45 protein-coding genes and 1 pseudogene are annotated in these 50,101 nt (G+C 61.1%); 37 read left to right on the top strand and 9 right to left on the bottom strand.

Annotated features, from left to right (window positions below; all coding sequences use genetic code 11):
- From MQW23_RS19100 to MQW23_RS18995, 22 genes are all read left to right on the top strand, one after another.
- On the top strand, window positions 1-758 hold a 758-nt coding region (locus MQW23_RS19100), incomplete at its 5' end, for an electron transfer flavoprotein subunit alpha/FixB family protein (RefSeq protein WP_252109814.1).
- A 234-nt stretch (window positions 759-992) separates the two neighbouring features.
- Window positions 993-1,604 (top strand): superoxide dismutase, encoded by a 612-nt coding sequence (locus MQW23_RS19095; protein ID WP_252109813.1) that lies wholly within the window; start codon window positions 993-995, stop codon window positions 1,602-1,604.
- Window positions 1,605-2,148: 544 nt separating this feature from the next.
- The gene (gene nrdH, locus MQW23_RS19090) at window positions 2,149-2,370 is read left to right on the top strand and encodes a glutaredoxin-like protein NrdH (RefSeq protein WP_252109812.1); all 222 of its coding nucleotides are present in this window, start codon (window positions 2,149-2,151) and stop codon (window positions 2,368-2,370) included.
- 9 nt (window positions 2,371-2,379) lie between these two features.
- Window positions 2,380-2,811, top strand: coding sequence for a class Ib ribonucleoside-diphosphate reductase assembly flavoprotein NrdI (gene nrdI / locus MQW23_RS19085; protein WP_252109811.1), 432 nt, complete (start codon window positions 2,380-2,382; stop codon window positions 2,809-2,811).
- The gene (gene nrdE / locus MQW23_RS19080; protein WP_252109810.1) at window positions 2,793-4,976 is read left to right on the top strand and encodes a class 1b ribonucleoside-diphosphate reductase subunit alpha; all 2,184 of its coding nucleotides are present in this window, start codon (window positions 2,793-2,795) and stop codon (window positions 4,974-4,976) included. The genes nrdI and nrdE overlap by 19 nt, the downstream gene beginning before the upstream one ends.
- Before the next feature lie 24 nt (window positions 4,977-5,000).
- Window positions 5,001-5,972 carry a class 1b ribonucleoside-diphosphate reductase subunit beta gene (gene nrdF / locus MQW23_RS19075; protein WP_252109809.1) on the top strand — a complete coding sequence of 324 codons (972 nt, stop codon included), beginning with the start codon at window positions 5,001-5,003 and terminating at the stop codon, window positions 5,970-5,972.
- Window positions 5,973-5,981: 9 nt separating this feature from the next.
- Window positions 5,982-6,422, top strand: a complete 441-nt coding sequence (locus tag MQW23_RS19070; protein ID WP_252109808.1) for an NUDIX hydrolase — start codon at window positions 5,982-5,984, stop codon at window positions 6,420-6,422.
- A 191-nt stretch (window positions 6,423-6,613) separates the two neighbouring features.
- On the top strand, window positions 6,614-8,536 hold the full coding sequence (thrS, locus tag MQW23_RS19065) for a threonine--tRNA ligase (RefSeq protein WP_252109807.1): 1,923 nt from the start codon (window positions 6,614-6,616) through the stop codon (window positions 8,534-8,536).
- Window positions 8,537-8,596: 60 nt separating this feature from the next.
- Window positions 8,597-9,088, top strand: a complete 492-nt coding sequence (gene infC, locus MQW23_RS19060; protein WP_252109806.1) for a translation initiation factor IF-3 — start codon at window positions 8,597-8,599, stop codon at window positions 9,086-9,088.
- Window positions 9,089-9,169: 81 nt separating this feature from the next.
- On the top strand, window positions 9,170-9,364 hold the full coding sequence (gene rpmI, locus MQW23_RS19055) for a 50S ribosomal protein L35 (RefSeq protein ID WP_252109805.1): 195 nt from the start codon (window positions 9,170-9,172) through the stop codon (window positions 9,362-9,364).
- Window positions 9,365-9,400: 36 nt separating this feature from the next.
- Entirely contained in the window at window positions 9,401-9,754 is a 354-nt protein-coding gene (rplT, locus tag MQW23_RS19050) for a 50S ribosomal protein L20 (protein ID WP_009097607.1), read from the top strand.
- Between the two features lie 166 nt (window positions 9,755-9,920).
- Window positions 9,921-10,940, top strand: a complete 1,020-nt coding sequence (pheS, locus tag MQW23_RS19045) for a phenylalanine--tRNA ligase subunit alpha (protein WP_252109804.1) — start codon at window positions 9,921-9,923, stop codon at window positions 10,938-10,940.
- 26 nt (window positions 10,941-10,966) lie between these two features.
- Complete coding sequence (gene pheT / locus MQW23_RS19040; protein WP_252109803.1) at window positions 10,967-13,342, top strand: phenylalanine--tRNA ligase subunit beta; 2,376 nt, start codon at window positions 10,967-10,969, stop codon at window positions 13,340-13,342.
- Window positions 13,343-13,398: 56 nt separating this feature from the next.
- On the top strand, window positions 13,399-13,695 hold the full coding sequence (locus tag MQW23_RS19035) for an integration host factor subunit alpha (RefSeq protein ID WP_252109802.1): 297 nt from the start codon (window positions 13,399-13,401) through the stop codon (window positions 13,693-13,695).
- Between the two features lie 284 nt (window positions 13,696-13,979).
- Window positions 13,980-14,438 carry a flavodoxin domain-containing protein gene (locus tag MQW23_RS19030; protein WP_252109801.1) on the top strand — a complete coding sequence of 153 codons (459 nt, stop codon included), beginning with the start codon at window positions 13,980-13,982 and terminating at the stop codon, window positions 14,436-14,438.
- Complete coding sequence (locus MQW23_RS19025; RefSeq protein WP_252109800.1) at window positions 14,438-14,806, top strand: hypothetical protein; 369 nt, start codon at window positions 14,438-14,440, stop codon at window positions 14,804-14,806. Before MQW23_RS19030 ends, MQW23_RS19025 begins: the two co-directional genes overlap by 1 nt.
- Before the next feature lie 171 nt (window positions 14,807-14,977).
- The gene (gene tig, locus MQW23_RS19020) at window positions 14,978-16,324 is read left to right on the top strand and encodes a trigger factor (RefSeq protein ID WP_252109799.1); all 1,347 of its coding nucleotides are present in this window, start codon (window positions 14,978-14,980) and stop codon (window positions 16,322-16,324) included.
- A gap of 69 nt (window positions 16,325-16,393) precedes the next feature.
- Window positions 16,394-17,011, top strand: coding sequence for an ATP-dependent Clp endopeptidase proteolytic subunit ClpP (clpP, locus tag MQW23_RS19015; protein WP_252109798.1), 618 nt, complete (start codon window positions 16,394-16,396; stop codon window positions 17,009-17,011).
- Window positions 17,012-17,086: 75 nt separating this feature from the next.
- Window positions 17,087-18,367 (top strand): ATP-dependent Clp protease ATP-binding subunit ClpX, encoded by a 1,281-nt coding sequence (gene clpX / locus MQW23_RS19010; RefSeq protein WP_252109797.1) that lies wholly within the window; start codon window positions 17,087-17,089, stop codon window positions 18,365-18,367.
- Between the two features lie 263 nt (window positions 18,368-18,630).
- Window positions 18,631-21,051: an endopeptidase La gene (gene lon / locus MQW23_RS19005; protein ID WP_252109796.1), complete on the top strand. Its 2,421-nt coding sequence runs from the start codon at window positions 18,631-18,633 to the stop codon at window positions 21,049-21,051.
- A 190-nt stretch (window positions 21,052-21,241) separates the two neighbouring features.
- Window positions 21,242-21,514, top strand: coding sequence for a non-specific DNA-binding protein Hbs (hbs, locus tag MQW23_RS19000; protein ID WP_252109795.1), 273 nt, complete (start codon window positions 21,242-21,244; stop codon window positions 21,512-21,514).
- 111 nt (window positions 21,515-21,625) lie between these two features.
- Window positions 21,626-23,449 carry a SurA N-terminal domain-containing protein gene (locus MQW23_RS18995; RefSeq protein ID WP_252109794.1) on the top strand — a complete coding sequence of 608 codons (1,824 nt, stop codon included), beginning with the start codon at window positions 21,626-21,628 and terminating at the stop codon, window positions 23,447-23,449.
- Between the two features lie 123 nt (window positions 23,450-23,572).
- Here the strand turns inward: MQW23_RS18995 and MQW23_RS18990 are convergent, their stop codons facing one another.
- The gene (locus MQW23_RS18990; RefSeq protein ID WP_252109793.1) at window positions 23,573-24,355 is read right to left on the bottom strand and encodes a UDP-2,3-diacylglucosamine diphosphatase; all 783 of its coding nucleotides are present in this window, start codon (window positions 24,353-24,355) and stop codon (window positions 23,573-23,575) included.
- A 14-nt stretch (window positions 24,356-24,369) separates the two neighbouring features.
- Complete coding sequence (locus MQW23_RS18985; RefSeq protein ID WP_252109792.1) at window positions 24,370-24,867, bottom strand: peptidylprolyl isomerase; 498 nt, start codon at window positions 24,865-24,867, stop codon at window positions 24,370-24,372.
- Window positions 24,868-25,033: 166 nt separating this feature from the next.
- On the opposite strand from MQW23_RS18985, the gene MQW23_RS18980 reads away from it, so the two are divergent.
- From MQW23_RS18980 to MQW23_RS18935, 10 genes are all read left to right on the top strand, one after another.
- The gene (locus MQW23_RS18980) at window positions 25,034-26,713 is read left to right on the top strand and encodes a glutamine--tRNA ligase/YqeY domain fusion protein (protein ID WP_252109791.1); all 1,680 of its coding nucleotides are present in this window, start codon (window positions 25,034-25,036) and stop codon (window positions 26,711-26,713) included.
- Between the two features lie 7 nt (window positions 26,714-26,720).
- The gene (cysS, locus tag MQW23_RS18975) at window positions 26,721-28,112 is read left to right on the top strand and encodes a cysteine--tRNA ligase (protein ID WP_252109790.1); all 1,392 of its coding nucleotides are present in this window, start codon (window positions 26,721-26,723) and stop codon (window positions 28,110-28,112) included.
- Window positions 28,113-28,194: 82 nt separating this feature from the next.
- Entirely contained in the window at window positions 28,195-29,103 is a 909-nt protein-coding gene (gene osmF, locus MQW23_RS18970; RefSeq protein WP_286087060.1) for a glycine betaine ABC transporter substrate-binding protein OsmF, read from the top strand.
- Window positions 29,104-29,106: 3 nt separating this feature from the next.
- Window positions 29,107-30,303: an ABC transporter permease gene (locus tag MQW23_RS18965; protein WP_252109789.1), complete on the top strand. Its 1,197-nt coding sequence runs from the start codon at window positions 29,107-29,109 to the stop codon at window positions 30,301-30,303.
- Entirely contained in the window at window positions 30,300-31,265 is a 966-nt protein-coding gene (locus tag MQW23_RS18960; RefSeq protein WP_252109788.1) for an ABC transporter ATP-binding protein, read from the top strand. Before MQW23_RS18965 ends, MQW23_RS18960 begins: the two co-directional genes overlap by 4 nt.
- Entirely contained in the window at window positions 31,255-32,022 is a 768-nt protein-coding gene (locus tag MQW23_RS18955; RefSeq protein WP_252109787.1) for an ABC transporter permease, read from the top strand. Before MQW23_RS18960 ends, MQW23_RS18955 begins: the two co-directional genes overlap by 11 nt.
- Window positions 32,023-32,201: 179 nt before the next feature.
- Entirely contained in the window at window positions 32,202-33,404 is a 1,203-nt protein-coding gene (locus MQW23_RS18950) for a thiamine pyrophosphate-dependent dehydrogenase E1 component subunit alpha (protein WP_252109786.1), read from the top strand.
- Window positions 33,405-33,406: 2 nt separating this feature from the next.
- Window positions 33,407-34,384 (top strand): alpha-ketoacid dehydrogenase subunit beta, encoded by a 978-nt coding sequence (locus MQW23_RS18945; RefSeq protein WP_252109785.1) that lies wholly within the window; start codon window positions 33,407-33,409, stop codon window positions 34,382-34,384.
- 15 nt (window positions 34,385-34,399) lie between these two features.
- Window positions 34,400-35,671, top strand: a complete 1,272-nt coding sequence (locus tag MQW23_RS18940; protein ID WP_252109784.1) for a 2-oxo acid dehydrogenase subunit E2 — start codon at window positions 34,400-34,402, stop codon at window positions 35,669-35,671.
- Window positions 35,672-35,702: 31 nt separating this feature from the next.
- Window positions 35,703-37,523 carry a protein kinase domain-containing protein gene (locus tag MQW23_RS18935; protein WP_252109783.1) on the top strand — a complete coding sequence of 607 codons (1,821 nt, stop codon included), beginning with the start codon at window positions 35,703-35,705 and terminating at the stop codon, window positions 37,521-37,523.
- A 4-nt stretch (window positions 37,524-37,527) separates the two neighbouring features.
- Here the strand turns inward: MQW23_RS18935 and MQW23_RS18930 are convergent, their stop codons facing one another.
- From MQW23_RS18930 to MQW23_RS18900, 7 genes are all read right to left on the bottom strand, one after another.
- Entirely contained in the window at window positions 37,528-38,148 is a 621-nt protein-coding gene (locus MQW23_RS18930) for an ABC-type transport auxiliary lipoprotein family protein (RefSeq protein ID WP_252109782.1), read from the bottom strand.
- Entirely contained in the window at window positions 38,145-39,086 is a 942-nt protein-coding gene (locus MQW23_RS18925) for an MlaD family protein (RefSeq protein ID WP_252109781.1), read from the bottom strand. The genes MQW23_RS18930 and MQW23_RS18925 overlap by 4 nt, the downstream gene beginning before the upstream one ends.
- Window positions 39,087-39,093: 7 nt before the next feature.
- Complete coding sequence (locus MQW23_RS18920) at window positions 39,094-39,882, bottom strand: ABC transporter ATP-binding protein (protein ID WP_252109780.1); 789 nt, start codon at window positions 39,880-39,882, stop codon at window positions 39,094-39,096.
- A complete protein-coding gene (locus MQW23_RS18915) occupies window positions 39,879-40,991 on the bottom strand; it encodes an ABC transporter permease (protein ID WP_252109779.1) in 1,113 nt (370 codons plus the stop codon). Before MQW23_RS18915 ends, MQW23_RS18920 begins: the two co-directional genes overlap by 4 nt.
- Before the next feature lie 80 nt (window positions 40,992-41,071).
- Window positions 41,072-41,887 carry an IclR family transcriptional regulator gene (locus MQW23_RS18910; RefSeq protein ID WP_252109778.1) on the bottom strand — a complete coding sequence of 272 codons (816 nt, stop codon included), beginning with the start codon at window positions 41,885-41,887 and terminating at the stop codon, window positions 41,072-41,074.
- An 81-nt stretch (window positions 41,888-41,968) separates the two neighbouring features.
- Entirely contained in the window at window positions 41,969-43,177 is a 1,209-nt protein-coding gene (locus MQW23_RS18905; RefSeq protein ID WP_252109777.1) for a 3-oxoadipyl-CoA thiolase, read from the bottom strand.
- A gap of 86 nt (window positions 43,178-43,263) precedes the next feature.
- Window positions 43,264-44,781 carry a 3-hydroxyacyl-CoA dehydrogenase gene (locus MQW23_RS18900; protein ID WP_252109776.1) on the bottom strand — a complete coding sequence of 506 codons (1,518 nt, stop codon included), beginning with the start codon at window positions 44,779-44,781 and terminating at the stop codon, window positions 43,264-43,266.
- Window positions 44,782-45,187: 406 nt separating this feature from the next.
- On the opposite strand from MQW23_RS18900, the gene MQW23_RS18895 reads away from it, so the two are divergent.
- The 5 genes and pseudogenes from MQW23_RS18895 to MQW23_RS18875 all read left to right on the top strand — a co-directional run.
- On the top strand, window positions 45,188-46,339 hold the full coding sequence (locus MQW23_RS18895; protein ID WP_252109775.1) for an acyl-CoA dehydrogenase family protein: 1,152 nt from the start codon (window positions 45,188-45,190) through the stop codon (window positions 46,337-46,339).
- Window positions 46,340-46,401: 62 nt separating this feature from the next.
- A complete protein-coding gene (locus tag MQW23_RS18890) occupies window positions 46,402-47,952 on the top strand; it encodes a class I adenylate-forming enzyme family protein (protein ID WP_442908631.1) in 1,551 nt (516 codons plus the stop codon).
- Entirely contained in the window at window positions 47,936-48,418 is a 483-nt protein-coding gene (locus MQW23_RS18885; protein ID WP_252109773.1) for a PaaI family thioesterase, read from the top strand. Before MQW23_RS18890 ends, MQW23_RS18885 begins: the two co-directional genes overlap by 17 nt.
- On the top strand, window positions 48,415-49,809 hold the full coding sequence (locus tag MQW23_RS18880) for a hypothetical protein (RefSeq protein WP_252109772.1): 1,395 nt from the start codon (window positions 48,415-48,417) through the stop codon (window positions 49,807-49,809). Before MQW23_RS18885 ends, MQW23_RS18880 begins: the two co-directional genes overlap by 4 nt.
- A 108-nt stretch (window positions 49,810-49,917) precedes the next feature.
- A pseudogene (locus MQW23_RS18875) lies at window positions 49,918-50,101 on the top strand (electron transfer flavoprotein subunit beta/FixA family protein); the annotation flags it as partial.

Raw genomic sequence — 50,101 nt, 5'->3', positions numbered from 1 at the left:
TTCGGCTGGCGGATAACGCCGTCTACGCCCACCAGCTCGCCGAGCCGCTGAGTGCCCTGATCGTGGCGCTGGCCGACGACTACACCCATATTCTCACCAGCGCCTCGACCACGGGCAAGAATGTGCTGCCGCGGGTCGCCGCGCTCAGGGACGTCAGCCAGCTCTCCGAGATCGTCGCGGTCGACGGCCCGGACACCTTCAAGCGGCCGATCTACGCCGGCAACGCCATCGCCACGGTGAAAAGCGACGACGCGCTCAAGGTGATGACCGTGCGCACCACGGCGTTTGACGCCGTGGGCAGCGACAACGCCGCTTCGATCGAGGCCCTCGACACCGTGGTCGACAACGACCAGTCGCAGTTCGTCAATGAAGAGCTCGCGCAGTCCGACCGCCCGGAGCTGGGGGGCGCGAAGGTCGTGATCTCCGGCGGCCGCGGCATGGGCAACGGCGAGAACTTCAAGCTGCTCGACGGCATCGCCGACAAGCTGGGTGCGGCGGTCGGCGCCTCGCGGGCGGCGGTGGACGCGGGGTTCGTACCCAACGACATGCAGGTGGGTCAGACCGGCAAGATCGTGGCCCCGGATCTGTACATCGCGGTGGGCATCAGTGGCGCGATCCAGCACCTGGCGGGGATGAAGGACTCGAAGGTGATCGTGGCGATCAACAAGGACGAGGAAGCGCCGATCTTCCAGGTAGCGGATTACGGCCTGGTGGGGGATCTGTTCGAGCTGCTGCCGGAACTCGAGAGCAAGCTCTGATAGCGTAGACGTGCTATCCGCCTGCAGGCGGATGACCTAAAGCCGGTTGCTTGTCAGCCGGCTTTTTGTTGCGCGCCAATTAGATAAAGCGCTGATTGTTAGCTAAAGTGCTAGGGCGCGCAGCGCCAATGCACGTTTGCGTTTCGAGGAAAATTCCGCTCAAGCGGTTGAAAAGAGTAGGGCGTGACCACACCTACTCAGTGAACATCGAAAGTCACTCAAGGAGATGATGACATGGCACATACACTACCCGAACTGCCGTACGCCTACGACGCACTCGAGCCGAACATCGATGCGATGACGATGGAAATCCACCATTCGCGTCACCACAATACCTACGTGACCAACCTGAACAGCACGCTCGAAGGCACCGGCCTTGAAGATCTGTCGATCGAAGAGCTTGTATCCAATCTGGACCGCGTGCCGGAAGAGAAGCGTCAGGCCGTGATCAACAACGGCGGCGGTCACGTCAACCACTCCATGTTCTGGCAAATGATGTCGCCCAATGGCGGCGGCCAGCCCAAGGGTGACGTTGCCAAGGCAATCGACAGCGAATTGGGTGGCTTCGACACCTTCAAGGAAGAGTTCAAAAAGGCCGCTACCGGTCGTTTCGGCAGCGGCTGGGCGTGGCTCTCCGTAACGCCTCAGAAAAAGCTGGTCGTCGAGAATACGCTGAACCAGAACAGCCCCTTGATGGACGGCAACACGCCGATTCTGGGTCTGGACGTGTGGGAGCACGCCTACTACCTGAAGTATCAGAACAAGCGCCCGGACTACATTGCCGCCTTCTTTGAAGTCGTCAACTGGGACGAAGTCGAGCGTCGCTACCAGGCCGCTATTGCCTAAGACGTTGACCGATTAGCAAGGCGCCTTGAGCGCCTTGTCGAAAGCCCGGCTCCGGTCGGGCTTTTTGCTGCGCGTCTTATGCGCAGGCCCCATTCGCATCGCCTCCTGAAACGTTCTCTTTTGCCGCCTTGCTGCCTCCTTCATCTCCACGGTTTTTGAACGTCCATTGTTGGCATTTGGCTCAGCATGCCACCACGCGAATATTTGCGCTTTTTTCCGGCTCGCTTTTGACCCAGGCACAGCTTTTTTATCGCCAAAAATCGAAGTGGATAACCTTCTAAAACCCGGCCGTAAATGGGGCTAAAAACGGCTTTAATCGATAGATATCGCGCTTGCAATTCGCTTTTTTTCAAAGCCTTTCACGGGTGGGCCGCGCCGCTGCGCTGGGTACACTTTGTCAATAACCTGTGGATTAAAAAATACCATATATGCTTGAATTGATTTTGTGGTGGTCTATATATAGTATGCGTAGTCTGTTTAGAGGGGGTCGGGCACAACCGGTGCTCTAGCCCAAAAACGCCGCTATGAAAAGGAAAAAATAGCCATGGCCATCCAGATTTACAGCAAGCCCGCCTGCGTTCAGTGCACCGCCACTTACCGCGCGATGGACAAGCAGGGAATCGAGTACACCGTGATCGATATCACCGCCGAAGATGGCGCCCAGCAGGAAGTCGAGGCGCTGGGCTATCGCCAGCTGCCCGTGGTCGTGGCCGGTGACGATCACTGGTCGGGCTTTCGTCCGGATCGCATCCAGGCACTGGCTTAATTTCGTGCCATGCTGACGGACGCTCACGCACCGTTGGCTGGCACGCTGGTGTATTTTTCCACCCGGTCAGGCAACACCCATCGTTTCGTGGAAAAGCTGGGACTGACGGCGCACCGGCTGCCGATCAACCGCAACGACCCGGTCCCTCATATCGACACGCCTTACGTGCTCATTACCCCAACGTATGGTGGGGGCGGTACGCAAGGGGCGGTACCGGGTCCGGTGATCCGCTTTTTGAACGATGAGCATAACCGGCGCCTCATCCGAGGCGTCATTGCCGCTGGCAATACCAATTTTGGCGAGGCTTACGGGCTGGCGGGGCGCATCGTCGCTCAGAAGTGCCAAGTGCCGCTGCTTTATCGATTTGAGCTTTTGGGCACTGACGATGACGTCGCCAGGGTTCGCAAAGGAGTAGAAGAGTTTTGGAAACGACAAACGTAGCCACTACCAACGTGCCTGAAACGAAAAAACCGGCGGCAGAAGCGAGCCAGACGCGTACGCTGGACTATCACGCGCTGAACGCGATGCTGAATCTTTACGGTGCCAACGGCGAGCTTCAGCTCGACAAGGACCGCGAGGCGGCGCGCCAGTACTTTCTGCAGCACGTCAATCAAAACACGGTTTTTTTCCACTCGCTGGAAGAGAAGCTCGACTACCTGGTAGAAGAGGGCTACTACGAAGCCGAAGTGCTCAACCAGTACGCGCCGGCTTTCGTCAAGGCGCTGTTCGAGCAGGCCTACGCCTACAAATTTCGTTTCCCAAGCTTTCTGGGCGCGTTCAAGTACTACACCAGCTATACGCTGAAAACCTTCGATGGCAAGCGCTATCTCGAGCGTTACGAAGACCGCGTATGCATGGTGGCGCTAACGCTTGCCCGCGGTGACGAGCAGCTTGCCAAATCGCTGGTCGACGAGATCATCAGCGGGCGCTTCCAGCCGGCCACACCGACGTTTTTGAACTGCGGCAAGCAGCAGCGCGGTGAGCTGGTATCGTGCTTTTTGCTGCGTATCGAAGACAACATGGAGTCGATCGGCCGCTCGATCAACTCGGCGTTGCAGCTCTCCAAGCGCGGCGGCGGCGTGGCGTTCTTGCTGAGCAACATTCGTGAGTCCGGCGCACCGATCAAGCGCATCGAGAACCAGTCCTCCGGCATCATTCCGATCATGAAGCTTTTGGAAGATGCCTTCTCCTACGCCAACCAGCTCGGCGCGCGCCAGGGCGCGGGGGCGGTCTACTTGAACGCCCACCACCCGGATATTCTGCGCTTTCTGGATACCAAGCGCGAAAATGCCGACGAGAAAATCCGTATCAAGACGCTCTCGCTTGGCGTGACCATTCCGGATATCACGTTTGAGCTCGCCAAGCGCAACGACGACATGTATCTGTTCTCGCCTTATGATGTGGAGCGGGTCTACGGCAAGCCGTTTGGCGATATCAGCGTCAGCGAGCACTACCACGAGATGGTCGCGGACGCGCGCATTCGCAAGCAGAAGATCAACGCGCGCGCCTTCTTCCAGACGCTTGCTGAGCTTCAGTTCGAGTCCGGCTACCCCTACATAATGTTCGAAGACACGGTGAACCGGGCCAATCCGATCGCCGGGCGCATCAACATGAGCAACCTGTGCTCGGAGATTCTGCAGGTCAACACGCCGACCGAGTATGATGAAAGCCTGAACTACAGCAAGATCGGTCAGGACATCTCCTGCAACTTGGGCTCGATGAACATCGCCAAGGTGATGGATTCCGGCGATATCGGCACCAGCGTAGACATCGCCATTCGTGGCCTGACCGCCGTCTCCGAGATGAGCAACCTAAAGAGCGTGCCCTCGATCGCCGAAGGAAACGCCAAGTCACGCGCCATCGGCCTTGGCCAGATGAACCTGCACGGCTTTTTGGCTCGCGAGCACATCTATTACGGCTCGGAAGAGGGGCTGGATTTCACCAATCTCTACTTCTACTGCGTAGCGTTTCACGCCATTCGCGCGTCGAATCAGCTGGCGATCGAGCATGGCGACACCTTCGCGGGCTTTGCCGACTCCACCTACGCTTCGGGCACCTTCTTCGACAAGTACACTGATGATGCGTGGCTGCCGAAGACCGAAAAGGTGCGCGGACTCTTCGAGCGCAGCGGCATCGCGCTTCCGACCCAGGGCGACTGGGAGCAGTTGAAAAAGTCGGTCATGGCTCACGGCCTTTACAACCGTAACCTGCAGGCCGTACCGCCGACCGGTTCGATCTCGTATATCAACCACTCCACCTCGAGCATTCACCCGGTGGCGGCGAAGATCGAGATTCGCAAGGAAGGCAAGCTCGGCCGCGTCTACTACCCGGCGCCTTTCTTGAACGAAGAGAACTTCGACTACTTCCAGGACGCCTACGAGATCGGCCCCGAGAAGATCATCGACACCTACGCCGAGGCGTCCAAACACGTCGATCAGGGCCTGTCGCTGACGCTGTTCTTCCCGGATACCGCCACGACGCGCGACATCAACAAGGCGCAGATCCACGCGTGGCGCAAGGGCATTAAAACGCTTTACTACATTCGTCTGCGTCAAAGCGCGCTGGAAGGCACCGAAGTTGAAGGCTGTGTTTCCTGCACGCTGTAACCACGTAACGAAAGAGACCGCACAATGAACACCATGCAACGCCTATCACGGGTCGACGCCGTTAACTGGAACCGGCTGCAGGACGACAAGGACCTGGAGGTCTGGAACCGTCTGACGAGCAACTTCTGGCTGCCGGAAAAAGTGCCGCTGTCCAACGATATTCAGTCCTGGAACACGCTGACTCAGCAGGAAAAACAGCTGACCATCCGCGTCTTCACGGGTCTGACGCTTCTGGATACCATCCAGGGCAGCATCGGTGCGCCAACGCTGATGGAGGACGCGCGCACGCCGCACGAAGAGGCGGTGTACACCAACATCGCCTTCATGGAGTCGGTACACGCGCGCTCCTATAGCTCGATCTTCTCGACGCTCTGTACCACGCGCGACGTTGACGACGCCTTTCGCTGGAGCGAAGAGAACCCGATGCTCCAGGCAAAGTCCGAGCTGATTCTCGAGCGCTATCGTGCAGACGACCCCTTGATGCGCAAGGTCGCCAGCGTCTTCCTGGAGTCGTTTCTGTTCTACTCCGGCTTCTACCTGCCCATGTACTGGTCGAGCCACGCCAAGCTCACCAACACGGCGGATCTGATCCGTTTGATCATTCGCGATGAGGCAGTGCACGGCTACTATATCGGTTATAAGTTCCAGCAGGCCCTCAACGAGGCCACTCCGGAGCGCCAGCAGGCGGTCAAGGATTACGCCTACGAGCTGCTTTTGGAGCTTTACGACAATGAGGTGCGCTACACCGAGTCGCTCTACGACGCGGTCGGCCTGACCGAGGACGTGAAGAAGTTTTTGCACTACAACGCCAACAAGGCGCTGATGAACCTGGGCTTCGAGCCGCTCTTTCCGAGCAGCGTGACCGACGTGGACCCGACCATCATGGCCGCACTATCGCCCAGCGCCGATGAGAACCACGACTTCTTCTCGGGCTCCGGCTCGTCCTACGTGATCGGCAAGGCGGTCGCCACCGAAGACGACGACTGGGCGTTTTGAGGCCGTCGCATGAGCGATAGCGTCGTTTCAGCGGGAGCGCCCACCGGGGCGCCCGCACATACGCTGCACATCGCCGCGGCGCTGGTCATCAACGCCGTGGGCGAGCTTTTGCTGGTGCGAAAGCGGGGGAGCCGCTTCTTCATGCAGCCCGGCGGTAAGATCGAACCCAACGAGCCCGCCCGCCAGGCGCTGGTTCGCGAGCTCGAAGAGGAGCTTGGCGTCGTCGTGGCGTCTGAGCGTCTCGAGTACATGGCGCGCCTCAAAATCGAGGCCGCCAACGAGCCGGATACGCTGATCGATACCGAGCTTTTTCGTCTGGACCTTGATGAGCACGTCGAGGCGGCGGCGGAGATCGCCGAGGCGGTGTGGGTCACGCCGCACAGCGCCCAGGCACTTGCGCTCGCACCGCTGACTCGTGAGCACGTTCTGGCGCTGGCGCACTGCGGCTGAAGCGTTCTTGACACTGGTTTTGGCCCTGCGGGGCAAGCCGGGCGCCGGTGTCTCGTGGCTTGAAAGTCTGCTAGTCTACGCGCCTGCCCGTCAGTGGGCAGGCGCTTTTGCGTTTGAAACGAACCCTCAAGCCATTGATAGCGATATGTGATCCCTGGTATGGATCACCACTGCGCTCAAGGAACACCCGAATGCCCATAGTTACACTGCCCGACGGCAGCCAACGTACGTTTGACGAACCGCTTTCCATCATGGCTTTCGCCGAGTCCATTGGCCCTGGTTTGGCCAAGGCGTGCGTGGCCGGAAAGATCGACGGTGTGCTGGTCGATGCGGCCGACATGATCGAGCACGACGCCGAGGTCGCGATCATCACCGCCCGCGACCCGGAAGGCGTCGACATCATTCGCCACTCCAGCGCGCACCTGATTGGGCATGCGGTAAAGCAGCTCTACCCCGACGCCAAAATGGCGATCGGCCCGGTGATCGAAAACGGCTTTTATTACGATATCGACTTTGGCCGCTCGGTCACGCCGGACGATCTGGACGCGATCGAGAAGCGCATGCAGGCGCTGATCGACACCGAGTACGATGTCGTTCGCGAATACGTCGACCGTGACCAGGCGCTGGCAACCTTCGTTGCTCGCGACGAGCCCTACAAGCAGGAGATCGTGCGCGAGATCCCGGACGGCGCGGCCATCCGCCTGTACCACCACGAAGAGTACACGGACATGTGCCGGGGCCCGCACGTGCCCAACACGCGTCATCTAAAAGCGTTCAAACTGACCAAGCTGGCCGGTGCCTACTGGCGTGCAGACGCCTCCAACGCCATGCTCACGCGCATCTACGGCACGGCCTGGGGCGACAAAAAGCAGCTCAAAGCGTACTTGAAGCGCTTGGAAGAGGCGGAAAAGCGCGACCACCGCAAGCTGGCGCGCAAGCTCGATCTCTTCCACATGCAGGAAGAGGCGCCGGGCATGGTGTTCTGGCACCCCAACGGCTGGGCGCTGTGGCAGCAGGTCGAGCAGTACATGCGCGGCGTCTATAAAGAGGGCGGCTACCAGGAGATTCGCTGCCCGCAGGTCATGGACGTGTCGCTGTGGAAAAAGTCCGGCCACTGGGACAACTACGCCGATGGCATGTTCTTCACCGAATCGGAAAAGCACGAGTACGCGCTTAAGCCGATGAACTGCCCGGGCCACGTCCAGGTGTTCAACTCGGGCCTTCGAAGCTACCGCGAGCTTCCGGTGCGCTTTGGCGAGTTCGGCGGCTGTCACCGCAACGAGCCCTCCGGCGCGCTGCACGGCATCATGCGCGTGCGAGCCTTTACCCAGGACGATGGCCATGTCTTCTGCACCGAAGAGCAGGTCGAGCCGGAAGTCACGAGCTTTCACCGTCAGGCGCTGAAGGTGTACCAGGACTTCGGTTTCGAGGATATCGCGATCAAGATCGCGCTGCGCCCGGAAAAACGCATCGGTAGCGACGAGGTGTGGGACCGTGCCGAAGACGCGCTGCGCGGTGCTTTAAAGGCCTGCGACGTCGAGTGGCAGGAACTTCCCGGCGAAGGCGCGTTCTATGGCCCCAAGATCGAGTATCACATGAAGGACTGCTTGGGCCGCGAATGGCAGGTCGGCACCATGCAGGTTGATTTCATGATGCCCGAACGCCTTGGCGCGCAGTACGTGACCGAAGGCGGCGAGCGCAAGGCGCCGGTCATGCTGCACCGGGCGATCGTCGGCTCCATGGAGCGCTTCATCGGTATCCTGATTGAACATTATGCCGGCGCTATGCCATTATGGCTGGCACCCGAGCAAGTGGTGATCATGAATATCACCGATTCGCAGCGTGATTATGCGCTGGAATTGGAGAAACGCTTGCAAAAAAGCGGTCTTCGCGTCAAGGCAGACTTGAGGAACGAGAAGATCGGCTTTAAAATCCGTGAGCATACGTTACAGAAAATTCCCTATCTTCTTGTGGTCGGAGATAAGGAAGTCGAAGCTGACTCAGTGGCCGTGCGAACTCGCAGCGGCGAAAACCTCGGCACCATGACCGTCGATGACTTCATCGAACGCGCAAGTGCCGAGAGAGCAGCCCTGGCGACATCGTCAATTGCCTAAGGAGACAGAGCAATCAAGCGAAGCAACCCGCGCGGGCGTCCAGCAGACAAACGCCCACCAATGAACGAGCGTATTACCGAAGAAGAAGTCCGTTTGATCGATGCAGAAGGTGAGCAGTTGGGTGTTGTGCCCACCACCGAAGCGTTGGAACGGGCTGAAGCTGCCGGTTTGGACCTCGTGCAAATTTCGAATGCCGATCCTATCGTCTGCAAGATTATGGATTACGGCAAATTTGTTTTTGAAACGAAGAAACAAAAAGCGGTTCAGAAGAAAAAGCAAAAGCAAATCCAGGTCAAGGAAGTTAAATTCCGGCCCGGCACCGACGAAGGCGATTATCAGGTCAAGCTTAAAAACCTGATTCGCTTTCTTGAAGGTGGTGACAAAGGCAAGGTCACTTTGCGTTTTCGCGGTCGCGAAATGGCGCACCAGGACATCGGCCGCAAGCTGATGGAGCGGGTCGCTGCTGACCTCGAAGAGATCGGTACGGTGGAATCCTTCCCGAAAATGGAAGGCCGCCAGATGATCATGATTCTTGCCCCCAAGAAGAAGTGATCCAACGGCGAATTTAACGGGTCAGCGCCTGGCGCTGACCGGCCTTGGGTTTTCTAAAAAACATCGAGCGGAGTTTTTCTCATGCCGAAAATCAAAAGCAACAGCGGCGCTGCCAAGCGCTTCAAGAAGACGGCTAACGGCTTCAAGCACAAGCAGTCTTTCCGTAGCCACATCCTGACCAAGAAATCGACCAAGCGTAAGCGTCAGCTTCGCGGTATGAAGCAGATTCACTCGGCTGACAAGCCGCTGATCCAGCGCATGCTGCCGAATCTGTAAGTCGTTTTTCGAATTTTTTAAAGTCAGGAGTGTGTCATGACTCGAGTCAAGCGTGGCGTTGTCGCCCGTCGTCGTCATAAGAAAGTACTGAAGCAGGCCAAAGGCTACTACGGTGCTCGTTCGCGCGTTTTCCGCGTTGCCAAGCAGGCCGTCATCAAGGCCGGCCAGTACGCGTACCGCGATCGTCGTAACCGCAAGCGTCAGTTCCGTGCCCTGTGGATCCAGCGTATCAACGCCGGTGCCCGCATCAACGGCATGTCCTACAGCCGTTTCGTTGGTGGCTTGAAGAAAGCTGGCATCGAAATCGACCGTAAGGTACTGGCGGATCTGGCGGTTCACGAAAAAGCAGCGTTTGCTGCCATCGTGGAAAAAGCCAAGGCTGCCCAATAAGGTTTTAGGCCCGCTTTGGCTTGAAACCAGGGTCATGTCCCTATGACCCGTGCAGGGGAAGAGCAGCCGCTCTTCCCCTGTTTTTTTGCCATTAAAAAATGGCAAGTAAGGCCCCGTTATGGCGACGCCTTATTGGATGAAAACCGCTTAATTCGGAGTTTAATGGATGGACCACCTGCCTACGCTGGTATCAGAGGCGCGCGACGCGATCAAGGCCGCGCAGAGCGTCGCTGAGCTGGACGAATTACGAGTTCGCTACCTGGGCAAGAAGGGCGAGGTCACCGCGCTTTTGAAAGGGCTGGGTAAGCTCAGCGCCGAGGAGCGCCCGGCGGCGGGCGAGCGTATCAACCAGGCGAAGCAGACGTTAGCGGGCGAAATCGACGCCAAGCGTTCGGCGCTGGAGAGTGAAGCGCTCAACGCTCGCCTGGCGGCGGAAAAGATCGACGTGACGCTTCCGGGGCGCGCTCAGGCGCCGGGCGGGCTACATCCGGTCACGCGTACACTGGAGCGTATCGAGAGCCTGTTCACCCGTATCGGCTATGACGTAGCAGTGGGGCCTGAAATCGAAGACGACTACCACAACTTCGAAGCGCTCAACATTCCCGCGCATCACCCGGCGCGCGGCATGGCGGACACCTTCTATTTCGACGCCACGCGGCTTCTGCGTACCCACACCTCGCCGGTCCAGGTGCGCACGATGAAAGAGAGCGAACCGCCGATTCGCATCGTTTGCCCCGGACGGGTCTATCGCAGCGACTCCGACCTCACTCACACGCCGATGTTTCACCAGGTCGAGGGGCTGCTGGTCGACGAAGGCGTAAGCTTTGCCGATCTCAAGGGCACCATCGAAGACTTTTTGCAGGCGTTTTTCGAGCGCGACGATCTGGACGTGCGCTTTCGCCCCTCCTATTTCCCGTTCACCGAACCCTCTGCCGAGGTAGATATTCAGTGCGTGATGTGTAGCGGCGACGGCTGTCGGGTCTGCTCGCACAGCGGCTGGCTCGAGGTGATGGGCTGCGGCATGGTGCACCCTGAGGTCTTCAAGCACTCCGGTATCGATACCGAGCGCTACACCGGTTTCGCCTTCGGCATGGGCGCCGAGCGCCTGGCGATGCTGCGCTACGGCGTCAACGACCTGCGCCTGTTTTTCGAAAACGACCTGCGCTTTTTACGTCAGTTTGCCTAACCACGCCGCCAGACACAGGAACGAGCATGAAATTTTCAGAACAGTGGCTGCGTGAGTGGGTATCGCCGCAGTTGGACACCCAGGCGCTTGCCGACCAGATCACCATGGCGGGCCTCGAAGTCGACGCCGTTGAGCCCGTCGCACCCGCCTTTGAAGGCGTGGTGGTCGCCGAGGTCATCGCCAAGGAGCCGCACCCGGACGCCGACAAGCTCAACGTTTGCCGCGTCAACGACGGCACCGGCGAGGTACAGGTGGTCTGCGGGGCGCGCAACGTGGCCGTCGGCCAGCGCGTGCCCTTCGCCCAGGTAGGCGGTTTGCTGCCCGGCGATTTCAAGATCAAAAAAGCGAAGCTTCGCGGCGTCGAGTCCTTCGGCATGATCTGCTCCGCCTCGGAGCTTGGCCTCGAGGAAGAGACCTCAGAGGGCATTTTCGTACTGCCAAAAGACGCCCCGATCGGCGACAGCGTGCGTGACTACCTGATGCTCGATGACGCGACCATCGAGGTGGACCTGACCCCTAACCGGGGCGACTGCCTGAGCGTCAAGGGCATGGCCCGGGAAGTCGGCGTACTCAACCGTCTGCCGGTCCAGGCGCCCGGTGCCGACCCGGTGGCGCCGAGCAGCGAACAGCGCTTCCCGGTCAGCGTTAGCGCCGTCGAGCAGTGCCCGCGCTACGTATCGCGGGTGATCGACGGCGTCGACCATACGCGCCCGACGCCGCTTTGGATGGTCGAGCGCCTGCGCCGCAGCGGCGTGCGCAGCATCGACCCGGCGGTCGACGTCACCAATTACGTCATGCTCGAACTCGGCCAGCCGCTTCACGCCTTCGATCTGGATAACCTGAGCGAGGGCATTCAGGTGCGCATGGCCCAAGAGGGCGAGCGGCTGACGCTGCTCGACGGACAGGACATCGCGCTGCGCCCGGATACGTTGGTCATCGCCGACGGTACCGGTCCGCTGGCCATGGCCGGCGTCATGGGCGGTGAGTCCTCCGGCGTTAGCGCCACCACGCGCACGCTGTTTCTCGAGGCCGCCTACTTCACGCAGTTGGCGGTCGCAGGGCAGGCGCGCTCCTACGGGCTTCATACCGATGCTTCTCACCGTTTCGAGCGCGGCGTCGACCCGTCGCTGACCGCTCAGGCGATCGAGCGCGCTACCCGGCTTTTGATCGATATCTGCGGTGGCCAGGCGGGGCCGGTCTGCGAAACCCAAAGCGAGGCCGGGCTACCACAAGCGCGACGTATTACGCTGCGCGAGGCTCGTCTTGAGCAAGCGCTCTCCAAGGCGCTTGCGTCTGACGAAGTCAGCGATATTCTCGACCGTCTCGGGCTTACAAGCTCGTATGCCAACGGCGAGTGGCAGGTAGCGGTACCGAGCTGGCGTTTCGATATCGCGATCGAAGAGGATTTGATCGAAGAGATCGCCCGCATCCACGGCTATAACAACCTGCCGGTTCGCCGCCCGGCGGCGCGTTTAGCACTGCGCCCGGCCAACGAGGCTCGACTGACCCAGTCGGCGCTTAAAAACCAGATGGTCGCGCGCGGCTATCAGGAGGCGATCACCTACAGCTTCGTCGCGCCGGAGCTTCAAAAGACGCTTCTGCCCGAAGCGGTCTCGCCGGTGCTGGCCAACCCGATCTCGGCGGATCTCTCGGTCATGCGCGCAAGTCTTTTCCCGGGGCTGGTGCGCGCGCTTTCGCACAACCTGAATCGTCAGCAACACCGCGTACGCCTGTTCGAAACCGGGCTGGTCTTCCGGGGCGAGCTCGATTCGCTCATCCAAACCCCGATGCTGGGCGCGCTTGCCTGCGGGCCGCGGGAACTCGAAGGCTGGAGCAGCGACAAGACCGCGGTGGATTTCTTCGATCTCAAGGGCGATCTCGAAAGCCTTTTAGCGATGGGCGACGACAGCGCCTGGCGATTCGAGCCCGGTGAGCATCCGGCACTACATCCAGGCCAGTGCGCCGAGCTGTTCCACGGCGACCAGCCCGCCGGCTGGATCGGTACGCTGCACCCGAAAGTGCGCGCTGAGCTTGGACTCAAGGTCGATGCGGTACTGTTCGAGGTGCGCCTGGATGCGCTGAGCGAAGGCGTGATTCCCGCCTTTGCGCCGCTATCGCGCTACCCGGAAGTGCGTCGCGATCTCGCCTTCAGCCTTGATGCGCAAACGCCGGTTCAGGCGCTTCTCGACTGCGTGAGCCGTCAGGCCGGCGATCATCTCGAGGATCTCAAGCTTTTCGACGTCTACACGGGTAAAGGAGTGGAGCCGGGGCAGAAGAGTATCGCCCTGGGCTTGACCTGGCAGCATCCATCGCGCACGCTAAATGATGATGAAATCAATCAGCGGGTGGATTCGATTGTGGCCGAGGCAAGCGCCACGTTGAATGCGCAGCTTCGCGGCTGACACTTAAAGGTCGCAAGCAACATCGTTGGCAATGGTGGGCGACAAGGAGAAGCGATATGGGGGCGTTGACCAAAGCGGAGTTGGCCGAGCATCTACACACCGAGCTTGCGCTGTCCAAGCGCGAAGCCAAGGCCATGGTAGAGACGTTTTTCGAAGAGATTCGTGCCTGCCTGCGGGAAAACGAGCAGGTGAAGCTTTCCGGTTTTGGCAACTTCGATTTGCGTGACAAGCGTGAACGGCCGGGTCGAAACCCGAAAACCGGTGAAGAGATTCCGATTTCCGCTCGCCGCGTGGTGACCTTTCGCCCGGGTCAGAAGCTCAAGCAGCAGGTCGAGCACTTCACCGACGCTTGAGGGTCGACGCCGGAGCCGCTGCGCCATTGCGCGCGCGGCGCCCTTGTTCGTTCCAGGCGCCTCTTAACCGGGGCGCTTTTTTTGTGCGCGACCCGCATCAATAGTCTGGGTCACAGGCGCCCGGAATGCGTTTTACGGGCAAGTCGTGTTAATATCCGAGCAAATTCATCAGGTATTGGTCGGAGGCTATCCGACCCGTGCTTTCATTGTTTTTCAAACATGATTTTTTCGAACATGTTTTATCGAGCATGGTTTTCGAGAATTGTTTATCGAGGAGTTCATCAATGCCTCAGCTCAATATTCTGGTGGGCACCATGTACGGCGGAGCGCTTGATGTAGCCGAGCAGGTCAAGCCGCTGTTCGAAGCCGCCGGTTATACGGTCGCGATCAAGGAGCAGCCGGTCATTGAGGACGTCAAAGAGCAGGCGCTGACGCTTTTTTGCGTCTCCACCACCGGCAGCGGCGATTTCCCGGGTAATTTCGTACCCTTCGTACGCCAGCTCAAGGATCAAAGTCCGGCGCTGACAGAGCTCAATTACGGGCTTATCGCGCTGGGCGACAGCTCTTATGATGACACTTTCTGCGGCGCCGGCCGGGCGCTCGACGCGATGCTCGAGGATCTGGGCGCCAAGCGCCTGGGCGAGCGCCTGGAAGTGGACGCCATGGAAACCTTCATGGCAGACGACGCCGCGCTCCCGTGGGTCGAAACCTGGATCGACGAGCAGTCGCTCAAGGTCGCCTGATGCAATCGGGACGCTGTGAACGGGTAGGGGTGGCGATCGGCCTGTGCGTACTCATGCTGTCGGTGATTCCACGCTATGTGGCCGGCGGTTTTGAGACGCGTTTGACTCTGTTGCTGGTCGCCATCGTTCTAGTCGCAGGCGCGGCGATTGTTAACTGGCGCATGCTCTCAAACGACGAGCGCAATCGTCTGCCGTCGCTTTTGAAACGGCTGGGGCTGTCGCTGGTTGTTGGCGCCGCCGTCATGGGGATATGGCACCTGCTGATGACCGACTGGCTAAGCTGGCAGCAGTTCATCTCCCATGGCGCGACCTGTGGCCTTTTACTGTTTGCCGTGAGTCTTGGCTGGCAGCGAAAAACGACTAACTGACAGTGGAGCGCGGAATTTCAATGAAACTCCCTTGTAATTACGCAGCGTGCCCCCATCTTGCGAACATGTTGGGCACCCCGGCGCTTGCCAGCTTGCGCCGGGGTTCTTAAAATCGCCCCTTTAACTATTGATACGCACTCACTACAACGCCCAGCCGCTAGAGGACAATTCATGCAAGTTTCTGTCGAGACGACCTCCCCCATCGAACGTCGCATCACCATTCAGGTACCGGCGGCGGACATCGACGAGGCCGTCAGCGCTCGCTTGAAAGACACCGCGAAAAACGTTCGCTTGAACGGTTTCCGCCAGGGCCGGGTTCCCATGGACGTCGTTCGCCAGCGCTACGGCGACAGCGTTCGCAGCGAAGTGGTTGGCGAAGTCATGCGCGAGCGCTACGTCCGCGCCATTACCGACGAAGGTTTGAACCCCGCCGGGTATCCGCAAATCGAGCCGAAGGTCAACGAAGCAGGTAAGGACTTTGAGTTCGTTGCGATCATGGAAGTGTATCCGCAGGTAGAGCTGAACTCGATCGACGGCACCGACGTGGAGCGTCCGGTCGTTGAAGTCAGCGAAAGCGATGTCGACGAGATGATCGAAACCCTGCGCAAGCAAAATGCCGAGTGGCAGGAAGTGGACAAGGCCGCCGAAGACGGCGATCAGGTCACCATCGATTTCCAGGGCTACCTGGGCGACGAGCCGTTTGAAGGCGGCAGCGCCGAGAACCACTCGCTGGTCATCGGCTCCAATAGCTTCATCCCGGGCTTCGAAGAGCAACTGATCGGTGCGAAAGCTGGCGAAGAGAAGACGCTCAACGTCACCTTCCCGGAAGACTATCAGGCCGAGCATCTGGCCGGCCAGGAAGCTACCTTCAAGGTCACGGTTCACAAGGTTAGCGCTCAGGAGCTTCCGGCGGTCGATTCCGCGTTCTTCGAGCGTTTCGGTGTCGAAGACGGCGACGAGTCCAAATTCCGCGCCGAAATCAAGAAGAACATGACCCGCGAAGCGTCCCAGGCGGTTGATAACCGCGTCAAGCAGCAGGTGCTGGACGCGCTCAAAAACGCCAACGACATTTCTGTTCCCAGCGCGCTGGTACAGCAGGAAACTGACGGCATGAAGCGTCAGGCCGCTCAGCAGTTCGGCCTTGGCGAAGACTTCGACGTCAGCCAACTGCCGAACGAACTGTTCGCTGATCAGGCCAAGGGTCGCGTTCAGGTCGGCTTGCTGCTTGCTGAAGTCATCAAAGCCAACGAGCTCGACGCCTCTGACGACGAAATCAAGGCGAAGGTCGAAGAGCTTGCCGAGCAGTATCAGGACCCGTCTGAAGTGGTCGAGTACTACATGGGTAACGACGAGCTTAAGACCCAAGTCAAATCCGCCATCCTCGAAGAGAAAGCGGTCGACAAACTTCTTGAGCAGGCAAACGTCAAGGATGTCGAAATGAGCTACCAGCAGGCGCTGGCTGCGGCTCAGCAGCAGGCGGAGCAGGGCGAGGAAGAGAGCGAAGAGTCCAACGCCTAACCTACCCTTGGCAATCTCGTGGCGCACCCCGGTGCGCCTCTCCCTTACCGGACGCAAGGAATCACCCGTATGAGTGAGTTTGATATTCAAAACGCCGGCGGTTTAGTGCCCATGGTGGTTGAGCAAAGCGCCAAAGGGGAACGAGCTTACGATATCTATTCGCGGCTTTTGAAAGAGCGCGTCATTTTTCTCGTCGGCCCGGTCGAGGACTACATGGCCAATCTGGTCGTGGCGCAAATGCTCTTTCTCGAGTCGGAAAACCCCGACAAGGACATCCACCTGTACATCAACTCACCGGGTGGGTCCGTAACCGCGGGCATGTCGATTTACGACACCATGCAGTTCATCAAGCCGGACGTCTCGACCGTGTGTATCGGCCAGGCTGCCAGTATGGGTGCGCTGCTTTTGACTGCGGGTGCGGCGGGCAAGCGTTACTGTTTGCCCAACTCGCGCGTCATGATCCACCAGCCGCTGGGCGGCTATCAGGGTCAGGCCTCGGACATTGAAATCCATACGCGGGAAATCCTGGGTATTCGCGAAAAACTCAATCACATTCTTGCCCATCACACGGGCCAGGATATCGAGAAAGTCGCTCGCGATACCGACCGCGATAACTTCATGAGCGCCAACCAGGCTCAGGAGTATGGCCTGATCGACGCAGTGCTGGATAAGCGGCCTGCATCCTGATAGCGTAAACGGATTACCGCTTTTCCAACGAGCTTTTCCGGCGGCGAGAGCCGCCGCAGTGACAGGGGTACGCCAATGGCCGACGGCAAAGGCAAGGACGAAGGTGGCAAACTGCTTTACTGCTCGTTTTGTGGCAAGAATCAAAACGAAGTTCGTAAACTGATTGCCGGTCCGTCCGTATATATCTGCGATGAGTGTGTCGACCTGTGTAACGACATCATTCGCGAGGAAGTTCTCGAAGCCGATGCCGAGAGCGATGAAGAGCGTCTGCCTACGCCTCGTGAAATTCGTTACACCCTGGACGACTACGTCATTGGGCAAGACCGCGCGAAAATGGTGCTTTCCGTTGCGGTGTACAACCACTACAAGCGCTTGAAGACCGAAGTGCGCGAAAGCGATGTGGAGCTTGGCAAGTCCAACATCCTGCTGATCGGTCCGACCGGTAGCGGCAAGACGCTTCTGGCCGAAACGATGGCGCGGCTTTTGAACGTGCCGTTCACGATTGCCGATGCCACCACGCTGACCGAAGCAGGCTACGTGGGTGAAGATGTCGAGAACATCATTCAGAAGCTTCTGCAAAAGTGTGACTACGATGTCGAGAAGGCCGAGCGCGGTATCGTCTATATCGACGAAATCGACAAGATTTCGCGAAAGTCGGACAACCCCTCGATCACCCGCGACGTGTCCGGCGAAGGCGTACAGCAGGCGCTTTTGAAGCTGATCGAAGGCACGACCGCCTCGGTGCCGCCCCAGGGCGGGCGCAAGCATCCGCAGCAGGAGTTCGTGCAGGTAAACACGGCCAACATGCTCTTCATCGTGGGCGGCGCCTTTGCCGGACTCGACAAAGTCATTCGCGACCGCTCCGAGAAAGGCGGTATCGGGTTTAACGCAAGCGTCAAGAGCAAGGAAGCGTCGAAAGGCGTGGGCGAGCTTCTGGCTGCGGTCGAGCCGGAAGATTTGGTCAAGTTTGGTTTGATTCCCGAGTTCGTCGGGCGTCTTCCGGTCATCGCTACGCTTACCGAGCTCAACGAGGATGCGCTGATCCAGATTTTGACCGAGCCGAAAAACTCGCTGGTCAAGCAGTATGCCAAGCTCTTCGAAATGGAAGACGTGACGCTGGAGTTTCGCGAAGAGGCGCTGCGCGCTGTAGCCGCCAAGGCCATGGAGCGCAAGACCGGCGCGCGGGGGCTGCGCTCGATTCTCGAGTCGGTACTGCTCGACACCATGTACGAGATTCCCTCGCTCGAGGACGTCAGCAAGGTGGTGATCGATAAGTCGGTCATCGAAGGCGAGAGCCAGCCGCTTTTGATCTATACCAATCAGCAAGAGAAGCGCGTTGACGGAACCGACGGCTAATCGCGCCGCGTACGATCCAGGTTCTGCTTGCACCACCGCCAAGGGGTCGCCTATGCGACCCCTTGTTGTTGTAGAAAGGTCGTCGACAAAACGTCGAGCCGGCGCTGATCGCGCGCCGCTTTTCCGGCGCGCCGCGCCAGGCCGAACCCGGATCACCCAGCGAGCCAGCGGCTGACGTTACCAGGCCGCGTCTTCCATATTGTTGGGCGCTTTGAAGTGGTAACGCTTTATCGAGCGCCTATCCGATTTGAGGAACGTCTGCGATGCAGCAGAACGCCGATCAGACACAGTGTTTACCCATGTTGCCGCTGCGCGACGTGGTGGTATACCCGCAAATGGTGATTCCGCTGTTTGTGGGGCGGGAAAAATCCATCCATGCGCTGGAAGCAGCCATGGAAGCGGACAAGCGCGTCCTGCTGGTCGCCCAGCGCGAAGCCTCCCAGGACGAGCCGGACAACGACGATTTGTACCGCATGGGCACCGTCGCCGACATCATGCAGCTTCTAAAACTGCCCGACGGCACCGTCAAGGTGCTGATCGAAGGCAGTTTCCGCGCTGACGTGGTCGATATCGAGGAGAACGAGGCGGGCTACACCCAGGCCCACCTGACGCCGCGGGAAAGCGAGCCGTTGACCTCGCGCGAGCAGGAGGCGTTGGTGCGCGTGCTGCTCAATCAGTTCGAGCAGTACGTCAAGCTCTCCAAGAAGGTGCCCAACGAGGTGCTCAATTCGCTCTCCGGCATCGAGGACCCGAGCCGTCTGGTGGATACCATTTGCGCCCACCTGTCGCTCAAGATCGGCGACAAGCAGGAGCTTTTGGAGATGGATCGCGTGCGCGATCGCATTGAGCATCTGATGGCGCTGATCGAGTCCGAAATCGATCTGCTGCAGGTCGAAAAGCGCATCCGCTCCCGGGTCAAGGAGCAGATGGAGAAGACCCAGCGCGAGTACTACCTCAACGAGCAGATGAAAGCCATCCAGAAAGAGATGGGCGAGCTCGACGACGTCCCCAACGAAGCCGAGAAGTACGAGAAGGCGATTGCGGATGCCGGCATGCCCAAGGAGGCCGCCGAGAAAGCCACTCAGGAGCTTAATAAGCTCAAGATGATGGCCTCGAACTCCGCCGAGGCCACGGTGGTGCGCTCTTATCTTGACTGGCTGATCGCCGTGCCGTGGAAAAAGCGCACCCGAGTCAAGCACGACTTGATCAAGGCGCAGGAGGTGCTCGACGAGGACCACTACGGTCTTGAAGAGGTGAAGGCGCGCATTCTCGAGTACCTGGCGGTACAAAAGCGCGTGAAGAAAATGAAAGGGCCGGTGCTGTGTCTGGTCGGCCCGCCCGGGGTGGGCAAGACCTCGCTGGGTCAATCGATTGCGCGGGCCACCAACCGTAAGTACGTGCGTCTGGCGCTCGGCGGAGTGCGCGATGAATCCGAGATTCGTGGCCATCGGCGCACCTACATCGGTTCGCTTCCAGGTAAGCTGATGCAGCGCATGGCGCGCGCCGAGGTGAAAAACCCGCTGTTTCTGCTCGACGAAGTCGATAAACTAGGGATGGATCATCGCGGCGATCCGTCTTCGGCGCTTCTCGAGGTGCTGGATCCGGAGCAGAACAACAGCTTCAGCGATCACTATCTCGAGCTCGACTACGATCTCTCGGAGACGCTGTTCATCTGCACCGCGAACTCGATGAACATTCCCGGGCCGCTTCTGGATCGGATGGAGATCATTCGTCTGCCGGGTTACACCGAAGACGAGAAGCTCGCGATCGCCAAGCGCTATCTACTGCCCAAGCAGCTCAAGGCCAACGGCTTGAAGGCCGAGGAGCTGGCCCTCGATGACGAGGCGCTGTTGGAGCTGGTGCGTTACTACACCCGCGAGGCGGGCGTGCGTGAGCTCGAGCGCCAGATCGCCAAGGTGTGCCGCAAGGTGCTGCGTGAGCGCGTCGAGGCGGAGGTGAGCACGTCCAAAGAGGCCAAGGAGCCGCCGCGCACTTTGGAGGCCGAGCACATCGAGACCTACGCCGGCGTGCGCCGCTACAGCTACGGCCTGGCCGAGAAGGAAGACCAGGTGGGTCGCGTGACCGGGCTTGCCTGGACCTCCGTGGGCGGCGAAATCCTCAACATCGAATCCGTGGTCACGCCGGGCAAGGGGCGGATCAACAAGACCGGCTCCTTGGGCGATGTAATGAAGGAGTCGGTGAGCGCTGCGCACACCGTGGTCAAGGCGCGGGCGGCAACCTTCGGTATCGCCGCAGAGCGCTTTGAGAGCGAAGATCTTCATATCCACGTGCCAGAGGGTGCTACGCCGAAAGACGGCCCAAGCGCCGGCGTTGCCATGGTGACGGCGATGATCTCTGCCTACACCGGTCGTCCGGTTCGCTGCGACGTGGCGATGACCGGCGAGGTCAATCTGCGCGGAGAAGTGATGCCGATTGGTGGGTTGAAGGAGAAATTGCTGGCAGCGCGCCGGGGTGGTATAAAGACCGTCCTAATCCCTGAGGAAAACCGCCGTGATCTCAAGGAAGTACCGGATAACATCAAGGGAGCGCTTGATATTCGCCCGGTACAGTGGATAGATGACGTGTTAGCGGTAGCCTTGGCCGAGGAGCCGGTATCGGGGGCGCCCGCGCTTAAAAGCGCCGATCCGTCATTTACCGGCAGCACCACGGCCAGTACGCATTAAGCGTTAGAGCCCGTAGAGGCTTGCAAGTATAAGGAGCGCTCGGGCCCTTCATTGGGGCGGGCGCTCGTATCCGGGTCGCTTGACAGGTATTTCAAGGCATTGCTATAAAACGCAGCTATGCTTTGAGCTTGTACCCGCCGGTGACCGCGCCGTTCAGAGCCATTTTTTCGAAACATTTAAGGGGTGAAGTGTGAATAAGTCCGAGCTGATTGAAGCTATTGCCGCGTCTGCAGATATTCCGAAAGCAGCGGCAACCCGCGCATTGGATGCCATGGTCGAGTCTGTCACCGATAGCCTCAAAAAAGGCGAGAGCGTTTCACTGGTGGGCTTTGGTACGTTCGCCATCAAGGAACGCGCCGCGCGCACCGGCCGTAACCCGCAAACCGGCAAGCCGATCCAGATCAGCGCTGCCAAGGTACCCAACTTCAAGGCGGGTAAAGCGTTGAAAGACGCCGTCAACTGATTGACCCGCGTTTGATGTAACGTAATGGGCGCATCGCGAAAGCGATGCGCCCATGTTATTTAAAGGGCCCTCACCGGGCGCGACAAATGGCTGTGACGATCTGAGGCAAGCATGCTGCAAAGTATTCGCAACGGTTCCCGAAGCTGGGGGGCTAAAATCATCATTGGGCTCATGGTGGCCGCCATGGCGCTGTTTGGCATCGAATCGCTGTTCAGCGCGTTCGGCCGCGACCCCAATCAGGTGGCAAGCGTCAATGGCGAACCCATCATGCGCCAGCAGGTGGAAATCGAGGTGCAGCGGGCGATGCGCTCGGGCCAAGTGCCGCCGGAGCAAGAGCGCGCGCTTCGAAGCGATGTGCTCGACCAGTTGATCACCCAAGAGCTTCTGGGCCAGTACGCCGACGACGGCGGCTTCCATCTGTCCGACGAGCAGCTCGATCAGGTCATCGTCACGCTACCCGAGTTTCAGGACGGGCAGGGCCGCTTCAACGCGGATATTTTTCGCAACCAGCTCGGCCGTGCAGGCTATACGCCGCTGGCGTTTCGCGAAGAGCTAAGAAACGATCTCAAGCGTAGCTACCTGCAGCAAGGCTTGGCACAAAGCGATTTCGTGCTGCCCAGCGAGCGCGAGCGACTCCTCGCGCTGCAAAATCAGCAGCGCAGTTTTCGCTACGTGATGCTCGACCAGGGTGATATCGATTTCAACCCGAACGTCACCGACGAGCAGGTCAGCGACTACTACGATACCCATCCGGAGCGCTTCGAGCGGCCAGAGCAGGTGCAGGTGGAGTACGTGGTGATCGACCGCCAGGAGATGGCCGAAGGAGTTGACGTCGATGAGGAAGCGCTGCGCCGCGCTTACCGCGTTCAGAGCCAGACCAGCGACCGCCAGATATCGCACATCATGGTGACGTTCGGCGACGAGCGCAGCCGTGAAGAGGCCCAGGCGCGCGCCGAGCAGGCGTTGGCTGCCGTCGAAGGCGGTAAATCTTTTGAAGAGGTTGCGCTGGAGTACTCCGACGATACCGCCAGCGCCGAGCAGGGCGGCGATCTGGGTGTCGTCGCCCCGGGCATCATGGGCGAGGCGTTTGATGACGCCGCGTTCGCCCTGGGAGAAGGGGAAACCTCGGGGCTGGTGGAAATGGGCAACGCCTTCCACGTGCTGCGCGTGACCAGCGTCGAAGGGCCGAGCTTCGAGGAGCAGCGTGAAAGTCTTGAACAAACCGCCGCGCTCGATGAGGTTAGCGACGACTTCAACCGCCAGGTACAGAGCCTGATCGACGAAAGCTTCGCCGCCGACGATCTGCAAAGCGTGGCGGAGGATCTAGGCCTGACGCTTTATCAAACGGACTGGATCACCCGCGATGGCGGTACCGGCGTGCTTTCAGAGCCCGGCGTCATGGACGAAGCCTTCACCGACGACGTGCTTCAGGACGGCTACAACAGCCAGGTCATCGTGCTCGACGACGACCGCCGTCTGGTATTGCGCGTGGCGGACCACCGCGACGCGACAGTGTTGCCCCTGGGCGAAGTGCGCAGCGATATCGAAGGGTACGTTGCCGCCGCCCAGCGCCAGGATGCGCTCCAGGAAGAGGCTCAGCGACTCATCGATGCGTTAAGCGCCGGCGACTCCGTCGATATCGACTGGCAGGAGGCCAGCGATATTTCTCGCCAGGGGCCTACGACGCTGCCCGCAACGCTGGTCGATGGCGTATTTGGCATGCCGCGACCGGACGAAGGTGACAGCACCTACGCAAGCGTGATGATGCCAGCAAGCGTTGGCGTAGTGGCGCTGGATAGCGTGGCCACGCCCGAAAGCGACGAAGGCGATCAGGCCAGCGAGTTCATTACCCGCATTTCCGAGCAGCTTCGCGCCCAGGCCGCGGTCCAAGGGCTGATCGAGCAGCTCAGAAACGACGCCGATATCGAGCGTTAGACGCCTTAACGCGCTTTCGTGATCACACGAGGGCGCGATAAAAGCGAAAAGAAAAAGCCGATCCAGTGGATCGGCTTTTTTGTGTCCGCAGATAGTCTGCCCTTTGTGGCAGTCCGGTCGCGATCAGCCGGCGTTTGGCTCAGGCGGCGCATCAAGCGCAAAGCGGCGAAGCCGCGGGGTCGGCAAGCCATCACAGGCCTCGATCACGATGTCCCACCCTTGGTCCGACTGCCAGTCGCCCAGCACAAAGCGCTGGGCCGGAACGTCTTCCACGGTCAGCTCGTGCACCATCGGGCGATGGGTGTGGCCGTGAATCATGGTGCTCACGCCGGTTTGGCGCAGGAGCGCCGTGACCTCTGACGGGGTGACATCCATGATCGCCTCCGCCTTGCCGGCATTGGCGCTGTCCGACTCCAGACGCAGCTTCTTGGCCAGCGCCAGGCGCTCCTCCAGCGGCATGGCGAGAATGTGCGCCTGCCACTCGGGGTTTCGCGACTGGGCGCGAAACGCCATGTAGCTTTCGTCCTGGGTGCAGAGGCTATCGCCGTGCAGCAGCACGACGGGCAGGCCCTGCAGCTCGGCCTCGAAGGTCTCGGGCAGGAGCGTGGCGCCACACTCGCTTAAAAAGCGCTCGCCGAGCAAGAAGTCGCGGTTGCCGTGCTGGAAATAGACGGCGGTGCCGGCATCGGCCAACGCGCGTAGCCGCGTTGCGACCTCGCTCGCCACCTGGGCGCTGGGGTGAGGAGCGTCGAGGGTGTCGTCGCCGATCCAGGCGTCGAACAGGTCGCCTAGAATGTAGAGCGCCTCGGCCCCTTGGGCGGTGTGTTCAAGATAGCGAAAGAACCCTCGGTTGATCTCGGGGGTATCGCCGCTCAAATGCGTGTCGGCTACCAGCAGCGTGCGCATAGGACTCCCGGTGATCACTCGTCTTTGACGTAAGCGCGCTCGATGATGACGTCCTCGGCGGGTACGTCGGCGTGCATGCCGCGGCGGGTCGTGGAAACGCCCTTGATGGCGTTGACCACGTCCATGCCGTCGACCACTTCACCGAACACCGCATAGCCCCAGCCCTGCAGATTCTTGCCGCTATGGTTCAAAAAGCTGTTGTTTCCCACGTTGATGAAAAACTGCGAACTCGCCGAGTGCGGGTCCTGGGTACGCGCCATGGCGAGAGTCCCGATCGTGTTTTCGAGGCCGTTGTCGGCTTCGTTTTCGATCGGGGCGCGGGTCGGCTTTTGCTCGAAGTTGGTGTCGAAGCCGCCGCCCTGGACCATGAAGCCGTCGATCACGCGGTGAAACAGCGTACCGTCGTAGAAGCCGTCGCGCACGTACTGCTCGAAGTTCGCCGCGGTGTTCGGGGCTTTGTCGTGATTGAGCGCGACAGTGATGTCGCCCATGCTGGTCTGTAATACGATCATGGTTAAATTCCTGTTGAATGAAGGCGTTCGCCTTGGCGCTGTGCATCGGCGTCGCGTTATAATAGCGGTTTTGCCCGGCGCCGCGAAGCGCTACGGTTCTACTCCGGGACGACGCGCACTGCTTGCCGTCCGGCACGCCATCCACTGTGAGGTTATCAACACCGCCATGACCAACGAGACCACCAAAGCGCCGAACTTCATTCGCAACCAGGTACGCGACGAGATCGAAAGCGGGCAGGTCAGCACTATCGTGACGCGTTTTCCCCCGGAGCCCAACGGCTTTTTGCACATTGGCCATGCCAAGTCGATCTGTCTCAACTTCGGGTTGGCCCGTGAACTCGGTGGTGACTGTCATCTGCGGTTCGACGATACCAACCCGGCCAAGGAAGAGCAGGCCTACATCGACGCCATCAAGGAGGACGTCGAGTGGCTGGGGTTCGAGTGGGCGGGCGAGGTGCGCTTTGCGTCGACCTATTTCGACCAGCTCTACGCTTGGGCGCAGCACCTGGTGCGCGAAAGCAAGGCCTACGTCGATGACCTGAACCCGGACGAGATACGTGAATACCGCGGCACGCTGACCGAACCCGGCCGCCCCAGCCCCTACCGCGAGCGCGGGGTCGAGGAGAATCTGGATCTGCTCGAGCGCATGCGCCTAGGTGAGTTCGGTGAAGGCGAGAAGGTGCTGCGCGCCAAAATCGACATGGCGTCGCCGAACATCAACCTGCGCGACCCGATTCTTTACCGCATTCGCCACGCAAGTCACCACCAGACCGGCGACGCCTGGAAGATCTACCCCTCCTACGATTTCACCCACGGCCAGTCGGATGCGCTCGAAGGCGTTACCCACTCGATCTGTACCCTGGAGTTCGAGGATCACCGCCCGCTTTACGAATGGTTTCTGAACAACCTGCCGGTGCCCAGCAAGCCGCGCCAGATCGAGTTCGCCCGCTTGAACCTGAATTACACGCTCACGTCCAAGCGCAAACTAAAGCTGCTGGTCGATGAGAAGATCGTCGACGGCTGGGACGACCCGCGCATGCCGACCATCTCGGGTATGCGCCGGCGCGGCTACACCCCGGCCTCGATTCGCAAGTTTTGCGAAATGATCGGCGTGACCCGCGCCGACGGCGGGCTGGTCGATATCGCCATGCTGACCCACGCGATCCGTTCAGATCTCGAGGACAACGCCCCGCGAGCGATGTGCGTGATGAAGCCGCTCAAGGTCGTGCTGACCAACGTCGACGAGGGTTTCGAAGAGGTGTACGAAGTGCCCGGCCACCCGGCCCGCGACGACATGGCCGTTCGCCGCGTGCCGCTGACCCGCGAGCTCTATATCGATCAGGAAGACTTCATGGAGGACGCGCCCAAGAAGTTCTTCCGTTTGGCGCCGCGCAAGGAAGTGCGCCTGCGCAACAGCTACGTGATCTGCTGTGACGAGGTGATCAAGGATGACGCCGGTGAGATCAAGGAGCTTCGCTGCTCGGTAGACTTCGATACTCTCGGCAAGAACCCGGAAGGGCGCAAGGTCAAGGGCGTGATCCACTGGGTGAGCGCGGTTCACGGCGTGCCCATGGAAGTGCGCCTCTACGACAACCTGTTCATGGTCGAGCAGCCGGACCGTGACAAGGATGCCGACTTCCTCGATCACCTGAACCCGGAGTCGCTGGTTGTCTGCCAGGCCGTCGGCGAGCCGAGCCTCGCGGATGCCGCGCCAGAGTCACGCTACCAGTTCGAGCGGGTGGGCTACTTCTGCGCCGATCGCCACCTGTCGACGCCGGACAAGCTCGTCTTCAACCGCACCGTCGGGCTGAAGGATAGCTGGGCGAAAATTCAGAAAAAGGGCTGAGGTGGCCATGCAGATTTACAACACGCTTACCCGCGCCAAGGAAACCTTTACGCCGATCGAGCCTGGCAAGGTGCGCATGTACGTGTGCGGCATGACGGTGTACGACTACTGCCACCTGGGCCACGCCCGGGTGATGGTGGCGTTCGATGTGATCACCCGCTACCTGCGCGAGCGCGGGTTCGAGGTCGATTATGTGCGCAACATCACTGATATCGACGACAAGATTTTAAAGCGTGCCGAAGAGAACGACGAGCCGATTGGCGCGCTCACCGAGCGCATGATCGCCGCGATGCACGAGGACGAGGCGCGCCTGAATGTCCTACCGCCAACGCGGGAGCCGCGGGCCACTGGGCACATCGACGACATAACCGCGATGATCGAGACGCTGATCGACAAGGGCTTCGCCTACCGCGCCGATAACGGCGATGTCTACTACCGGGTGCGCAAGTTCGACGGCTACGGCAAGCTCAACAACCGCCAGCTCGACGACATGCGCGCGGGTTCCCGCGTCGATGTAGACACGCACAAGGAAGACCCGCTCGATTTCGTACTCTGGAAAGCCGCCAAGCCGGGTGAAGCGCACTGGCACTCGCCCTGGGGTAACGGCCGGCCTGGCTGGCACATCGAGTGCTCGGCGATGTCGACGTGCTGTTTGGGCAACACGTTCGATATTCACGGCGGCGGCCCTGACCTGACCTTCCCGCACCACGAAAACGAGATCGCCCAAAGCGAGGCCGCCACCGGCCAGACCTACGTCAACACCTGGATGCACGCCGGGGCGGTGCGCGTCGACCAGGAGAAGATGTCCAAGTCGCTCGGTAACTTCTTTACCATTCGCGACGTGCTCGAAGAGCACGACCCGGAAGTGGTGCGTTTTCTTCTGGTGGCGAGCCACTATCGAAGCCCGATCAACTACTCGGTGGGCTCGCTGGTCGAGGCGCGCAAGTCGCTGATTCGCTTCTACACCGCCCTTGACGGTGTCGAAGATTCGCCCGCGTCGCAGCCAATCGAAGACGCGTCGTTCGATGCTCGTTTTAAGGCGGCGATGGACGACGACTTCAACACGCCGGAAGCGCTGGCGGTGCTGTTCGATCTGGCCCGCGATGTGAACCGCGCCAAAACCGATGCGCCGTCGCTCGCGCCGGCGCTGGCCACAGAGCTCGTTCGCCTGGGCGGCGTGCTGGGGCTTTTACAGCAGGCCCCTCAAGCGTTTCTCAAAGGCACCGCTAGCGCGCCGATCAGCGATGCCGAGATCGAGGCGAAGATCGAGCAGCGTAAACAGGCCAAAATGGACAAGGACTTCGCCCGGGCCGACGCTATTCGCGACGAGCTGGCAGCACTCGGTATCGTGCTCAAGGACTCCCGCGAGGGCACGACTTGGGTCGTCGAAGCGCTTTAGAGCGGGCGGTGGGTGTGGCGCTTGACGTCGCGCCACCTATACTTAACGCTTTGATGAGCCAATTGAATAAAGGATGATGACAATGCGCTCCATGGTTAAACCTACGCTTGCAACGCTGGCGCTCGCCTTCGCCACAAGCGCCGCCCAGGCCGATGATCCGGTGGTCGTGGCATCGAAAATCGATACCGAAGGGTCGGTGCTTGGCGAGCTGATCATTCAGACGCTGGAGCGCGAAGGGATTCCGACGGAAAACCGTCTGCAGCTCGGCGCCACCAGCGTGGTGCGAAGCGCCATCGAGGCTGGTGAAATCGACCTCTACCCGGAGTACACCGGCAACGGCGCGTTCTTTTTCGACATGACCGACAGCCCGGTCTGGAATGACGCCGATCAGGCCTTTGAAACCGTGCGCGAGCGCGATGCGCAAAACGGCCTGGTGTGGCTGCGTCCCGCCAGCGCCAATAACACCTGGGCGATCAGCGTGCGCGGCGATGTGGCCGAAGAAAATGGCCTCAAGACGCTGGACGATTTGACCGAGTATCTGGAGCAGGGCGGTGAGTTCAAGTTCGCCGCCAGCGCCGAGTTCGTCGAGTCCGAGCAGGCGCTCCCGGCGTTTCAGAACGCCTACGGCTTCGAGCTTTCCGACGACCAGCTGCTGGTGCTTTCCGGCGGCAACACCGCGGCCACCATGCGAGCCGCCGCCCAGCAAACCAGCGGCGTCAACGCGGCGATGACCTACGGTACCGACGGCGGGCTCAACGCGCTCAACCTCGTCGTGCTGGAGGATACCAAAGGCGTTCAGCCGATCTATCAGCCCGCGCCGCTAGTGCGCGAAAGCGTGCTCGAAACCTACCCGGCCATCGAAGAGAGCCTCGAAGCGGTGTTCGAAACGCTCGATCTCGAAACCCTCCAGCGCCTGAACGCCGATGTGGCGGTCAACGGGCTGTCGCCGGATCAGGTGGCCCGCGACTACCTCGATAGCCTGGGCGACTGATTGATGCCGGTACGGGCAGCGGCCCGGCTCAGGGCCGGGGCGCGCACGCTTGCGCCCAACGCGGTACTGCTGACGCTTTCGATCGTCATGCTCGCGGCGCTTTGGCTGACCTCTACGGTCAGCGTCGCGCCCAACCGTATCGTGCCCGGCAGCGCGTTTGATGTAGTCGCCGCGTTCGGCGTGGCGGGGGCGCTGCTGGTGTCGCTGCTGCTGCTGGCGCTGGCGGCGCTGTCGCTCAAGGCCGAGCGGGTCAACTACCAGGCGATGCTGCTGCTCGTGGTGTTGATTTTGCTGCTGATGCCCTTTGGGCTGATGGTCGCCGGCCATTTTCTCATCGACCCGGCGCTTGCCCAGGCGCGGCTCGGCATCGGCGCGGGCTACTGGACGCTTTTGTTCGTGCTGCTGTTGTGCCTGGTCGAGCTTCGCCTGCGCCTTGGGCTTAAACGCCTGGCTACCGCCGCGCTGCTGTTGGGCGTGGCGCTGGTCTGGTGGCTCTGCGCCCGGCTCTGGCTCGACGAGCTGGCGCTGGTGCAGGAGTTCCATTCGCGCCAGAGCGCGTTCTACGCCGCGCTATCCCAGCATCTGGTGCTGGTCGCCAGCGCCGTGGGTGTAAGCCTGGTGCTGGGCATGACGCTGGCGCTTTTGATGCGCCGGTTCACCCGGGTAGAAAAGGTCGGGTTTGCGCTGCTGAATTTCTTTCAAACCGTCCCGAGCTTGGCGCTTTTCGGGCTTTTGCTGGCGCCGCTTGCTTGGCTCGGTGCCAACGTGGCCTTTTTGCGCGATCTCGGCGTGAGCGGCATCGGCAATACGCCGGCATTGATCGCGCTGATCGCCTATAGCCTGCTGCCGATTGCGCGAAACACTTATATTGCGCTGGGCGAGGTGCGCCCGGACACCCTGGAAGCTGCCACCGCCATGGGCATGCGCCCGGCCCAACGGTTCTGGCAGGTGCGGTTTCCGCTGGCGCTGCCGGTGCTGCTGGAAGGCGTGCGTATCACCACCGTTCAAGCCGTGGGGCTTGCCGCAGTGGCCGCGCTGATCGGCGCCGGCGGGTTGGGGACGTTCATTTTTCAGGGGCTGGGGCAGGCCGCCATGGACATGGTGCTGCTCGGGGCGCTGCCGATCGTAATCATGGCGCTGATCATGGACGCCGGGCTCGGGGCGCTGGCTGAACTCACCCGTCACGGAGGACAGGCATGATCGAGCTCTCCCGCGTTTCCAAGCGCTTTGGTGACACCACCGCGGTCGACGATATCTCCTTGAGCATCCCCAGCGGGAAGTTTTGTGCGCTGGTAGGTACCTCCGGCTGCGGTAAATCGACCATGCTTCGCATGATCAATCGGTTGATCCCTCACAGCGACGGCCAAATCACGCTGGATGGCGAGCCCATCGAAAGCTTCAATCCGGTCAAGTTAAGGCGGCGTATCGGCTACGTCATCCAGAGCACAGGGCTGTTTCCCCACTGGAGCGTGGCGCGAAATATCGGCCTGGTGCCGCGGCTGTTGAAATGGCCCACGGAAAAGGTCAACGCGAGGGTGGAGGAGCTGATGGGCATTTTCGGGCTGCCCGTTGACGAGTTCGCCCACAAGTACCCGCACCAACTCTCCGGCGGTCAGGCGCAGCGAGTGGGCGTTGCCCGGGCGTTGGCCGCCGACCCGGACATCCTGCTGATGGACGAGCCGTTTGGCGCGCTCGACCCGCTCACGCGCGAAAAGCTTCAGGACGAGCTTTTACGTCTGCAGGCCAAACTGCACAAGACCGTGGTGTTCGTCACTCACGACATGGACGAGGCGTTGAAGCTTGCCGACCACCTGGTGGTGATGCGCGACGGGCGCATCGTGCAGCAGGGCAGCCCGCTTGCGCTTTTACAGCACCCGGAGGACGCCTTCGTGGAGTCGATGCTCGGCGGGCTGGAGCGTGGGCTCAAGCAGGCCGCGCTCACCCGCGTAAAAGACCATATGACGTCACTGGGCTCGGCCATTCCCGCTCACTCGCGTATTCCCGGCGACTTCACCCTGCGCCAAGGGCTTTCGATGATGATGCGCGATCACTGCGACCGGCTCACGGTAGTCGATGCCAGCGACGTGCCCATTGGCGAGCTCTCGCTTCGCCGGCTGATCAAGGAAGCGCAAACCGAGCGGGGCGTTCACCGTGCAGGCTAGTGTCGTCTCTCTGCGCCCCGGTTTTGCACTCCGCTGGCTGGTGCCGCTTGGCTGGGCGGCACTGCTGGCGCTGGCGGTGTTCGGCATGCAGTATGCCGACGGCTTTTTTCGCTGGATCGCGCCGGATGCCCGCCAGGTCATCTATAGCCGCGCCAGCTTTCTCGACCTGCTGGGCCGCCATCTGCTGGTGGTCGGCGTGGCCGGGGCGGTCACCATCGTGGTCGGCGTGCTGGCGGGCATCGGTGTTACCCGTCGGTACGGGCGCGATTTCCTGCCGCTGGCGGGCCAGCTCGCCTCCATTGGCCAGACGTTTCCGCCGGTGGCGGTACTGGCGCTGGCGGTGCCGGTGCTGGGCTTTGGGACGCTTCCGATCATCGTCGCGCTCATGCTCTACGGGCTTCTGCCCATTTTGCGCAATACCTTGGCGGGGCTTCAGGGGGTGGACGCCGGTACCAAGGAGGCGGCGCTCGCCATGGGCATGACCCAGCGCCAAATCCTCTGGCGCGTGGAGCTGCCGCTGGCCGCTCCGGTGATTCTCGCCGGCATTCGCACCTCGATCACGATCAATATCGCCACCGCTGCGCTGGGAGCGACGGTCGGAGCCAGTAACCTGGGCGACCCCATCATCTCCGGCATCGTCAATTCCAATATGGCCTACGTGCTGCAGGGTGCGCTCTTGATCGCGCTGCTGGCACTCACCGTCGATAGTCTTTTCGATCTTTTCCAGCAGGCGCTGGCCAAGCGCTCCGCTGCGTAATCCCACCCCTTGTTATCATTTCAGAGCGCGCTTTCGCTCTGCGCCCTAAGTCGTATCTCTAAAAGTGGTTCGCTGCGTTACTGTTCATGTGTTGCGTTGATCGCTGCCGGTTATATCCACTGGCAAAAACGGTTGGCACCGACAACACTGCCTTCAAAAGGGGCATACAAGGATAAAAAATGACACGCTTTGACCACCAGCCGAGTTTCATGACCGGCGACGAGTTTTCCATACCGACCTTTAGCCTGCTCGACCCGGAAGGGGTGCTGTACGAAGGCGCCTCGGCCCCGGCTCTCGAGCGTGACCACGCCCGGCGCTTGTACAAGGCGATGCTCGCCACCAGACTTCTCGACGAGCGCATGTTGGCCGCGCAGCGTCAGGGGCGGCTGAGCTTTTACATGCAGTGTACCGGCGAGGAGGCTGCCATCGTCGGCGCCACCGCTGCTCTCGATGAGCGCGACATGATCATGGCGCAGTACCGCGAGCAGGGCGCGCTGATGTATCGCGGCTTCACCATTGATGAGTTCATGAACCAGCTGTTCGGCAACGAGCTGGACTACGGCAAGGGCCGGCAGATGCCGGTGCACTACGGCTCGCGCAAGCTGCACTACATGACCATTTCATCGCCCTTGGCTACGCAAATTCCCCAGGCCACCGGCTACGCCTATGGCCAGAAACTCGCCGGAGACGGGCTCTGCACGCTGACCTTTTTTGGCGAAGGCGCGGCCTCTGAAGGCGACTTTCACGCCGCGCTCAACATGGCCTCGGTCCACCAGGTGCCGGTTATCTTCTTTTGTCGCAACAACGGCTACGCCATCTCGACACCGGCAGTCGAGCAGTTCGCCGCCGACGGTATCGCCCCACGGGCGATGGGCTATCGCATGCACGTCATTCGCGTGGATGGCAACGACGCGCTGGCGGTGTTCGAGGCGACCCGCCGGGCGCGCGTCATCGCCGTCGAGCAGAACAAGCCGGTGTTGATCGAGGCGATGTCCTATCGTCTCGCGGCCCACTCGTCGTCAGACGACCCGTCGGGCTACCGCGCCAAGAGCGAAGAGGAGACCTGGCGGCTCAAGGACCCGGTGCTGCGCTTTAGAAAGTGGCTCACCCGTCAGGAGTGGTGGAGCGACGATGAGCAGAGCGAGCTCGAGGAGTCGCTGCGCCGCGAGGTGCTGGACACCTTGAAGCGCGCCGAAAAGCGTGCCGCGCCGCCGCTGGATTCTCTAATCACCGATGTTTATGCCGAGGTGACCCCGGAACTGACGCGCCAGCTTGATGGCCTCAAGCGCCATATTCGCCGCTACCCTGAGGCCTACCCGAAAGGCGCCAAATCCTTGGATTTGGACATCGCGCCCGCCGCGTCCACGGATGAGGAGGTGTAGCCATGGCTAAAATGAATCTGCTGCAGGCGATCAACGGGGCGCTGGATATCGCCATGGCCGAGGATGACAAGGTCATCTGCTTTGGCGAGGACGTGGGCGTGTTTGGCGGCGTTTTCCGCGCTACCAGCCATCTTCAGGAGAAGTACGGCAAGGCGCGCTGCTTCAATACGCCGCTGGTCGAGCAGGGGATCATCGGCTTCGCCAACGGCCTGGCCGCCCAGGGCTCGGTGCCGGTGGCCGAAATCCAGTTCGCCGACTATATCTTTCCGGCGTTCGATCAAATCGTCAACGAAACCGCCAAGTTCCGCTACCGCTCCGGCGATCTGTTCAACGTCGGCGGCTTGACCATTCGCACGCCCTACGGCGGTGGCATCGCCGGCGGGCTCTACCACTCGCAGTCGCCGGAGGCCTATTTCACCCATACGCCGGGGCTCAAGGTGGTGGTCCCGCGAAACCCCTACCAGGCCAAGGGGCTGTTGCTCGCCGCGATCCGCGACCCGGACCCGGTGCTGTTTCTCGAACCCAAGCGCCTGTACCGCGCCGCCACCGGCGAAGTGCCGGAGGAGGACTACCAACTCCCCATCGGCCAGGCGGAGATCACTCGCGAAGGCGGCGATATCACGTTGGTCGGCTGGGGCGCGCAGATGGAGGTGATTCACAAGGCCGCCGAGCTTGCCGAGGAGCAGGGAATCGACTGCGAAGTGATCGATCTTCGCACGCTGTCGCCCTGGGACAGCGACGCCGTGGTCGAGTCGGTGCTCAAAACCGGACGGCTGGTAATTAGCCACGAGGCGCCGTTGACCGGCGGCTTCGCCGGCGAGATCGCCGCCACGGTGGCCGAGCGCTGCTTTCTCTACCTGGAATCCCCCATTCGCCGCGTGACCGGGCTGGACACGCCGTTTCCGCTGGTGCTCGAAAAAGAGTACCTGCCGGATCACCTCAAGATCTTTGAGGCGATCCGTGAAAGCGTCGATTTCTAATCCGGGAGAGAAACCATGAGTGATTTTGTACTGCCGGACATCGGCGAAGGGATCGTTGAGTGCGAAGTGGTCGAGTGGCGCGTCCAGGAGGGCGACCGGCTCGAAGAGGACCAGCCGGTCGTCGAGGTGATGACCGACAAGGCCCTAGTCGAGATCACTGCCGCCGAGGCGGGCGTGGTTACCAGGCTGTACGTGCAAAAAGGCGAAATCGCCAAGGTGCACGCGCCGCTATACGCCTACCAAACCGATGACGCTGAGGCCGATGCGGAAAGCGCTGGCGCAGCGAACGAGAACAAGGCCGAGGCATCCCTAGGTGAAGAGCCGGCTTCACGACCGATAGCGCCGGCCGCTCAATCGGGCTCCAGTTTTGAAGCGCAAAAGGCGCCGGATACGTCGTCTCAAGAGCGCCACGGCAAAACCCCGGCCAGCCCCGCCGTGCGCCGGCTGGTGCGCGAGCACGAGCTTAAGCTCGATGAAATCAAGGGCAGCGGTAAGGACGGCCGGGTGCTCAAGGAAGACGTGCTGGCGCATCTGGAAAGTGCCAGCGGCGAGCCGGTCCAGGCACCGGTGGCGAGCAACACCGGCGAGCGCACCGAGCCACTTCGCGGTATGCGCGCCGCGATGGCCAAGCGCATGGTGCATTCGGTCAGCACCATTCCCCACTTTCATTACGGTGAAGAGATCGACGTTACCGAGCTTTTGGCGCTTCGCGAACGGCTCAAGCCCGCGGTCGAGGCGGGTGGCGAGCGCCTGACTTTGATGCCCTTTTTCATGAAAGCGATGGCGCTGGCTATCGAGTCCGAGCCGCTGGTCAACGCTCGGCTCGACGAGGCGGGAGAAACCCTTCACTACGCCGCGCACTGCAATATCGGCATGGCGGTGGATGGCAAGGCGGGGCTAATGGTGCCCAATGTCAAAGGGGTCGAGGCGTTAACGCTTGTGGAGCTTGCCAGAGAGGTCGGCCGGCTGACCATCGCGGCGCGCGAAGGGCGTGTCGATCAGGCGGATCTCAAGGGTGGCACCATTACCGTCTCGAACATCGGCGCGCTCGGCGGCACCTACGCCGCGCCGATTATCAACGCCCCGGAGGCGGCGATCGTCGCTATCGGCAAAAGCCAGTGGCTGCCGCGTTTCGATGCGGAGGGTGAGGTGACGCGCCGGGCGATCATGACGGTCACCTGGGCAGGCGATCACCGCTTCATTGACGGCGGCACCATCGCGCGTTTTTGCAACGCCTGGAAGGGCTTTCTGGAGGCGCCGGAGTCGATGCTGTTGCATCTGCGCTAGCCACTGACCGCAAAAGCCCGGCGAGGGAGCGATGCCCAAGGCGCTACAGCAGTTCTACATTCCCGAAGAGCAGTCGGTTTATCTTCTCAACCATCGGGATGCGCGAAAGCTCAAGGACTGGGTGGCGCTTTGCCAAGCCGAGCTCGGCCAGCTTGGGTTCGAGGCGATCGAGCTGATCGGCAAGGGCGCCTACGGCTTCGTCTTTGCCGGTCGCGCCGAGCAGGGCGCAACCCTTTGCCACTACGTGTTCAAGTTCTCGCGTATCACCCTACCCACCCATCTGCAGGAGCGCCTCGAGGAGGAGGCGTTCATGCTCGATCAAATATATCATCCGCGCATTCCCCGGCTAGTCAGCTATCAGCGCATTCGCGGCCAGTCGATTCTGGTCATGGAGCGGGCGCCGGGCCTGAATCTGGAGGAGATATCGCTGCGCCACGGGCGGCTATCGCCCCGGTTGGTCGTAAAAATCGCCGCGCAGCTCGCCGATATTCTGCTGGCGCTGCGCCAGGAGACCGGCCCCTATGGCCGGCCGCTGGTGCATGGCGATATCAAACCCTCGAACCTGGTGTATGACGCCACGCGTGAGACAGTGGCATTGATCGACTGGGGCTCGTCGGTATTCGCCCAGTTGGATAGCGATCTGCAGCCGGTCGGCAGCAACGTCATGGAGCTAATGTCCAACCACCTTCAGCAAACCAACGCGCGCCTCGGCGACGTCTATTTCATTGGCGAGGAGCAGCTGGGCGGGGCGCTGTCGTCACCGCGTTTTGATGAGCAGGGCGTGGCCGGCACGCTCTACGCGCTCGCTTCGGCGCAGTCCTGCCGATTCGGCCACCGCGCCATTCCGGCAAGCTCGCTGGGCCTTCCCGTCGAGTTCGCCCGTACGCTGGACGCCATGCTCGACCCGGACCCTGCCACGCGCCGCCAGGCCGGTGACTACTTTCTCGCGCGCATGCCCGCCATAGCGCGCACGGTGATGGTGGATCTGCCTGAAAAGCCCGCGGTGGCGCTGATTCCGGTCTGGGCACGCCCGGCTGGCGCCGAGATCGATACCGTGGTGTACAGCTCGCGCAAGGCGTTTCTGCGTGAAGCCAACGTCGAGCCGGCGCTGGATGACGTCAACGACGTGCAGCTCGACCGCTACTACAAGCAGTTCATGCAGGGAATGGGTGAGACCGAAAAGGCGTTTCTCGCCTCGGTAAGCCGGCTGGGCAGATACCCGGTCGTGGGTGGGCTCGCCATTCGCTGGGAAGCCGAAGGGGTCTATATTGATTCCTCCTTGAACCTGCACGACCCGGCCAGGCGCCCGGCATTCACTCAGGCCGTCAACAACATGGTGCACCTGGCCCGGGCCATTCACCGTCAGGGGGTGTTCAAAAGCTGTCTGTTCGACGCCCGCCAGACGCTGCATCTGGAGCGGGCAAGCGAGGGTGAGCCCTTCGAGCGTCAGCCAGGCACCCGTATTCGCTTCGAGCTAAGCGCCACGCCAGAGGAGAACCGTACCCGCCAGCACAGCTACTTCGAGGACGGCCCCGATCCGGAAGAGCTTTTGGCGCTGCCCGACACCATCATGGCGCTGCTCAAACGGCTCAACGAGATCCACCACACCGGTATGATCATCTTCGAGGCCCATCCACGGCACCTAAAAATTCATAGCTACTACCGGCTGCTCGACCCGGACCAGGAGCGCGCCTTTACGGCGCTGTTGGATCGGATACTCGACGCGGTCAATCTGATCGACGGGCTAGGGGTCTCCGGCTTCATGAAAATGCCTTACAAGGATACCCGCTTTTTTTCTCACCTCGAGCGTCAGCCCGAGCGCTTTTACCCCAAAAACCCGCGGGCGCTTTGAGGTTTCAATTCTGGGAAGCGGACGCGAGCGCGTCGCTTGAAAGGGTGGTGAGCCACTCGACGAGCGCGGCGCTCAAGCGGTCGCTGGCCTCGCCAAAGGCGTCGACGACATCGGGAATCTCGACGCTTGCCGCCCGCGATTCTGCGGTAAGGGTTTCGTTGGCGATCGGCCGTCGCTGCTCGTCGACGAGCTGAACGTCGAGCTGGATGCGCGCCATCGGCGGTGTGCGGTCATACTCGCTTTGAAAATGCCTAAGCTCGCTCACCAGCAGCAGATCAGACGGCAGCCGGTCGACGCCGACGCTTTCGAATAGCCCGCTTTGCGAGAGCGCATCGACCAGGCGGGTTTGTATCAGCGCCGGCGCGTTTTCGTGCCAGCGCGCACCTTCGTAGACGTTGACCACGTTGCGATCCGGGTAGACCACGATGCGGTTGCCGCTGAATAGATGACCCGCTTCCGGGGCAGCGACGCCCAGACGCTTATCGCCGAGCAAGGGGTTGCTCGCCGGGGTTTGATTGGCGGCGACCGGCAGGCGGTAAAGCGTGGCCGGGTCGCTTTCCGGCAGCACCGAACAGCCCGCCAGCAGCGCGGCCGCGAAAAGGCCAAGGCCTGCGCGAATCTTCATGGGCGAAACTCCTCTATTCGATCACGACCCAGCAAAAAGTCGGTCGGGTTCTCTTCTAGATCGCGGGTAATACGGTCAAGCGTAGTAAGCGTCGAGCGCAGCGCCGAGAGTGCCGGGGCGACGTCCTGAGTGCTGGCGAGGGTACTTTCGACCGCGGCGGCGTTGTCGTCGACCAACTGCTCGATACGCTGAGCGGCCCGGGCAACGTCCTGGCTGGCGCTAGCCGCGCTCGCCATTACCTGATGGCCATCCTCGCGCAAAAGCCTAGTGGCCTCGTCGCTGAGCACCTCGATGCGTTCTAGCGTTGCGGTGGCCTGGCGGGAGGTATCGCCAAACAGCGCCATGTTCTCGTCGAGCGCGGCGCGCTGAGAAGCGATCATGTCGGTGATCTCGGCGATATCGGTCAGAATGTTGCCCGCCTGCTCGCGGCTCTCGTCGTTGAACAACCGGTTCACGTTCTCGAGAATGGCGTTGACGTTGTCGATCATCTCTTCCCCTTGCTCCATGAACGTGGCAATGGGCGAAGGATCCGCCTGGATGAACGGCACCGCGTCATGGGACTGCGCGTACAAAAGCGGGCTTTCCGGCGCGCCGCCTTCAAGCTGTACCGACATGCTGCCGGTGATGCTCGGAATCGAGAGCTTGGCGCGGGTATCGATCTTGATCGGCGTCTGTTTTTCGACGCGAATCGAAACCACCACCTGGCGCGGGTCGGTTGGGTCGAGCGCCATGTTGGTGACCTCGCCGACCTCGATGCCGTTGTACTGCACCGAGCTTCCTTCGGATAGCCCGCTGACGCTTCTGTCGAACAGAATGCGGTAGGGCCGGTACTCCTGTTCACCGGCCGCCTGACTCATCCAGAGCGCGAATACGAGCGCGGCGGCCGCGGTCAGTAGGGTAAAAAGGCCAATTAAAACGTGGTGCGCACGGGTTTCCATGAGCGTGTCACTCCTGAACGAAAGAAGAAGCGGCGGCGCGGCCCCGCGGACCGTTGAAGTACTCCTGTACCCACTCGTCGTCGGTTTGAGCGACGTTTTCCAACGTATCCGCCACCAGCACGCGCTTTTGGGACAGCACCGCCACCCGGTCGCAGGCCGCATGGAGCGTATCCAGATCGTGGGTCACCAGAAACACGCTGAAACCGAGCGCATCGCGCAGCGTCTTGATCAGATGATCAAACGCCGCGGCGCCGATGGGGTCGAGCCCTGCGGTGGGCTCGTCAAGAAACAGGATATCCGGGTCCAGTGCCAGCGCGCGGGCAAGGGCGGCGCGCTTGATCATGCCCCCGGAAAGCGACTCCGGCGTCTTGAGTGCGTCCTCTGGTGAAAGCCCCACCAGCGACAGCTTGATGCGCGCCAGGTACTCGGCGTCCTCGCGCGGCAAGCCGATATGCTCGATCAGCGGCAGGGCGATATTCTCCTGAAGGTTCAGCGAGCTAAATAGCGCCCCCTGTTGAAACAGCACGCCGAAGCGGCGCTCGACCCGGCTGCGCGCCTCGTTGTCCAGCGTTGAAAGATCCGTACCCAGCACCTCGATGGTGCCTTCGTTAGGGCGCTGCAAGCCAATGATGCTTCGAAGCAGCACCGACTTGCCGGTACCCGAGCCGCCCACCACGCCGAGAATCTCGCCTTTTTCGACGGTCAAATCGAGATTCTCATGAACGGTATGGTCGCCAAAACGGTTGACCAGCCCCTTTACGCGAATGACCGGTTCTTGATCGTCTGTACCGCTCACCAGCCCATCTCCATGAAAAAGAGCGCGGCCAGCGCGTCGATCAAAATCACCATGAAGATCGACTGCACGACGCTCGAGGTGGTGTGCGCGCCAACGGACTGAGCGCTTCCAGCGACCTTGAACCCCTCGAGACAGCCGATAACCGCAATGATGAAGGCGAACACCGGCGCCTTGGCCAGCCCGACCAGAAAATGGTTGAGCGAGACGCTCTCCTGCAGTGTGTTCATGAACTGGTAGAACGGTATGTCGAGCGATACCGCAGAGACCACCGCGCCGCCGAGAAGGCCACTAAGCATGCCGATGAACGCCAGAAGCGGCAGGCTCACCAGCATCGCCAGAATCCGCGGCAGCACCAGAAGCTCGATCGGGTCGAGCCCCAGCGCCTTGAGCGCGTCGATCTCCTCGTTGGATTTCATCGCCCCGAGCTGGGCGGTAAAGGCGCTGGCCGTGCGTCCGGCAAGCAGAATGGCGGCCAGCAGCACGCCGAACTCGCGCAAAAAAGAGAACGCCACCAGATTGATGGTATAAACGGTCGCGCCAAAACTTTGCAGCACCGTCGCGCCTAGAAAGGCGACCACTGCGCCCACCATGAAGGTGAGCAGCATGACGATGGGCACGGCATTCAAGCCGCTTTGCTGGACGTGAGCGACGGTGGCGGTTACCCGCCAGCGCCGGGGATTGATCATGATCGGCAGCGCCGTTGCCAGCACCAGGCCGATAAAGCCCAAAAGCTCGCGCTGCTGACGATAAAGCCCCTCGACCTGGGCTCCGATACCCGCCAGCATCGACACCAGCCGATTGGGCGTGTCGGTATCGAGGGTCAGCGAAACGTCCATGGCGCTGGCAATACGCATGATCAGCGCGCGCTGCGACTTGGGTAAATCGCTTGCCCACTCATCGACCTGACCGGCGCGCTCGACGCCCAGAAGATTGACCAAAAGCGCCGCACCGGCGGTATCAATGCGCTCAAAACCCAAGAGTTTTATCTCGGCGTTGGCTTTTGGGTCGAGGCCGTCGAGCGCTTTTTTAAGTGTTGCGTAGTGCTCTAAGGTCCACTCTCCCTGAAGAGTAAGTGTGTTTCCTTCGCGTTTGAACCACTGCGTTGGCATTGCCGCTCCCGCGTCCTTTCGATCTCGCGCTTTTCATGATGCATTCAAACGGGCGTTAGTGAAAAGCTTTGGACGCAAGCTTAGCGCACTATGCGAGGTTTGGGAGCGAGTTCCTGCTTGATTTGCGCGGCTACCTCCTTGAGGCGCGGCCCAAGGTTGTGCACCAGTCGATCGTGATCCAGGCGTACGCTGGAGCCACCGCAGTTGATTGCCATGACCTCGGCGCCATCTTCCAGAATGAGCGGCATGGCCACGGCGCTAATGTCACGTTGCCAATCCTGCTCCGAAAAACAGAACCCGTGTTGGGCGTAATCTTCCAGACTTTGCTGAATACCTGCTTCCAGTGCTGGCCAGTCACGCTCATGGTGCTGAGCGAGCACTTGAAGGACTTGCTCACGCTTACTCTCTGTTAGGCCACACAGCCATGCCCGGCCAATGGCCGAGGTGGCGATAGGAAGCCTGGAGCCCACATCCAGTCGAATGATCAACGGCCCGCTGCCGTGGCAGGTTTCCAGATACACCATGTCGCTGCGATCCGCACCGCCCAGGCTTACGTTGCAGTCCGTGGCTTCGGCAAACTTCTGCAAGTGAGGGCGAGCGATCTCGCGTATCCCCATGTTGCCTAGAAAGCGGTAGCCCAGCGCCAGTACGCCGGGACCGAGTCGGTACTTCTCCAGATGGGTATTATGCTGAAGATAGCCGAGCTGGGTCAGCGTGTAGGTGAGCCTGGATACCGTCGGGCGGGGAATGCGGGTTCGGTTGGAGAGCTCGGCGTTGCCCAGATACTCCTCACCGGTTCCGAAGGCGCGCAAAAGCTCCAGCCCGCGGGCCAGAGCAGTGACGAAATTGCGGTCCTTGCCGGGCGAGGCCGGGGCATCGCTATCGGTGTGTTGCATTCGGTCTTCCAATCGGTGGTGAATGGCGTTCATTATCGCATATGTCACCGGGGCCAGCGCGACACCCTTCAACGCAAGCGATCAAGCGTCGAGGCGCTCGATGACCGTGGCGATGCCCTGGCCCACGCCGATGCACATGGTCACCAGCGCGTAGCGGCCTTTAGTGGCTTCCAACTGGCGCAACGCGGTCAGAACCAGACGCGCACCGGACGCGCCGAGCGGGTGGCCGATGGCGATGGCGCCGCCGTTCATGTTCAAACGCGGGTCGTCGCTTGAAAGGCCAAGCCCTTGCAGGCAGCCCAGCACCTGCACGGCAAACGCTTCGTTGATCTCGATAACGTCCATCTGCGACAGCGAAAGACCCGCGCGGGCGAGCGCCTTCTGTGAGGCGGGCACCGGCCCTAACCCCATCACGCGCGGTGCAACGCCGGCCACGGCGCTGGCGACGATACGCGCCCTCGGGGCGATGCCGGCTTTCTCGCCTGCGCCGCGGGTGCCGACGATCAGCGCCGCGGCGCCGTCATTGAGGCCCGACGCGTTGCCGGCGGTGACCACGCCATCCTCGAAAAGGGCACCGAGCTTGGCGAGCTTGTCTTCGGTGCTCTGTGGGCGCGGATGTTCATCCTTGTCGATCAGTAGCGGCGGCTGTTTTCGGCCCTGGGGGACTTCGACGCCCATGATTTCGCCTTCATAAAAGCCCTGTTCTAGCGCCTTGGCGTAGCGTGCCTGGGAGCGAGCGGCGAAAGCATCGCCCTGTTCGCGGCTGATGTTCAGGTCGCGGGCAACGTTGTCGGCAGTTTCCGGCATGCTATGATTGCCGTACTCACGCCCGATCCACGGGTTGGGAAAGCGCGAACCGATGACCGTGTCATACATCGGTTGATTGCGGGCGTAGGGGGTCTCCGCCTTACCCAGCACATAGGGCGCGCGGGACATCGACTCCACGCCGCCGGCTAGAAATAGCTCACCTTCGCCCACGCGCGCCGCGCGGGCGGCATCCATCATCGCCGCCAGGCCGCTGCCACACAGGCGATTGACCGTCTGCCCCGCCACCTCAATGGGCAGCCCCGAAAAAAGCGCGGCGTGGCGCGCAACGTTGCGCGAATCTTCCCCGGCCTGGTTGGTACAACCGGCCAACACGTCCTCGTAGCTTTCAGGCTTGAAGGCGTTGCGCTCGACGAGCGTCTTGAGCGTGAGCCCGAGCAGATCGTCCGGGCGAATGGCTGAAAGGCTACCGCCGTGGCGGCCAAACGGTGTGCGAATACCATCAAAAATGTAAGCATCGGTCATGACGTTTTCCTTGTTGTGGTCAATGGGCGTTTATCAAATAGGCCGGCCGAATCGGTTTCAGAATAGGATTCGGCCGAGTGCTTTCATTAGGCTTGGGTCAGCGGCATGTCGAGCTCGGCGCGACGACGCAGCCACGGGCTTGGGCGGTAGCGCGGGTCCCCGGTGGCCGCCTGCATCCGATCGAGAATGGTCAGAATGCGTCGCGCCCCGTAGTGATCCCCCATCTTCAGCGGCCCAAAGGGGTAGCCCAGGCCGAGTTCCACGGCGCGGTCGATGGTGGCCGGCTCGGCGACGCTTTGCTGGGCGATTTCGGCACCCACGTTGACGATGCAGGCCACGATACGCTGAAGCACGAAGCCGTTACTGTCCTGAAAGGTGCTGACCGGCGTGCCGTCGTGATTGAGCAGAGCGGCGGCGGCCTGCAGATAGTCGTCCTGGGTGACCGGCGTGACCATCAGGCTGCGGCGCTTTTCAAGCCCGGCGAGCATATCCACGGCGACGCAGCGGCGAGGGTCGAGCTCGAGGCGCAGGGCGCAGGTCGTGGTGTCTTCGCCAAACGGGGTCAGCAGGCAAAGCGCCTGTGACGAGGGAGCATCCGTGGTTTCCAGTGTCCAGCCGGCGTCTTGCACGAGTTTGGCAAGCTGCGCCGCACTTTGCGGGTCGTCCTGGCTGACCCACACCGGTCGCGCCTCGGCCCCTGGAAGCTCGGGTTCCGAGGGCATCTGCTGCTTTCCATCCACGTAGCGGTAAAAACCCTCATCGGTCTTGCGGCCGAGAAGCCCGGCATCGAGGCGCTGGCGTGTCAGCGGGGAAGGGCGAAAGCGTGGCTCTTCATAGAACTGGTGGTAAATGGACTCCATCACCGCGTGGGAAACGTCGAGGCCCGTGAGATCCAGCAGGGTGAATGGCCCCATCCGGAAACCGCCCTGATCGACCATGATGCGATCGATGGTGGCCACATCGGTGACGCTTTCGCCCAGAATGCGCAGCGCCTCGGTGCCGAAGGCGCGCCCAGCGTGGTTGACCAAAAACCCCGGCGTGTCGGTAGTCCGTGCGGTGAAGTGGCCCATCGCTTCGCCCAGCGCGCTCACGCGCTCGGTGACCTCGTCGCTGGTGCGAAGCCCTGGAATCACTTCGACGATTTTCATCAGCACCGCTGGATTGAAGAAGTGAAAACCGATGACGCGTTCCGGGTGACGGCAGCCCGCAGCGATGGCGGTGACCGAAAGCGACGAGGTATTGGTCGCCAGTACTGCCTGTGTGTCGACGATACCTTCGAGCTCGGAGAACAGTGACTGTTTTGCATCAAGCCTTTCGACGATCGCTTCGACGACGATGTCGCAAGGTGCAAGCGCTTGGAGATCGTCGGCTTTTTTCAGCCGCTCGCCGTAGGCCGTCGCCTCTTCGCTTGATAGGCGCTCTTTCTTGACGCCGCGCTGCCAAAGGCCTTCGATGAACGCCTTGGCTTCTTCTACCGCGCCCTCCTTGACATCGAAGAGCCTTACTTCCAGACCTGCCTGTGCCGCTAACTGTGCAATACCGCGCCCCATGGCACCGGTGCCCACGATTCCCAAGGTGCGAAACGGAGAAGATGTCGTCGCCATTGAATCAATCCTTTATGCAAATCGATGATGTGTCGTTGCTTTGTTTTGCATTGCAAAACCAGATTCCAATTATTGACTACCATCCTAGGCTATGCAAAAGTGCTTGACAATAAGTGCGAACCTAAATTTCGCTGTGCAGAATGAGCTAGGTTTATAAGGCTTATCGATAGATGAACGCTTACTTGAAAACACAAGGCTCAAAAAGAAAAGCCGTTCGAGCAGCAGCCCTCGAGATTCAAGCCTTTTTACGCGCTACGTTTTTAAGCACTAGGTTTTAAGTATTAAGTTTTTAAGCACTACGTTTTTACGCACCAAGTTTCAAGGCCAAGCCGCTTTGCACGCCGCTGATGGACCCACCCCGGGTCGTCGGTGAGCCAAACGCCACTCTCTACTCTCTGGAGCCGTCATGATTCGCGACCCCGAATTGATCAATCAACTAGTCGATACTATCTCCCGTTTCGTGCGCGAGCGCCTGATTCCCAACGAAGCGCGACTGGCCGAGGACGATGCCGTGCCCGCTGAACTGCTGGCGGAAATGAAGGAGATGGGCCTCTTTGGTCTCTCTATCCCCGAAGAGTATGGTGGTCTGGGCCTGACCATGGAGGAGGAGGCGCTGGTCGCCATGGAAATCGGCAAGACCTCGCCGGCGTTTCGCTCGGTCTTCGGCACCAACAACGGTATCGGCGCTCAGGGTATTCTGATCGACGGCACCGAGGAGCAAAAGGCTCGCTATGTGCCGCGCCTGGCGACCGGCGAGATTCTAAGCTCGTTTTGTCTGACCGAGCCGGATTCCGGCTCCGACGCGGCGAGTCTGCGCACCACCGCCGTACGCGACGGCGACCACTACATTCTTAACGGCACCAAGCGCTATATCACCAACGGCCCCGAGGCGGACCTGTTTACCGTGATGGCGCGCACCGACCCGGACAATAAGGGCGCCGGCGGTATCTCGGCGTTCATCGTCGAAGGCGATACCCCTGGGCTCGTGCGCGGCCCGGCGGATAGCAAGATGGGCCAGAAGGGGGCTCATACCTGCGACATCATCTTCGACAACTGCCGGGTGCCCGCAGAGAACATTATCGGCGGCAAGGAAGGTCAGGGGTTCAAGACCGCCATGAAGGTGCTCGACCGTGGACGCCTGCATATCTCCGCCGTTTGCGTGGGCGTTGCCGAGCGGCTGGTCGAGGAGTCGCTCAACTACACCATGGAGCGCCAGCAGTTCGGCGCCGCACTCGCTGAGCACCAGTTGGTGCAAGCGATGCTGGCGGACAGCAAGACTGAGGCCTACGCCGGACGCACCATGGTGATGGACGCCGCTCGGCGCAAGGACGACGGCGAGAACGTCTCGACCCTGGCGTCGTGCTGCAAGCTCTTCTGCGCCGAGATGGTGGGGCGCGTGGCGGATCGCGCGGTGCAAGTTCACGGCGGTGCGGGCTACATGTCCGAGTACCCCGTCGAGCGCTTCTACCGCGATGTCAGACTGTTTCGCATCTACGAAGGCACCACGCAAATCCAGCAGCTGGTTATCGCCCGTAACATGGTTCGGGAGGCGTCCTGATGGCTTTGTCGGTTCCCTACCAGGCGCCGGACGAGGATATCTTCGGCACGCTTGCAAGCGAGCTGGTGGCGCAACTACCCGAACGTCTCAGCACGCGAGTACTGGAAAACGCCCAGCGTCTCGCCGAGCATCCGGCGATCGTCGATGGCGGGGTCCGCTGGAGCTATGCCGAGCTTGGCGATGAGATACGCGCCGCGCGACGCTGGCTCGAAGGGCTCGGGTTTCGCCCCGGCGATCGCCTGATGACGGTGAGCGAAAACGGTCGCGCTTTGGTGGTGCTGCTTTTGGCGGCCAGCGAGATGGACGTCTGGGTCGCGATCGTCAACTCGCGGCTCTCGGCGCAGGAAATCGATCTTATTCGCGACAACTGCCTGCCCCGACGCATCATTTATACCTGCGAGGCATCAATTGATGCCACCAGCCATGCTGAGCGCCACGGTGCCGATCGCTATCAGCACCCGCAGCTCGGCGGGCTTGCCCTCTCGGCGCTTCTAGAAAGCGACCCGGAGCCGGTGAGCGAAAGCGGGACCGAGCAGGTGGCCGCGATGATCTACACCTCGGGCACGACAGGAACGCCCAAGGGCGTGATGCTGACCCATCGCGGCATTCTCTATATCGCCTCGATTTCCGGCGGTATGCGTCACTTGAACGAGGGGCAGCGGGTTTACGGCGTTCTCCCCATGTCCCACGTGTTTGGCCTGTCGTCGGTCTGTATGGGCTCACTCTATAACGGCGCCTGTCTGTATACGGTGCCTCGCTTCGATGCCGCGCACCTGCTCAAGACCCTCGATGAAGAGCGGATCAGCGTACTTCAGGGCGTGCCGGCGATGTACGCCCGCGCACTCGAGTACCTCAAGCGCGAGCGTTGCGAGCTCAAGGCGCCGGCGCTGATTTACATCTCCGCCGGCGGATCGCCTTTGGATAGCGATACCAAGACCCGGGTGGAGGCGGCCTTCAACCTGACGCTTCACAACGGCTACGGGCTGACCGAGGCCAGCCCGACCATCAGCCAGACGCGTATCGATGATCGCCACGAAAGCAATACGGTCGGTCGGGTACTGCCGCTTTTAGAGTATCGTCTCGAGCCACTGGGCAGCACCGCTACCGGCGAAACCGCCGGTGACGAAGTGGGCGAGCTCTGGGTACGCGGTCCTAACGTCATGAAGGGCTACTTTCGTCAGCCCGAGGCGACACGCCAAAGCCTCACTGCGGATGGCTGGCTCAACACCGGCGATATCGCCCGGGTCGATCGTAATGACCAGCTTTATATCGTCGGGCGCAGCAAAGAGCTCATCATTCGCTCCGGGTTCAATATCTATCCGCCGGATGTCGAAGCGGTGATCAACGAGCACCCGGCGATCACGCTCTGTGCCGTGGTCGGGCGCCAGGTGGCGGGTAACGAGGAAGTCATCGCCTTCGTGCAGTGCGAGCAGGGCGTTGAGCTCGACATGGCCGAGTTCAAGGCGTTCATCGCCGAACGGTTGGCTCCTTATAAGCGGCCCTCCCGAATCGTCACGATGGAGGCGTTGCCTTCCACCGCGACGGGCAAGATTCTCAAGGGGCGCTTGCGTGATCTGGCCCAGCAGGAGGCGAGTGATGCGTCGAATCGATGATGATCAAAGCGGCGTGCCGATAGACGAGCCGGGCGGCTTCAATGATCTACTGGGGCTTTGCGTGGTCGAGTGGAGTGCCGACCGCGCCGTCATCGAGATGACCCTTGAGGAGAAGCATCTCAATCGAAGCGGCAACGTTCACGGTGGCGTGCTCTCTGCGCTTTTGGACAACGCCTTGAGCCTATCCGGGCTTTTTTGTCCCGTGCCCGGCAATGCTCGCCGCGCCGTCACGGTTTCGCTTAGCACCACGTTCGTTGGCCCGGCAAAGCAGGGTGTGCTGCGCTGTGTCGGCGTGCTGCGCGGCGGTGGGCGCAAGATCTACATGGCCAGTGCCGAGGTCGTCGACGAGCAGGGTAGGCTCATCGCCATGGGTGAGGGGTCGTTCAAGCGCTTGAGCGGCAGCGAATCACCCGATGGCGTGCCCATCTCGCTACTCAAGGAGCGTCTGAAAGGACACCGCGAGTGACGCTTGCCCGCCTGCGGGTTTCGCTGCTGCTGGTGGTGACGCTGGCGACACTGTTGCATCTGGTGAGTGGTGGGGGAATCTCCGTGGTGGCCCAGGGTGTTGGTGTGGCGGCCCTGGTCGCATACCTCTTCACGCTGTCCGGCCAACTGAACGCCATGGCGCGGGGGCTGCTTGCCGTGGCGGGCCTGGTGAGCATACTGGCGATCGTTATCTTGCCGTCTCCCGCGATGCTCTTGTTCGAGGCGGGAGGCCGCTTCGCCTTTTTCGCGACCTTCGTGGTGGCGCTTGGCATGATGCGTCTGCCCGCCTACGGCTCGCCGCTGGTACGTCGCTGCGGACAAGCCATGCTGCTGCAGCCCCCTGGCCGGCGCTACCCGATTCTCTCTTTCGGCTCGATTTTGTTCGGTATCATCCTCAATATCGGGGTATTGAACCTCTTTGCCGCCATGATCGAGAAGAGCAACACGCTCGAGGCGGCCCAGGGCCGCGCTTGGGTGCGTGAGGCGCGTCAGCGCCGAATGATGCTGGCACTTTTGCGCGGGTTTGCCTTGGCCCCATTGATTTCGCCCATGGGAATGGGCGTGGCGGTGGTGCTCTCGAGCATCCCCGAGATCACCTGGCTCGAGCTTGCGCCTTATGTGTTTTTCGCTGCGGGCCTTACCTTTCTGGTCGGTTGGGGGGTGGATTACCTGACCGGCCCGCACCCGCCCGCCGATAGCACGCGTGTTGCGCCGTCACTGCTGCCGCTGGCCCGATTCAGCGCGCTGTTGGCCGCCGTGGTTGCGCTGGTGGTATTGATCGCCTTGCTTCTGGGGGTTCGCCTGCCGGTGGCGACGCTGATCGGCGCGCCTGCCAGCGCGCTTTTGTGGCTTGCTTGGCAGCGTCGCCGGCTCGGCTACGGGGGCCTGCCCGGCGCCATTGCCACCGCCCATCGCAAGCTTCCCTGGCTTCTCTCGCCTAGCGCCAACGAGATCGTGGTGCTCGGCGCGGCGGGCTATCTTGGGCACCTGTGTATCGCGCTCGTGGATACCCAGTCGCTGGCACCGCTTCTCTCAATACTCAATACTCTGGGAGCACTGAATGCTGTGTTGGCCATGCTCACGGTGCTGGGGCTCGCCCAGCTCGGGGTGAATCCCATCGTCACGGTAACGCTATTGGCGGGGCTTCTGCCCACGCTCGGCATCGACGGTCTGCCGCCGGTCCTGATTGCCGCTTCGCTCATGGTGGGCTGGGCGCTATCGCTGATGTCGTCACCGATGACCGCATCGATGCTCATCCTTTCGCGCTTCACCGGCGTGTCCACACTACACATCGGCTATCGCTGGAACGGGCGATTTCTGCTCGCCACCGTGCCGCTGCTGGCGCTTTGGTTTGCCTGTTCGCCCGTTTGAAGCGTGCGGTTCGCGCTTGATTTTTGCGCCGGGTTTTTTTAATGTTGATTTCTATAAATTGAAATAATGTTTTGCTTTGCGGAACGATAAACCAGGCAGGAGCATCCCATGAAGATACTCGTCGCGGTCAAACGCGTCATCGATTACAACGTGAAAATTCGCGTCAAGGCAGACCATTCGGACGTGGATCTCACCAACGTCAAGATGGCCATGAACCCCTTCTGCGAGATCGCCGTGGAAGAGGCGGTGCGCCTGAAGGAGCAGGGCGTGGCCACGGAAGTGGTCGCCGTGA

The sequence above is a fragment of the Halomonas sp. S3-1-1 genome (assembly GCF_023757625.1).
Classification (GTDB): Bacteria; Pseudomonadota; Gammaproteobacteria; order Pseudomonadales; family Halomonadaceae; genus Vreelandella.
This window is presented reverse-complemented; position numbering and strand designations above follow the sequence as displayed.

Excerpts from the sequence above, each read along its gene's own strand:
- lon (WP_252109796.1), top strand. The coding sequence starts at position 18,631 with ATGCAGCAGAACGCCGATCAGACACAGTGTTTACCCATGTTGCCGCTG.
- clpP (WP_252109798.1), top strand. The coding sequence starts at position 16,394 with ATGAGTGAGTTTGATATTCAAAACGCCGGCGGTTTAGTGCCCATGGTG.
- MQW23_RS18995 (WP_252109794.1), top strand. The coding sequence starts at position 21,626 with ATGCTGCAAAGTATTCGCAACGGTTCCCGAAGCTGGGGGGCTAAAATC.
- osmF (WP_286087060.1), top strand. The coding sequence starts at position 28,195 with ATGCGCTCCATGGTTAAACCTACGCTTGCAACGCTGGCGCTCGCCTTC.
- MQW23_RS19070 (WP_252109808.1), top strand. The coding sequence starts at position 5,982 with ATGAGCGATAGCGTCGTTTCAGCGGGAGCGCCCACCGGGGCGCCCGCA.
- pheT (WP_252109803.1), top strand. The coding sequence starts at position 10,967 with ATGAAATTTTCAGAACAGTGGCTGCGTGAGTGGGTATCGCCGCAGTTG.
- MQW23_RS18960 (WP_252109788.1), top strand. The coding sequence starts at position 30,300 with ATGATCGAGCTCTCCCGCGTTTCCAAGCGCTTTGGTGACACCACCGCG.
- pheS (WP_252109804.1), top strand. The coding sequence starts at position 9,921 with ATGGACCACCTGCCTACGCTGGTATCAGAGGCGCGCGACGCGATCAAG.
- MQW23_RS19035 (WP_252109802.1), top strand. The coding sequence starts at position 13,399 with ATGGGGGCGTTGACCAAAGCGGAGTTGGCCGAGCATCTACACACCGAG.
- MQW23_RS18985 (WP_252109792.1), bottom strand. The coding sequence starts at position 24,867 with ATGATCGTATTACAGACCAGCATGGGCGACATCACTGTCGCGCTCAAT.
- rplT (WP_009097607.1), top strand. The coding sequence starts at position 9,401 with ATGACTCGAGTCAAGCGTGGCGTTGTCGCCCGTCGTCGTCATAAGAAA.
- nrdH (WP_252109812.1), top strand. The coding sequence starts at position 2,149 with ATGGCCATCCAGATTTACAGCAAGCCCGCCTGCGTTCAGTGCACCGCC.
- MQW23_RS18905 (WP_252109777.1), bottom strand. The coding sequence starts at position 43,177 with ATGACCGATGCTTACATTTTTGATGGTATTCGCACACCGTTTGGCCGC.
- rpmI (WP_252109805.1), top strand. The coding sequence starts at position 9,170 with ATGCCGAAAATCAAAAGCAACAGCGGCGCTGCCAAGCGCTTCAAGAAG.
- MQW23_RS18965 (WP_252109789.1), top strand. The coding sequence starts at position 29,107 with ATGCCGGTACGGGCAGCGGCCCGGCTCAGGGCCGGGGCGCGCACGCTT.
- MQW23_RS18950 (WP_252109786.1), top strand. The coding sequence starts at position 32,202 with ATGACACGCTTTGACCACCAGCCGAGTTTCATGACCGGCGACGAGTTT.
- MQW23_RS18945 (WP_252109785.1), top strand. The coding sequence starts at position 33,407 with ATGGCTAAAATGAATCTGCTGCAGGCGATCAACGGGGCGCTGGATATC.
- cysS (WP_252109790.1), top strand. The coding sequence starts at position 26,721 with ATGCAGATTTACAACACGCTTACCCGCGCCAAGGAAACCTTTACGCCG.
- infC (WP_252109806.1), top strand. The coding sequence starts at position 8,597 with ATGAACGAGCGTATTACCGAAGAAGAAGTCCGTTTGATCGATGCAGAA.
- MQW23_RS18895 (WP_252109775.1), top strand. The coding sequence starts at position 45,188 with ATGATTCGCGACCCCGAATTGATCAATCAACTAGTCGATACTATCTCC.
- MQW23_RS18980 (WP_252109791.1), top strand. The coding sequence starts at position 25,034 with ATGACCAACGAGACCACCAAAGCGCCGAACTTCATTCGCAACCAGGTA.
- thrS (WP_252109807.1), top strand. The coding sequence starts at position 6,614 with ATGCCCATAGTTACACTGCCCGACGGCAGCCAACGTACGTTTGACGAA.
- MQW23_RS18900 (WP_252109776.1), bottom strand. The coding sequence starts at position 44,781 with ATGGCGACGACATCTTCTCCGTTTCGCACCTTGGGAATCGTGGGCACC.
- MQW23_RS18940 (WP_252109784.1), top strand. The coding sequence starts at position 34,400 with ATGAGTGATTTTGTACTGCCGGACATCGGCGAAGGGATCGTTGAGTGC.
- MQW23_RS18915 (WP_252109779.1), bottom strand. The coding sequence starts at position 40,991 with ATGCCAACGCAGTGGTTCAAACGCGAAGGAAACACACTTACTCTTCAG.
- tig (WP_252109799.1), top strand. The coding sequence starts at position 14,978 with ATGCAAGTTTCTGTCGAGACGACCTCCCCCATCGAACGTCGCATCACC.
- clpX (WP_252109797.1), top strand. The coding sequence starts at position 17,087 with ATGGCCGACGGCAAAGGCAAGGACGAAGGTGGCAAACTGCTTTACTGC.
- MQW23_RS18925 (WP_252109781.1), bottom strand. The coding sequence starts at position 39,086 with ATGGAAACCCGTGCGCACCACGTTTTAATTGGCCTTTTTACCCTACTG.
- MQW23_RS19030 (WP_252109801.1), top strand. The coding sequence starts at position 13,980 with ATGCCTCAGCTCAATATTCTGGTGGGCACCATGTACGGCGGAGCGCTT.
- MQW23_RS19095 (WP_252109813.1), top strand. The coding sequence starts at position 993 with ATGGCACATACACTACCCGAACTGCCGTACGCCTACGACGCACTCGAG.
- MQW23_RS18935 (WP_252109783.1), top strand. The coding sequence starts at position 35,703 with ATGCCCAAGGCGCTACAGCAGTTCTACATTCCCGAAGAGCAGTCGGTT.
- MQW23_RS18910 (WP_252109778.1), bottom strand. The coding sequence starts at position 41,887 with ATGCAACACACCGATAGCGATGCCCCGGCCTCGCCCGGCAAGGACCGC.
- nrdF (WP_252109809.1), top strand. The coding sequence starts at position 5,001 with ATGAACACCATGCAACGCCTATCACGGGTCGACGCCGTTAACTGGAAC.
- MQW23_RS19025 (WP_252109800.1), top strand. The coding sequence starts at position 14,438 with ATGCAATCGGGACGCTGTGAACGGGTAGGGGTGGCGATCGGCCTGTGC.
- MQW23_RS18930 (WP_252109782.1), bottom strand. The coding sequence starts at position 38,148 with ATGAAGATTCGCGCAGGCCTTGGCCTTTTCGCGGCCGCGCTGCTGGCG.
- MQW23_RS18885 (WP_252109773.1), top strand. The coding sequence starts at position 47,936 with ATGCGTCGAATCGATGATGATCAAAGCGGCGTGCCGATAGACGAGCCG.
- MQW23_RS18990 (WP_252109793.1), bottom strand. The coding sequence starts at position 24,355 with ATGCGCACGCTGCTGGTAGCCGACACGCATTTGAGCGGCGATACCCCC.
- nrdI (WP_252109811.1), top strand. The coding sequence starts at position 2,380 with ATGCTGACGGACGCTCACGCACCGTTGGCTGGCACGCTGGTGTATTTT.